Source organism: Luteimonas sp. MC1750, from assembly GCF_016615955.1.
Taxonomy (GTDB): Bacteria; Pseudomonadota; Gammaproteobacteria; order Xanthomonadales; family Xanthomonadaceae; genus Luteimonas.
The window spans coordinates 2149930-2206779 of the sequence record NZ_CP067113.1 but is presented as its reverse complement, the minus strand read 5'-3'; the positions used below and the strand labels follow the sequence as shown (position 1 = coordinate 2206779).

Genomic DNA, 56850 nt, shown 5'->3' with positions numbered 1-56850 from the left:
GCGATCCCGCTGGAATTCCGCAACCGCGTGGTGCTGCTGGTGGACGATTCGATCGTCCGCGGCACGACCTCGAAGCAGATCGTGCAGATGGCGCGCGACGCCGGTGCGCGCAAGGTCTACCTGGCCTCGGCCGCGCCGCCGGTGCGCCATCCCAACGTCTACGGCATCGACATGCCGTCGGTGGAGGAACTGGTGGCCAACGGCCGCAGCGAGAAGGAGATCGAAGCGCTGCTGGGCTGCGACTGGCTGGTCTACCAGGACCTGGCCGACCTCGAGGCCGCGGTGGCCGGGCACAAATTCCCGGGGCGGCGCTTCGACAGCTCCTGCTTCAGCGGCGAGTACGTCACCGGGATCGAGCCGGGCTATTTCGACAGCCTGCGCCAGCTGCGCTCGGACGAGGCGAAGACGTCGCGCCGCGCGGGCGCCTGAGCCGATGGCGGGTTCGCTGTTCGACGCCGCGCGCGCGTGCCTCGACGCGGCGTCGCCCGACGACAAGGTTGCGATGACGCACGCGATCGCGGCGGCGTTCCGCGGGGGCGCGCTGAGTGTCGACACCGGTCGCGCGGCCGGTGCCGACGGCCATGGCGGCGCCGGCGACGCGGCGGGGCCCGAGCCGATCCGCATGCCCGGCCGGCCGCCGCGCCCGCGCCTGGTGCATCCGCGCGAGCTGCCACGGCGCGGCTTCGGCACCGACGAAGGCCGCGCGGCGTTCATCCACGCCATCGCCCACATCGAGTTCAACGCCATCGACCTGGGCTGGGACGCGGTCTACCGCTTCCGCGACATGCCGGCGCGGTACTACGCCGACTGGGTGATGGTGGCCGACGACGAGGCGCGGCACTTCACGATGCTGCGCGCGCGACTGCAGGCGATGGACTTCGATTACGGCGCGTTCGACGCGCACAACGGGCTGTGGGAGATGGCCGAGAAGACCGCGCACGATGTGCTGGCGCGCATGGCGCTGGTGCCGCGGGTGCTGGAGGCGCGTGGCCTGGACGTGACGCCCGGGATGATCGTGAAGCTGCGTGCGCTGGGCGACCATGCCACCGCCGACATCCTCGAGGTGATCCTGCGCGAGGAAGTGGCGCACGTGGCCGCCGGCAGCCGGTGGTTCCGCTGGTGCTGCGAACGCGAAGGCATCGATCCGGAGCCGCGTTTCCGCGAATTGCTCATCGAGTACGCGCGCGCGGTGCTGCATGGGCCGTTCAACGTCGATGCGCGCAGTGCGGCGGGTTTCAGCGAGGACGAGTTGGCGGCGCTGCAGCAACTGGCCGGCTGACGCCCACAGCGCATCCGGGGACGATCGGAGCGCCTGTAGGAGCGGCTGTAGGAGCGGCTATAGCCGCGATCGGCGGCACGCAGGTATTGCGACACTCCGGATCGCGGCTTTAGCCGCTCCTACAGCCGCTTCGGTGCCCCAGCGCTACGGCGTCCCCAACGCCTGCAGCTCCAGCCTCCCGGCCTCCACCCGCAGCACCGAACCCTGCTCGTACCAGTCGCCCAGCACGACGCGCGTGCAGGCGCGGCCGTCGACCGCGAGCGCATGCACAGCAGGGCGGTGGGTGTGGCCATGGATCATCAGGTCCACGCCATGCGTGCGGAACGCGGCATCGACGGCTTCGGGTGCGACGTCGGTGATCGTTTCCATGGTGCCGGCGTCGCGCAGTTCGCCCTGGCGGGCCTGGCTGGCGGCGCGTGCCTGGTGGGCGAAGGCGAGCCTGGCGTCCAGCGGTTGCGCGAGGAACTGCGCCCGCCACGCGGGGTCGCGGGTCTGGGCGCGGAACTGCTGGTAGGCGAGATCGTCGGTGCACAAAGTGTCGCCGTGCATCAGCAGCGCGCGCCGTCCGTGCAGGTCGACGACCGCCGGATCCACCAGCAGGGTCATGCCCGCGCGCCGCGCGTAGTCCGCGCCCAGCAGGAAGTCCCGGTTGCCGTGCATGAAGAACACCGGCACGCCGGCGTCCGCGAGCGCGCGCAGCCTGTCCGCCACGAACGCACCCGTGTCCGAGGGATCGTCGTCGCCGACCCAGGCCTCGAACAGGTCGCCGAGGATATACAGGGCGTCCGCGCCACGCGCCTCGCCGTCGATGAACTCCCCGAACAGCCGGGTGATCCCCGGCCGTTCCGGATCCAGGTGCAGGTCCGAGATGAAAAGCGTCGTCATCGCCTGATTGTAGATCCACGGCGCTGCTCCCTTTCGGGTTCGGCCGCCCGGCGCGGACGCAGGAGCGGATGTCCAGCCGGAATTTGCGCTGTCCTGCTTCCAGTTCCGGCCGCCGGCCTTCCATGGCCGGCTCTGGGCATCCCCTCCTGCGCCCGCGCCGGGCACCACCTCTCTCGCGGTCTGGAAGGAGAACCAGCCACTCGCCGCTCGCCGCCGCTTCCCCTGTAGGAGCGGCTACAGCCGCGATCGCTTCGCTCATCATGTGGCGTCGGATGTGGTCGTTGACTGTTGCAATTGCGGTCGCGTTTCAAGCCGAAGCCGAGAAATGCCACAGCCCGTCCCGCGCACAGGGGGTGTGCGGACAGCCGGCCATGGATGGCCGGCGGCGGGCCTTGGGAGCAGGACGCGGACAGGACGGGGGAGCACACCCCCTGTGTGCGGGACGGGCAGCGAGGTGCATGACGGAGCCGCTTCCTCGCAGCGACGAACCTGGCGGCGTCACCGATCGCGGCTGTAGCCGCTCCCACAGGATGGCGGCTGTAGCCGCTCCGACAGGATCGCGGCCGTAGCCGCTCCCACAGGCGTGCCGCCGGCCGGCGCATCTCCCCGCGGTTGAGGGAAGCACCTAAAATGTCCGGTCATCCGAGCCAGTCCACGATGCCATGACCGTCCGCACCCGCTTCGCCCCCAGCCCCACCGGCTACCTGCACATCGGCGGCGCCCGCACCGCCCTGTACTGCTGGCTGGAGGCGCGCCGCCACGGTGGCAGCTTCATCCTGCGCATCGAGGACACCGACCGCGAGCGCAGCACCCAGGCCGCGATCGACGCGATCCTTGAAGCCATGGACTGGCTGGGCCTCGACTACGATGAGGGCCCGATCTACCAGACCTCGCGCGTGGAGCGCTATCGCGAAGTGGCCGAGCAGCTGGTGGCTGCCGGGCAGGCCTATTACGCCTACGAGTCGAAGAACGAGCTCGACGCCATGCGCGAGGCCGCCATGGCCAAGGGCGACAAGCCGCGCTACAACGGCGCCTACCGCGAGCAGGGCGCGCCGTACCGCGACGATCTTAACCGCGTGATCCGCCTGAAGAACCCGCTCGACGGCGTGGTCGCCTGGGAGGACAAGGTCAAGGGCCGCATCGAGATCAGCAACGCCGAACTCGACGACCTGGTGATCTTCCGTCCGGACGGCTACCCGACCTACAACTTCGCGGTCGTCGTCGACGACCTCGACATGGGCATCACCGACGTCGTCCGCGGCGACGACCACGTCAACAACACCCCGAGGCAGATCAACATCTACCGCGCGCTGGGCGCCGAGGTGCCGGCGTTCTCGCACCTGCCGATGATCCTCGATGAGCAGGGCGCCAAGCTGTCGAAGCGCACCGGCGCCGCCGACGTCATGCAGTACCGCGACGCCGGCTACCTGCCTCACGCGCTGCTGAACTACCTCGTGCGGCTGGGCTGGTCGCACGGCGACCAGGAGATCTTCTCGATCGACGAGATGCAGCAATTGTTCGACCTCAAGAACGTCAATGCAAAGGCCGCGCGCCTGGACATGGCCAAGCTGGGCTGGCTGAACCAGCAGTACCTGAAGGACGACGCGCCTGAGGATGTCGCGAAGCACCTGGAGTGGCACCTGCGCGACGCCGGCTACGACCTCGCCGCCGGGCCTGCGCCGGCCGACGTCGTGCTCGCCCTACGCGATCGCGTGCAGACGCTGAAAGAGATGGCCGAACGCGCCGCCGTCTGGTACCAGCCGCTCACCGATTACGACGACAAGGCCGTGGCCAAGCACCTCAAGTCCGAGGCGCAGGCGCCGCTGGCCGAAGCCCGCCATCGCCTCGAGGCCCTGACGGGCTGGTCGGTCGAAGCCATCGCCGAAGCCCTGCAGGCCACGGCGGAAACCCTGGGCCTCGGCATGGGCAAAGTCGCGCAGCCGCTGCGGGTGGCGATCACCGGCACCCAGGTGAGCCCGGACATCGCGCACACGGTCTATCTGGCCGGCCGCGATGAAGCCCTGGCGCGCATCGACGCCGCGATCGCGCGCATCCCCGCCTGACCCCACCTGTAGGAGCGGCCATGGCCGCGATCGGCCGCGCACTCCCGATGCAGGAGCGGCCATGGCCGCGACTGGCGCGGGTGTCCGACCTGTTCCGTCGCGCGGCGATCGCCGCTATAGCGGCTCCCACAGCTGGTGATCACAGCCGGTGAGGCCCGCGGGAGACGGACGCTTGCGATGTCAGCCGGTGCGATGGCAATGGCCGTGCGGCTTGAGTCCCCACCTGTTCGGCACCATCATCGTTGGCATGCCCACGCATGCCTGCACCGATCCCAAGCACCATGTCCACGACGGCGCCGCCTTCGTGGACGCGGTCGAGCGCGCCTGCCGCGAGCGTGGCCTGCGCCTGACGCCGATCCGCGCGCATGTGCTGGGCCTGATCGCCGAGGCCGAGCAGCCGATCAAGGCCTATGACCTGCTGGACCGGGTACGCGAGGGTGGCGGTCCCGGCGCCGCGGGGCCTCCGACGGTCTACCGCGCGCTCGATTTCCTGCTGGCCAACGGGTTCATCCACAAGCTGCAGTCGGTCAACGCCTTCGTCGCCTGCCACCACCCGAGCACCGCCCAGCATTCCGTTCCGTTCCTGATCTGCGATACCTGCCATGCGGCGGTGGAGCTGGAGGACAGCAAGATCGTCGCGGCGCTGGATGAGCGCGCGCGCGCGCTGGGGTTCCAGCCGCGGGCGCAGACCCTGGAAGTGCACGGCACCTGCCGCGACTGTGCGGCCAACGAGGGGATCGCCCGCTAGCGTGCCACTGCGGCGGGGAACAGGTCCTCGCTGCCGGCGGGCAGCGAACCCTCCAGCCGCAGCAGGAAGGCCTTGGTCGGCAGTCCGCCGCCGAATCCGGTGAGCGCACCGTTGGCGCCGATCACGCGGTGGCAGGGCAGCACGATCGGCAGCGGATTGCGGCCGTTCGCGGCCCCGACGGCGCGCATGGCCGACGGTCGCCCGATGCGCTGGGCAAGGTCGCGATAGCTCCAGGTGGCGCCATAGGGGATCTGCGCCAGGGTGGACCACACCTCGCGCTGGAAGCCGGTGCCATGGGGCGACAGCGGCAGGTCGAAGGCCTGGCGCGTGCCTGCGAAGTACTCCTCGAGCTGGCGGACGGTCTGCACCAGCACGTCGTTGCTGCCTTCGGTCCAGTCCTGTCCGGGCGGTGGCGGACGCGGCGGGGGAAAGTCGATGCGGCGCAGGCCGGTGTCGTCCGCGACCAGGGTGAGCACGCCGATCGGCGTGTCCAGGTGCATGAAGGTGGTGCTGGGCATCAGGGGGTTCCTCGTATCGGGCGCCGGGGACGGGCGGGGCGCAGTGCCGGACGTGGCGCGGAAGCGTTCACGGCAGGTGTCGGCATGGCCTCTTTCCAGAGGTGGATCACCGCGTAGGCGCGCCACGGCCGCCAGCGCTCGGCGCGCGCCGCGGCGGCCTTTTCCGACAGTGCGCCGCCGTTGTCGGCGAGCGCCTTGCGCAGCACCAGGTCGCCTGCCGGGAATGCGTCCGGGTGGCCCAGCGCGCGCAGGGCGATGTACTGCGCCGTCCACGGTCCAATGCCGGGCAGGGCGACCCAGCGCGCGACGAAGGCGTCGAGCGGACGCTCCGGATTGAAGTCGACGCGACCGTCGAGCAGCGCCGCGGCCATTCCGCGGAGGGTGTCGGCGCGGGCGCGGGTGAGGCCGATCGAGCCGAGATCGGCGTCCACCAGGGCCTCCGGCGTCGGGAACACGCGTTCGAGTCCGTCACCGAATGGCGCGCCCAGGGCCTCGCCATAGCGCTGCGCGAGCCGGGTCGCCAAGGTCCGTGCCGCGGTCACGCTGACCTGCTGGCCGAGCACGGCGCGGACCGCGACCTCGAAGCCGTCCCAGCCACTGGGCAGGCGCAGCCCGGGTCGCGCCCGGAGCAGGGGCGCGAGGCGTGGATCCGACGACAGCGCGCTGGAGATCACCTCCGGGTCGGCATCAAGGTCGAACATGCGCCGCAGCCGCTGCACGATGTCGAGCAGGCGCGATGCCAGCGGCGCGTGCAGCTCCAGCTTCAGCGCATGCTCCGCCGGCCATTGGGAGACCCGCAGCCAGCCGTTCGCGCCTCCGGGGCCGCCGATGACGCGCGCGTAGCCGCCGGCATCCACGCGTTCGATTCCGGGCAGGGCGCGGCCGCGCAGGAAGTCGAGCATCGCCGCGAAGTCGTAGGGCGGGCGGTAGCCCAGGCGCAGCGCCAACGTGTCGCCACCCGCGCGCGCGGCGGCGCCGGGCTGCCGGCGGAGGTCGCGGGGCGCCATGCGGTAGGCGTCGCGGAAGGTGGTGTTGAAGCGGCGCAGGCTGCCGAAGCCTGCGGCCAGGGCGACCTCGGTGATCGGCAGCGCGGTTTCGGTGAGCAGCTGCTTGGCGAACAGCAGGCGGCGCGTGCCGTGCACGCCCACCGGCGGCGCGCCCAGGCGCTCCACGAACAGGCGGCGCAGCTGGCGCTCGCCCAGGCCCACGCGCCCCGCGAGCGCCGAGAGCGGCGCCCCGGCCAGCGCGCCCTGGTCGATCAGCGCGAGTGCGCGCGCGATCGCGGCATCGCCGCGGCGCCACGCGCCGTCGGACGGCGACAGCTCCGGGCGGCAACGCAGGCATGGGCGATAGCCGGCGGCCTCCGCGGCGGCGGCGTTGGCGAAGTAGCTCACCCGCTTCGCATACGGGGCCGGGCAGACCGGGCGGCAGTAGATGCGGGTGCTGTGGACGGCGGTGAAGAACAGCCCGTCGAAGCGCGGGTCGCGGCTGCGACGTGCCTGGTCACAGGTCTGCGGCGATGGCAGGGCGGGCTGGGGCATTGACCGAGGCTAGCACCGGCCGCCAGCCGGGACTCGCCGTTTTCGGACACGGGCACCGGCGGCATGGGCACGCCCCTCCCGGGCGGGCGGCGGCCTAGAACAGGATGCGGACGCCGGCGCTGACGCCGCGCCCGGCCTGCGGCGCGAGCTCCTTGAGGAACGAGGTGTGCACGCGCGCCTCGCGGTCGAGCAGGTTGCTGCCGTCGAGGAAGAGTTCCACCGCGTTGCCCGACGGCGTGTCCAGGTGCCAGGCGATGTTCGCGTGTACCAGGGTGTAGCCGTCGGTGGCAGTCTCGTGGGCCGCGACGTCGTCCTGGCGCGCGTAGCGCACCGCACCGACCGCCGCGCGCCAGTGGTTGCCGGCCCAGCGCAGGTCGGCACCCGTGCGCGCCGGCGCGATCCGCGGCAGGTTGCCCGAAAGCGCCAGGGTGGCGAGGTGCTCGTGGCTGTGGTGGCCGTGCGGAACGGACAGCGCGACCTCGCGCGTGCCCTGGCCGTCGAGCCTGCCGCGCACGACGTCGCCGAACGCGCGCAGCGTCCAGGCCCCGGCGTCGCTGTCGATGAAGGTCCATTCCGCCTCGAGTTCGCCGCCGCTGAAGCGCGCGTCCGCCTGCGTCCACGCACGCACCGGCAACCCGGCGTCGACAATGCCGGTGTCGGCGAGGTGGATGAAGTCGGCGTAGCGCACGTGGTACAGCGAGGCACCCACGCGCAGCGGGCCGCGGTGCCAGTGCAGGCCGAACTCGGCGCGGTTGGCGGTTTCCACGTCCAGGCCGGCGTCGCCGAGTTCGTGGCTCTGCGTCGCCACGTGCATGCCGCGGGAATACAGCTCTTCGGCCGTGGGCGAGCGCTGCGCGCGGTCCAGGCCGAACGACAGGTGCACGTCGGGCCCGAGGTCCCAGCGCGAGGCCAGCGACGCGCTCGTGGTCCCGAACGCGCGCGACCGGCCGTCGTCGGCGGCGACGTCGATGCGGTTGCGGTCATGGCGCAGGCCCAGCTCGAGGCGGGCCCGGCCGAAGTCGCGTTCGCCGATCCAGAACAGGCCGGCATCACGCGCGTCCGAATCCGGCACGAAGGCCTCGGCCCCGAGCGCGGCGAAGTCGCGCTGCAGCCACTGCAGGCCGAACGCGCCTTCCCAGCCGCCGACAGCGCGGTGCGCCAGTTCCAGACGGCCTTCGAGGGTGGTGTTGTCGAACACCGTGCCGACCGCGTCGCCTTCGTATTCGGTGTGGGTGTAGCGGGTGTGTGCGACGCGTGCGCGCAGGCTCTGGAACGGGCCGACGTCGTCGAGCCCGCCGCGCGCTTCGCTGCGGCGCTGGTCCATCACGATCCGCACGCCGTGCACGCCGCCCGCGTCGCCGTGAGCCTCCTGCCCGTCATGCCCGTGGCCGTCGTCGGGTCCGTGGGCACCGTCGTCGGCGTGGACATGGCCCGGCACCCCATAGCGCGTGTTGAACAGGCTCTGGCCGAAGCCGAGGAAACCGCGGTCGCCGACCCACGACAGTCCAAGGGCGCCGCTGTCGGTCCGCACGAAGCTGTTGGGCAGGGTGCCGTAGGCGTCCGCGTGGTCCTCCGCGCCGCCATGGTCGGCGTCCCCCTGGTCGCCGCGGTGGTCCTGGTCCGGGTGGCCGTGTCCGGCGCGCAGCGCGGCGCTTTCCGCATATCCGGGGATGTCGATGTCACCGGTCTCCCGGTGCAGGGCGTCGACGTGGAAGACCAGGCGCCCGGATGCGGAGGTGCCGTCGAGGCGGACCATGCCGGTGCGCGCGTCGTTGACGCTGCCGGCGCGCAGCTCGGCGCGGCCTTCCAGCGGGCGCGACGTCGCCGCCTCGGGAATGCGCCCGTCCACGACGTTCACCGCGCCGCCGATGGCGCCGTTGCCATAGAGCAGGCTGGCGGGGCCCTTCAGCACCTCGATCTGGCTGGCGAGGAACGGCTCGATGCTGACCGCGTGGTCGACGCTGACTGTGGACACATCGCCCGCGGCCAGGCCGTCGCTCAGCACCTGCACGCGCGCGCCCTCGAGGCCGCGGATGATCGGCCGGCCCACGCCGGCGCCGAAGAACGACGACTGCACGCCGGGCAGGCGCGAAACGGTCTCGCCGATCGAGCCGGCCTTCGCCTCGTCCAGGCGCTCGCCCGCGAGCACGGCGACCGGCCGCGCCAGGTCCTCGGCGGTGCGCGCGATCGGGTTGGCGCGCACGGTCAGCGCGTCGAGATCGGTGACGCCGTGGTCGTAGTCGTGGTCGTGGTCGTGGTCGTGGTCGTGGCCGCCGGCATCGGCGACAGGAACATCCTGCGCCGTCACGGGCAGGCTCCACAGGGCGAGCAGGATGGCAGCGGCCAGGGTTCGGGCGGGCAAGGCGCAGGGCGTCGCGCTGGACGGGGCGCAACGGGGGGCCGTGAGTGAAGCGTCGGGGCGGGCTGCGGGGTGGGCTGGCTGTGGCATCGGTCTGGCGTGCGTGGACATTGGTGGAATGTTATATTGTTTCATCTCCGACGCCACCCAACCAACGTCATGGCCTCAACGTGCAAGCTCAAGAGAGCCGACCGGATCGGCTTCGCCGCGTCCTTCCTGTGCGCGCTGCACTGCGCGCTGCTGCCGCTGGTGCTCGCGCTGATGCCGACGCTGGGGCTGTCGGCGGGTGGCTGGGTCGACATCGACCAGGCGGTGACGGTGTTCGCGACCCTGCTGGGCTGCACGACGCTGGCCATCGGCTGGCGGCGGCACCGCGCGTTCCGCGCCTGGATGCTGCTGGTCCCAGGCCTGGCCCTGGTCTGGGTGGGTGCCTTCAGCCCGCTGCATGACCATGGCCCGCTGCACGCCGGACTGATGACCGTCGGCGGCCTGATGATCGCCGGCGCGCACCTGCTCAACCTGCGCCTGACCCACGCCGCGGCGGCCCGCCAGCCGGCGTGAAACCCGCGCCCGTGCTAGGATGCGCGCCCTGTGGCGTGCAAGGGCGCGCCCACCGAACGATACGAATCCAGGAGCAACAGATGGGCAAGGGCGACCGCAAGACGGCCAAGGGCAAGCGCTACAACTCCAGCTACGGCAACGCGCGCAGCAAGGCCACCGAAAAGGCCGCGGGCACGTCCGCCGCGCCGGTCGCGAAGAAGGCCTCGGCCAAGACCGTGTCCAAGGCTCCGGCCAAGAAGGTCGTGGCGAAGAAGACCGCTGCCAAGGACTGACCCCCGTTAAGGGACCCCGCGGCGGCATGCCGCGGACGCAGTCGCAGCGAAGCCCCGCCAGTGCGGGGCTTCGTCGTTTCAGGGCGTACCGGCGCCGGCCTCGATCTCCGCCCAGACGCGCATCAGGTTGCCGCCGAGGATCTTGCGGATGTCCGCGTCGGAATGGCCGCGGGCCTGGAGCCCGGCGACCAGGTTGGGAAAGTCGGCGACGGTGCGCAACCCTTCGGGCAGCTCGCCGTCCACGCCGTCGAAATCCGACCCGATGCCGACGTGGTCCACTCCGATCAGCTTCACCGCATAGTCGATCTGGTCGAGCACGTCGCTCATCGGCGCCTCCACCTTCGGATGGTCGACCGCCCACTGCGCCTCGAAGGCCGTGCGGTCCAGCGCCGGCTCGCCGGCGGCGACACGCTCGGCGCTGCGACGGTCGAAGGCCAGCGACTCGCGGAACCAGTCGCGGGTGTTGGCCGCGGCCTTCGGGTTCACGAACGCGGTGCCGAACGGGATCTGCACCACGCCGCCCTTCGACGCGATCAGCTGCGCCAGCTCGTCGCTGAGGTTGCGCTCGAAGTCCGGCGTGAAGTGGCGCAGCGCCGAGTGGCTGGCGATCACCGGCACCCGGCTCAGCGCGACCGCTTGCCGGGTGGCCTCGTCGGAGATGTGCGAGACATCGACCATGATGCCGAGCCGGTTCATCTCCGCGATCACCTCGCGCCCGAACGGGCTCAGCCCGTTCCAGCGCTTCTCCACCGTGTAGGAGGAGTCGGCGATGCGGTTGTTGCCGCTGTGCGCGAGCGTGATGTAGCGCACGCCGCGCTGGTGGAAGAAGGCGAGCTGCGCGAGGTCGTCGCCGATGGGTCCCCCGTTTTCCAGGCCAAGCGGCAGCAGCACGCGACCGCCTTCGAGCAGGCGCCCGGCGTCGCCCGGCGACGTGAGGATGGCGAAGCGGTCGGGATGGCGTGCGGCCAGGGCCTCGACCGCATCGATCTGCGCGTTGGCCGCCTGCCAGGCACCGCCGGCTTCGTCTTGCCGCGCCGAGGTGTAGATCGACATGAAGGCCACGTCCAGACCGCCCTCGCGCGCGCGCGGCCAGTCGAACTCGCGGTCGGGCGCGGCTTCCCCGAGGTCGGCCCAGTTGGACACCAGGACACCCGGCGCGTCGATATGCGTGTCGACGATCAGGGCGTCCCGCGCCAGCGCGCGTGCGGCATCGGTGGCCTGCGCCAGGGCGGCTGCCGGGAGCGCCAGCGAGGCAAGGGCAAGTGCGAGGGCGTGGCGGTGGAGGCGTCGTGGCATCAGGCGGGTCCTCGGGATGGAAGCGGATTGGAGGTAGCGGCGCACACAGCCGCAGCCGGCGCGCAGGGATGGACGGCGAAGGTGGCGCAAGGCGCTGGCGTCGTGGTCATGCAGGCGGTGCACGGTGCACGATCACGCCAGCCGCCGCCCGGCGCAATGCACCGACTCCACCAGCGCGCCGCCCAACCAGTAGCAGAGCGCCGCGGGCTCGCGCACGCGCCAGCGCACGAAGTCCGCGCGCAGTCCCGCGCGCAACACGCCGCGGTCATCGAGCCCCAGTGCGCGCGCGCCGTGCAGGGTGGCGCCGCGGAGCGCTTCGGCCGGCGTCAGCCGGAAGTGCGTGCAGGCCAGCTGCATCGCCTGCCGCAGCGACATCAGCGGCGAGGTGCCGGGATTGCAGTCGGTGGCGATCGCCATGGCGACGCCGGCGGCACGGAAGGCGTCGATCGGCGGCGGCGTGGTTTCGCGCAGCACGTGGAAGGCGCCCGGCAGCAGCACCGCCACGGTGCCGGCGGCGGCCATCGCCGCGACGCCGCCCGCCGAGGTGTGCTCGACATGGTCGGCCGAGAGCCCGCCGAACTCCGCCACGAGCGCCGCGCCTTCGCCATCGCTCAGCTGGTCGGCATGCAGCTTGACCGGCAGGCCCAGCCCGCGCGCGGTGTCGAACACGCGGCGCGTCTGCGCGGCGCTGAAGCCGATGCGCTCGCAGAAGGCATCGACGGCGTCCACCAGGCCCTCCGCGTGCAGGCGGGGCAGCCAGGCGCAGACCGCATCGATATAGGCGTCGGCATCGCCCGTGTATTCCGGCGGCAGTGCATGCGCGCCCAGGAAGGTGGTGTGGACCGGGATGCCGAGGATTTCGCCCAGCCGCCGGGCCACGCGCAGCATCTTGCGCTCGTTGTCGAAATCCAGCCCGTAGCCCGACTTCAGCTCCAGCGTGGTCACGCCATCGGCGACGAGGGCGCGCGCGCGCGGCAGCGACTGCGCGAGCAGCGCGTCCTCGTCGGCCGCGCGCGTGGCATGCACCGTGGACACGATGCCGCCACCGGCGCGCGCGATCTCTTCGTAACCCGCGCCCGAAAGGCGCTGCTCGAACTCACCGGCGCGGTCGCCGGCAAACACGAGATGCGTGTGGCAATCGACCAGGCCGGGCGTGACCAGGTCGCCGCCGGCGTCGATCACCTCGCGCGCCAGTGCGGCAGGCGCCGCCGGAAGACCGGCCATCGCGCCTGCATACACGATGCGTCCGTCACGCCAGCCCAGTGCGCCGTCCTTGATGAGGCCGTAACCCTCGTCCGTGTCCAGGGTCGCCACTCGTGCGCCGGTCAGGAGGCCATCCCAGCGCTCAGCGACCATCGAGGACCCCGCTGGGAAGGGCCCGGGCAAACAGGGCGTCGGGCGGATGTGGCATGGCGCGGACCTCGTCTGGCGTCGACGCGGTAGCCTATCGCACCCTGCTGCCGGATCGCCCCGCCATGACCGCACGTCCCGCCCGCGATGACGCCGTCCTCGTCCAGCAGGTCGACGGTGGCTGGCGCCTGCCGGGGATCGCGAACCTGCACTCGCACGCCTTCCAGCGCGCCATGGCCGGCCTTGCCGAGCGCCAGACGCATCCCGAGGACTCGTTCTGGACCTGGCGCGAGACCATGTACCGCATGGCGGCGCGCTTCGATCCCGACACGCTGCATGCAGTCGCGAGCCAGCTCTACGTGGAAATGCTGGAAGCCGGCTACACCACCGTGTGCGAGTTCCACTACCTGCACCATGCGCCCGACGGGCGTGCCTACGACGATCCGGCGGCGATGTCGCGCGCGCTGGTCCAGGCCGCACGCGACACCGGCATCCGCCTGCTCCTGCTGCCGGTGCTGTACATGACCGGTGGCTTCGATGGCCGCCCGCTGGGTGAGCGCCAGAAACGGTTCGGCCATGGCGTGGACACGTACCTGCGGCTGCTTGATGCGCTGCGTGCGGAGGAGGAGGACGGGATGCTTCGCATCGGCTGCGCGCTGCACAGCCTGCGTGCGGTGCCGGCGGACGCCATGCGTGCGGTCCTCGCCGCGCTGCCGGCGGATGCACGCATCCATATCCATGTCGCCGAACAGGTTGGCGAAGTGCAGGACTGCCTCGCCATGCGCGACCTGCGGCCGGTGGAGTGGCTGCTGCAGAACGCGGCGGTCGACACGCGCTGGACCCTGGTGCACGCCACCCACCTCAACGACCGGGAGGTTGCGGGCATCGCGCGGAGCGGTGCCACGGTCGCCATCTGCCCGACCACCGAGGCCAACCTCGGCGACGGCCTGTTCCGGCTGCGCGACTTCCTCGATGCCGGCGGTGCATGGGGCATCGGCTCCGACTCGCACATCTCGGTGTCGCCGGTGGAGGAGTTGCGCTGGCTGGAATACGGCCAGCGCCTGCTGCGCCAGCGTCGCAACATCGCGGTGTCGGCCGCGACCCCAAGCGTGGGCGAAGCGCTGCTCCACGGCGCCCTGGCCAGCGCCAGCAACGCCACCGGTTTCGCGGTCGAGGACGACGCGATCGTGCTCAACGCGGGCTCCCCGCTGCTCGCCGGCGCGGGCGCGGCCGACGTGGCAGACCGCTGGATCTTCAGCGGCAACCGCCCGGCCGTGCGCGAGGTGCGCGTGGGCGGGCGACGCGTGGTGGCCGATGGCATGCACGTCGCGCGCGACCTGGTGCTGCCGCGGTACCGGGAGGCCGTCGGCAGGCTGCTGCAGGGAGCGTAGCCGCCACCGCCGCTGCAGGCCGCCCGCGTGGATCAGACGATCGGGGGCGCCACCGCACGCCAAGCATTGGCGATGATCGACGTCACCGTGGAATAGACTTCCTGCAGCACGCGTTCAACCGGATCGGTGAACTCCAGCCGGTAGGAGGCCTTGGCCTCGAGTTGCGCCTTCAACGGTGCGATGTTGTGCGCGTCGGGGATGTTCGACAGTCCCGCCGGGTTGTTGAACTGGATGTGCGTACCCAGCGTGTCGGGCAGCATGTCGAAGATCGGCATCTGCCGCTGCACGAAGCTCGCGAAGTCGCCGTCGATGCTGTAGTGGCGCATCTGCCCCTGGTCGGCGCGGTGGCGCGTCACCACCGGGTCGAGGCCATGCTGGCGCAGCACGTTGTCGTGGATGCCCTGCGCGCTGAAGGTCACCGCGGTGCTGCCGGTGGCCGCGGCCGCGAGCGAGGCCAGTCCGCCGCCCAGCGAGTGGCCGGTGTAGACCACGTTGTCCCCGCCAAAGGCGTTCTCCGCCTGGTGCGCCAGTGCAACGGCGTTGTCGTACTGCCTGGTCTGGAAGCCGGCCGACTGCGCGATCACCGTGCCCACGTCCTCCACGCCGCCGGTGTCGTTCCCGGCGTAGGCGACCACGAAGCGGCCATTGCCGTCCGTATAGACGCCCGCTTCCATGCCGTCGGCATAGAGCGGGCCCGGGTCGATGCCGGCAGCGGCCAGCTCGCCATCACCCATGCGTTGCCAGCCCGGCGCATCGCTGCGCGCATAGACCGCGCTGGCGATGTCGGCCATCGCGCCATCGAAGCCCCAGTGCGGCTGCGCGCCGCTGACCGACTGGTCGAAGCCGGCATCGCGCGGCGCGACATGACCACGCGACGGATCGAGTTCGGCCTGGATCTGGCGGAAGAACTGGTCGGCGGCGCGGAGGGCGTCCTGGATGATCGGCTGCAGCATGGGTGGGCACCTTCTCGTCCTTGGATCGAAGCGAGTCTCTGGACCCGGGCCCCCACGGACAAGCTGGGGGCGGGCCTAGGTGCGACAACGCTCGCGGATTGGCGCCGCATCGGGATTGCCCCATGTGGCGCCCTCCGTGCCGCTGTGGTCCCGTGGCCGCACCAGGGGGCCACGACGGACAGCAGGAAGGGAGATTCCATGAAGACACTGAAGTTGCCGGCAGCCGCGATGCTGCTGGCCGCCACGGCATTGGGCAGCGCGGGCGCCCATGCCGCCAGGGATGACAAGGCGCTGGCGGCCGGGGTCCGGGCGCTCGAACAGGAGCAGGGCGCCGCAATCGCCCTGCAGGCCAGGGAGCGCGCGGCCTATCCGGACTATTTCGAGCAGGCCTACGAGCGCTACCCGTCGCTGCCACGCGGTGTGCTGGAAGCCATCGCCTATGCGGAAACCAACTGGACCCATGTGCAGCCCGATCCGCACGAGGCATCCGGGCACCGCCACATGCCCGCATCGCACGGCGTGATGGGGCTCTATCGTGGCGAGGGCTTCGCCAACCAGGTTGCCGAAGGCGCGAAGCTGCTTGGCGTGAGCGAGCGGCTGGTGATGCTCGATCCGGAAACCAACATCCTGGCGGCCGCCGCGCTGCTGGCGCGCGCGGCGAAGGCCGACGGCCATTCCGGGCGCGTCGACGATGGCGTCGAAGCCATGGCGGGTGCGCTGGCGCGGTATGCCGGCTACGGCAGCGGCGATGGCAACATCCAGGGCTTCGCGCGCCAGAGCTTCGCCTATGAGGTCCTGCAGACCCTGGCGCGGGGCGTGGATGCCGACGGCGTCCGTATCCCGGCGATGCCGGTGGAGATGGCGCGCGCCTTCCCGCGCGAGCGCCTCGCGCTCCTGTCGGCCCCGGCACTGCGCATGGACTACGCGGCGGATGCGGTCACCGCGTTCGACGAACCGGCCGCCCTGGCCACGCCTGCGCGCGCCACTGCCAGGCCCGGCAACATCGGCCGGGCTGCGCTCGATTTCGGCGAGGCGATCTGGAACCCGGCGCACTCGACCAACTACAGCACCGCCGCCAACAGCCGCTCGGCGGTGATCATGCATACCATCGAGGGCAGCTACGCCGGCGGCATTTCCTGGTTCCAGAACCCGACGGCGAACGTCTCCGCGCATTACGTGATCCGGCGCTCGGATGGGCAGGTCACGCAGATGGTGCGCGAACACCACCAGGCCTGGCACGCCGCGTACCACAACAACTACACCATCGGCATCGAACATGACGGACGTGCAGCCGACGCCGGCAACTGGACGGCCGCGATGGTGAACGCGTCAGCGCGCCTCACCCGCAGCATCTGTGCACGCCAGCCGGTCAACTGCGCCTCGGCCTGGCAGGGGCCCGGCTACGACTACTGGCGCGTCGTGCCTGACAACGTGCGCATCAAGGGCCACGGCATGCTGACCAGCAACCAGAACCGGTACGACCCGGGACGGTATTTCCCGTGGGCGAACTTCTACACCCTGATCAACAACGGCGCCCCACCGCCGGCGGCCACGCCGACCTATACGGTCGACACCTGGGCCGCGGCCCCTGGCTTCCCCTCGCCGACCAGCACCGCACAGAGCGGCACCCTGAACCAGGGCACGCACTACGTGTACTGCAAGAGCCTGGGCCGCGAGATCCGCAGTGGTTCCAGCTTCAACCGCTGGTGGCTGAAGACCGACCTCGACGTGGGGCCGGCCAACCAGTTCGTCTCGGCCTACTACCTGTCGCGATGGGGCAACGACGAGGCACGCGACAACGCCGGCTACGACCTGCCGCGCTGCGAAGTGCTGCCGCACGGCGCGATCGCCACCAAGTACTACGCCATGGGTGGCGTGCGCAGCCGCCTGGGCGTGCCCGAGCTCGCCGAAGCCGCCGCGCAGCTGGGTGGCCGCTTCCAGCAGTTCAGGAACGGCATGATCCTGTGGCATTCGCGTACCGGCGCATTCGCGGTGAACGGCAGGATCCTCGACCGGTTCCGCGCCAGCGGCTCGGAAACGCGCTGGGGCTTCGCGCTCATCGACGAGCTCGATGCCGCGGTGTCGCCGGTGTCGGGCCAACGGGGCAAGTTCCAGTACTTCGAGAACGGCTTGTTCCTGTGGTCGCCTGCCACCGACGCGCATCCCGTGCACGGGGCGATCCTGGCGCACTTCGAGAACAACGGTCGCGAAACCGCCTTCGGCTATCCGCTGGCGGCAGAGGAAGCCCACGGCAGCAACGGCCGCAAGCAGCGTTTCGAGCGCCGCACGCTGTTCTGGACCGCCCAGCAGGGCGTCTGGAGCCAGTAACGCGTCACCCGCGGCGGCCGGTGCAATGCCGGCCGCCGCTCCTGCGGGAACCGTCCGCAGGCATGATGTCCGGCCACGCAGCGCGGCCGATGAAAATTTCCGCCGGTCACTGCGACCAATCCTTTCGAGACCCAGCAGAAAGGCATTCGCAACCGGATGGACAGGGAAACGGCGTTCACCGCCATGGTCGAGGACAACCGCGGCGCCCTCGTGCGCCTTGCGCGGCGCTATGCAGGCCCCGACGACTGGCAGGACCTGCTGCAGGAGATGCAGCTGCAGCTCTGGCGGAGCTTCGACAGTTTCGATGGCCGCGCGCAGCGCTCCACCTGGCTGTACCGCGTGGCGCTCAATACCGCACTCAGCCATGTGCGCAAGCCGCGTCGCGACTACCACGCGCTCGACGACGTCCCCGAGCCGGGTGATTGCGGCCATGCCGGAGATCCACTCGCGGTGCTCGACGCCTTCCTCGCCATGCTCGACCCGGTGCAGCGCAGCGTGCTGCTGCTCGATCTTGAAGGCCTGCCGCGCGAGCACGTGGCCGAAGTGCTGGGGCTGAGCGTCAATGCGGTGGCCGTGCGCATGACGCGCCTGCGGCAGCTGTTCGAACAACGTTTCCTGGAGGACTGACGTGGACTGGGACAAGATGCGCAACCAGTGGCGCGACGCCGCGCCCGCGGCTCCCCTGATGGCGGTGGACGAGCTGCGGGCGCTCGATGCCTCATTGTGGAAGAAGGTGCGCCGGCGCGACATGGTGGAAACGGTGGCTGCGGTCGTCGTGGTCATCTTCTTCGCACTGACAGCGGTCGGAACCATGGCCGAACGCGAGTGGGTGCAGGCCGGGTTCGCGCTGTTGATCGTCGCGTGGGCCGCGTGGCTGCCGTTCCAGTTGCGCCGCGCGCGCCTTGCAGCCGAGGTGGATGGCCGGGCCGTGTCGATACTGGATCACCTGCGCCGCCAGCGTGACGCGGCGCTGGAGCAGGCACGCATGCTGGAGCGAGTCTGGCTGTGGTACCTGACGCCGCCGGCGACCGGGCTTGTCGGCCTGACCCTTGCGCGCGATGGCGTGACAAAGGGGGCGTTGATCTACATCGCGTCCGCCCTGTTGCTGTATGCCGGCATCGCGTGGCTCAACCGGCGCACGGCGCGGACGCGGTTCCGCGCCCATGCCGACACGCTGCGACGGCAGATCCGCGAGCTCGAACAGGACGCTGGTTGAGCGCGTCACAGATCGCGCCCTGCATTCGTCACCCACACGCAAGCATCGACAGGAGGAAGGACCCATGGTCACCCGGCACATCGCGATCGCCCCCGTATCTGCCGCCATCACTATCGCGATCGCCATGGTCGCGACGTGCAACGCCCACGCGGCCGATGACGCATCGCTCGCCGCGGTTGTCGACCAGCGTCTGGCCGGCGACCGCACGGGCGCGTGCATGGCGGCGGCCGTGATCGACAAGGGAGCCGTGGCGCGTGCCTTCCGTTGTGCCGACCCCCCCGCGCAGCTGACGCGCATCGGGCCCGACAGCGCCTTCGAGATCGGATCGGTCGCCAAGACCATGACCGCGACCCTCCTGGCCGACCTCATCGTGCAGGGCAAGGGCTCGCTCGACGACCCGCTGGCGGCGTGGCTCCCGGCCGGTACCACGGTGCCGGAGTTTGAGGGGCAACCGATCCTGCTGCGCCACGTGGTCATGCATACCAGTGGACTGCCGGCGCTGCCGTCGCGCATGCAGGTCCCGAATCCGGCCGATCCCTATGCCGCCCTGACGCTCGAGGACCTGCTGGCGTCGCTTGGCGACGTGCACCTGGCGGAAGCGCCGGGTACGCGGTTCGCGTACTCCAACTTCGCCTCCATGCTGCTGTCGCATGCCGTGGCCCATCGCGCCGGGCTCGACTTCGAGACCCTGGTGCGCACCCGCCTGTTCGAGCCGCTGGGGATGGAGGGCGCCTACATCGCGCGGCGACCCGATGGCACGCGCGCGGCCGGCGGCCATACCCCCAATGGACTGCCCGCGCCCGCGTGGACCCTTCCGACGGAGCTTGCCGGTGCCGGCGGCGTGCGCGCCACGCTCGACGACATGGTCGCCTATGTGCACGCCAACCTGGACCCGTCGGAAACCCCGCTGCAGGCGGCGATCGAACTGGCGCAGCAGCCGCTCGGCGGGCAGCCGCCGATGGCGATGAACTGGATGCTGATGCCGGTGGCCGGCCGCAGCGTGCTGGTGCACGAGGGCGGCACGGGCGGGTTCTCCTCCTTCGTCTCGGTCGACCGCCAGGCCGGGCGCGGGGTGGTGGTGCTGTCCGACACCAGCTGGACCGCCATCGGCGGCCTGGGCAGCCTCGCGCTGCACCTGGTGGACGCGTCGCTGCCGCTTGGCAAGCCACGGACCGCAGCGGCTCCACCGCCGGCCCTGCTCGACGGCCTGGCCGGCGAGTACCAGCTGCAGGGAATGATGAAGATCAGCCTGCGCCAGCGCGGCGGCAAGCTGTTCGCGCAGGCGGAGGGGCAGCCGGAGTTCGAGCTGGCCTACGACAGCGCCGGAGACTTCCATCCGCTCGCGGTGGATGCGCTGCTGAAGCCGCAGCGGCGGCCCGACGGCAGCCATGCCTTCACCTGGATGCAGGGCGGTGGCGCGATGCCGGCCACGCGGCTGGATGCCGACGGGGTCGCGCCGCGGCGGCAGGCACTCCCGGCCGACGCGCTCGCGGCGTATGCCGGTGACTACACGCTCATGCCGGGCTTCGTGCTGAGCGTACGCGGCCGCGATGGCGGTCTGTTCGCCCAGGCGACCGGACAGGGCGAGTTCGCGCTCGAGGCCGCCGGCCCCGACCGCTTCGATGCACCGGCCTTCGGCATCGGCATCGTGTTCATCCGCGGCGTGGAGGGTGGCGTCGCATCGCTGGAGCTCCACCAGGGCGGGCAGATCCTGCGCGGGCCGCGCGACTGAGGGCGGCCACGGACACGGGCAGCTGGACATGAAGCCCTAGAATGGGGGCATGAACCAGACCAGCCTCGACACCATCGGTACCCCGGGCACGCCTTGGGGTGCCGCTGAAACAACCGCCTGGCGCGCGCGCCAGCGCATCCAGCGCAGCTACCGCGACGATGTGGTCACCGCGATCGACGGGCTGCGCGAGCGCTACGACGTCGTGCAGTACGGCGAACTGGACTACGGAGCGGACGGCCGCTACCCGCTGTTCGCCCTGCGCAGCCGCGATTGGGACGAAGCGCTTCCGGTGGCCCTGGTCACCGGTGGCGTGCACGGTTACGAGACCAGCGGCGTGCACGGTGCACTGCGGTTCGCTGGCGAGGATGCGGGTGCCTGGGCCGGGCGCGCCAACCTGCTTATCGTCCCCTGCGTCAGCCCATGGGGCTACGAGCGCTTCCAGCGCTGGAATGCCGAGGCCGTCGATCCCAACCGCGCATTCCGTCCGGACAGCCCCGCCCGCGAGTCGGCGGCACTGATGGACCTGGTCGCGCCGCTGCGCGGCCGCGTGCTGGTGCACGTCGACCTGCATGAAACCACCGGCAGCGACGAGAGCGAGTTCCGCCCGGCGCTCGCCGCGCGCGACGGCAAGGCCTTCGAGCCCGGCACGATTCCCGACGGCTTCTACCTGGTCGACGACAGCCGCAACCCGCGCCCGGCGTTCCAGAAGGCGGTGATCGACGCGGTGGCGCGGGTCACCCACATCGCACCGGCGGATCCGGACGGCACGCTGATCGGCTCGCCGGTGGTGGCGCCGGGGGTCATCGAGTACGACGTCGTCGCCCTGGGGCTGTGCGCCGGCGTTTCCGGCGCCCGTTACACCACGACCACCGAGGTCTATCCGGACAGCCCGCGCGCGACGCCCGAGCAGTGCAACCTTGCCCAGGCCGTGGCCGTGCGCGCCGCGCTCGACTTCGCGCTGGCGCAGCACGTCTCGCGCATCGACGCCGGCCCGCGCATGTCCGAGGCCTGCATCCATGCCGGGGTCGTCCACCTGGCCGGCCAGGTGCCGGAAACCGCGGGCGCGGACATCGAGGTCCAGACCCGCGAGGTGCTGGAGGCGATCGACGCGCTGCTGCAGCAGGCCGGGACCGACCGCACGCGGATCCTGCGCGCGCAGGTCTACCTGGCCGACATCGCCGATTTCGACGGGATGAACCGTGCGTGGGACGCGTGGGTGGTCCCGGGCCACGCACCGGCGCGGGCCACCGTCGAAGCCCGCCTGGCCGACCCGGGCTGGAAGGTCGAGATCGTGGTCACCGCCGCCGCCTGAGCGCGGCACCGGCGCCCGGGCCCGGCCCGGTGAAGCACGGGGCGCGCAGCCACCGAAGAGGCGCTGCCCGCGCCCGACCGTTCCGCTCAACGCAGCGCCGGCAGCAGGGCCTGGTCGTCGCCGTCGTTCTCGGCGGCGGGAATCCCGAGCAGGCGCACCATCAGCGGATAGACGTCGACGTTGTCGATCGGATCGATGACCGCGCCCTGGCGGAACGCCGGGCCGCTGGCGATGAACACCGCGCGCATCGACGGCAGCGCCGGGTCGTAGCCGTGCGAGCCGCGCGTGCCGCCTTCGGCGCGCGCCGCCATCACCTGCGGCGGCAGCGCGTCCCAGCCCTCGTCCATCTGGCAGACGATGGCGGGGATGCGCGGATGCGTGCCGTAGTGCCAGCGCGCGGGCAGGGCGTCGCGACGCCAGCACTCGTAGTGGTCGTGGCGTCCCAGCAGGCGCGCCTCCACCCGGGCCTCGAAACCCGGATTGGGCTGCACCTGGATCACCTGGCCGATGCTGGCCAGGCGGGCCTCCTCCATCGTCACCATGTCGCCGACGGAAACCTGCTGTCCCGGCGGCACCGGCGCCATGCCGTGGTCGGAGACCAGGATGATGTTGGTGTGCGCCAGCCGGCCGCCGCGCTGCAGCCGGTCGAGCAGCTCGCCGATGGCGGCGTCGATGTCCGCCAGCGCTTCGCGGGCCTCTTCGGAATCCGGCCCTTGCGTATGCGCCGCGGTGTCGACGGCGTGGAAGTAGAGCGTGGCCAGGCGCGGGCGCGTCGCCTCGCCTTCCAGCAGCCAGTCGGCCACCGTGGCCGCACGCTCGGCGGCCGGGACCGACTCCTCGTACACGTGCCAGCGCGTGGGCCGCACGCCGGCCACTTCGGCTTCCGAGCCGGGCCAGAACATCGTGGCCGTGGGCAGGCCGGCCTTCTCCGCGCCCACCCAGATCGGCTCGCCGCCCCACCAGTCGCTGGTGCCCACCGCGTCGCGGTCGGAGAGGCGGAAGGTGCCGAGCTCGGCGTCGTGCATCGAGTTGTGGACGATGCCATGGCGGTCCGGGCGCAGGCCGGTGGCGATGGTGTAGTGGTTGGGGAAGGTGAGGCTGGGGTAGGACGGTGTCATCCAGCGCGCCTGGACGCCGGAAGCGGCGAGGCGCGCGACGTGGGGCGCGTCCGCCATGTTGATCCGGTCGGGATGCAGGCCGTCGATCGAGATCAGGAGCAGCGCGGGCGTCCGCGCCACCACGTGTCCGGAGGCGTCCGCCAGGCGAGCGTCGGGCCCCGCGCTGCAGGCGGACAGGACGATGGCGAGGATGGCGGAAAAGGCGGCGCGCCCGGCCGCGCAAGGTGCGAATGGATGCATGCGCACATGATACGGCCCGCGAATGACGGCTTCGATGGCTCGCATGCATCTGAAAGCCTCGTCAGACTTCTCTGTTCTCTGGCCCAAGTCACACAAATGCAGCAAGACCCGTATTGAACCGCAACCGGCGCGGGCGTAGCGTTCGAAGCGTGGCGCGAGGGGAGCAACAGGTCGCGCAGCCGCGGTGAACGTGGCGGACGGGGCAGCACGGCCGAGGACAAGGATCGTTCCGGCCGCTTTGATTCAGGGGTTTAGGCCAGGGAGAGGTGGAATGGGCAGGAAGCCCGACAGATTGGCCTGGGTGGCCGTGGTCGCGACGGCGCTGGCGGGAACATCCGCCTGCGCCGGTCGCGAGGCGCGTGATTTCAGCGGGCGCTGGGCGCCCGTGAACGCTTACGCGGTCACGACGGAAGCCATCCCGCTGGCCGTCACGCCTGTCTACCAGGCGTCGCCCATGGACGGCACGCTGCATACCCTGCTCACGCGCTGGGCGCGTGACAGCGGCAGCGAACTGGACTACCGGCATCCATCGGACTTCAGCCTGCACCAGCCCGTGCGTGGCGTGCGTGCGCACGCGCTTGCCGATGCGCTCGCGCAGCTGGCCCAGGCATTCGATGCTCAAGGCGTCGTCATGCGGCTGGAGGGTGAGCGCCTGGTGGTCGTGGCACGGGGTGCGCCGGGGAGCTGACAGGCGCAGCACATGGACGCGGGACATTGCACGGATTGCAGAATGTTCAAGCAGAAGCAGCCAGGGCCGGCGATCGGGGATGCGGTCGCCCGCGCGGTCAACTATGAAACCAGCATTGCGGACCTCGCGGCTCGCAGCGAGCGGCGCGCCTGGTGGGTTGCGGCCACGGCCTCGACCCTCGCGCTGCTGCTGGGGGCCGGCTATTTCAAGGTGATGCCGCTGAAGGAGCGCGTGCCGTTCCTGGTGATGGCTGATGCCTCCAGCGGCAACGCCACCGTGGCGCGGCTGGACGAGAACTTCCGCCATCGCAGCCTCAGCGCGAGCGAGGCGATCGCCCGCGCGAACGTCGCCAGCTTCATCACGCTGCGCGAGTCCTACGACGTGGCGATGATGAACCTGCGTGACTGGCGCGCCGTGCACGCGATGTCGGCACCGGAGGTCGGCAAGGAATACGCCGCGCTCCATGCGGCCAACAACCCGTCAAGCCCGTTCAGTACCTATGGCCGGAGCCGCGCCATCCGCGTGCGGATCCTGAGCATCCAGCTCATCGATGGACCCGATGGCATCCCGAGCGGCGCGACCGTGCGTTTCCAGCGCAGCGTCTACGACAAGGCCAGCGGTGCCACCCGGCCGCTGGACAGCCGCATCGCGACGCTTGGCTTCGGCTACAACCTGGCGCTGCGCATGGACGAACCGGACAGGCTGGAGAACCCGCTGGGCTTCCAGGTCACCAGCTACCGCGTCGACGCCGATTTCGCGGCCGTGCCTCCTGCGGAGAGCGAGCCGGAAGTCTTCAGCAGCGCGCCTTCCGCGGAAGAGCCGGTAAACCCCCTGCCGGTCATGGGCGACGGGCCGGCGGTGTCGGCGCAAGCGGAGGGCGCACCATGAAATCGTTCCTCGCCGGGTTGGTGCTCTGCGCAGGCCTGCTCTCGCCTCCGGCAGCCACTGCGCAGCAGGGCGCTGCGCCTCCGCAGGTGGATACCTTCGACTACGTCCCCGGCGGCATTTACCCGGTGCGCACCGCGTTGGGCATCACCACCCAGATCGAACTCGATCCGGCGGAAGAGATCCTCGACTTCAGCACCGGATTCAGCAGCGGCTGGGACCTGACTCGGCGCGGGAATGTGTTCTACCTCCGCCCCCGGGATGGCGACGTCGACACCAACATGCTGGTGCGCACGCGCGCGCATGCCTACATCTTCGAACTGAAGGTGGTGGCCGCGGACTGGACCAGTCTCGACCAGGTCCGGCGCGCCGGGGTGCAGTACCGCGTCGGCTTCCGCTATCCGGCCGACGCGGCATTCGGACCCGCGGAGGAAGCGGCCGCGCCCGTCGAGCCTGGACAAAGCACGGCCCTGTCGCCGGACAGGCTCTACAACTTCGATTACGACGTGGCGGCCCGCCGGGCGCCGCCCTGGCTCGTGCCGATGCACGTCTACGACGATGGCCGCTTCACCTATCTGCGCATGAGCCGCCAGGTGGCGCTGCCGACGGGGACCTTTCCGGCCGTGTTCGGACGGAGCAGCCGGGACGGGGACGAGTTCGTGGTCAACACCACCGTCGAAGGCGATGTGCTCATCGTGCACGGCACCTGGCCGTTCCTCGTGGTGCGCCATGGCGATGACGTGGTTGGAATCAGGAGGACGGCGCGATGACGGCATCGAGCGAGCAGGGGGCTGCAGGACCTGGTCACTATGCGGCGCGTCAGGCCGCGCCCGACCTGGACGCATCGGCCCCCGTGCTGCGGCCGGAGGACGTGCAGCGGCTCAACCGCAAGGCGCTGGTGTTCCTCGCGGCGATCGTCCTCCTGCTGGTGCTCGCCATCGTCGGCATGCTCCGTGCGGTTGGCGGCGACGAGGCGGCCACGCAGGCGCCACGCGAGCAGGAGGTCGTGATTCCGGAGCTGCCGCGCATCGGCGTGACAGCCGAACCGTCGCTGCCGCCCGTGCCGATGCCGATGGAGCCCGTGCCCGTCGTGCCGCTGCCTTCCGGTGAACCGTCGACGCTGCGGCCGTCGCCCTGGAGCATGCCTTCACCGTCGCTTGTGCAGGCTCCGTCCGGACCGAGCCTCCGTGATCGCCGCAGCAGCACCACCGATACGAGCCAGGCATCCAACCCCTATATGCAGGCGATGCTGGCCGGCCTGCCCGGCGCCGAGACGCAGGATACGGAGGCGCCCGCAGCGGCTGCGACCACGGCGGCACGCCCCATCGCCCGGCCGGACGCGCTGCTGGTGCGCGGGACCTACATCCGCTGCGTGCTGGAAACACGCATCGTCACCGACGTGCCGGGTTTCACCTCGTGCGTGGTGACCGAACCCGTGTATTCGATCAACGGTCGCCGCCTCCTGCTGCCAAGCGGCTCCAAGGTGCTTGGTCGCTATGACTCGGAACCGCTGGGCCCCCGCGTGGCCGTGGTCTGGGACCGCATCACCACGCCCAACGGGATCGACATCAGCATGGCAAGTCCGGGAGTGGACGGCCTGGGCGGGGCCGGTCATCCCGGCCACTACAGCGCGCACTGGGGTTCGAGGATCGGCTCTGCGCTGCTGGTCAGCCTGGTCAGCGATGCCTTCAAATATGCGGCAGCCAAGGAGGGCCCAGCCAGCACGGTGATCGGAGAAGGTGGGGTTGTGCTGCAGTCTCCCTATGAAAGCAGCACCGCGCGCACGCTGGAGCGGCTCGCCAACCAGGCGCTGGACAACCGCCGGCCTCCGACCGTCACGATCCGACAGGGCACGCTGCTCAACGTCTACGTGGCCCGTGACGTGGACTTCTCCGCGGTCGTGGCGCGACTGTGATGGCCGTTCCTGCCCATGCGCTGCAGCCTTCCGGGGGCGCCGCCTTCCTCGACTACCAGTACCAGGCGCTGGGCATCGCGGCGTACATGGATGCAACGGATGTCACCGAGATCTGCATCAACCGCCCGGGTGAAGTCTGGCTGGAGCGGCGCGGCGGCTGGCAGCGCGTGGCGGTGCCCGGCCTGAGCCTGGAACGGGCGCGCCAGTTCTGTACGGCCGTCGTGAACGAAAGCGACACCGGCCAGCGCATCACCGACGCGGAGCCCGTGGTCTCGCTGACCTTTCCGACCGGTCAGCGTGCGCAGTTCGTGATTCCGCCCGCGTGCGAGGCTGGCGCGGTGTCCATCACCATCCGGCTTCCGTCACGCCAGGTCCGTCGGCTGGATGACTATGAGTCGGAAGGGTTCTTCGCGTCGATGCGCTCCGGACGCGGCACGTGCAAGGACGACGACGCGCTGCTTGAACTCCATTCCGCTGGCCGCCATGCGGAGTTCTTCCGGCGTGCGGTGCAGCTGCGACGGAACATCGTCGTCTCCGGCGCAACCGGAAGCGGCAAGACCACGCTCATGAAGGCGCTGGTGGAGCACATTCCGGCCAACGAGCGCCTGGTCACCATCGAGGACGCCCGTGAACTGTTCATCAGCCAACCCAACGCCGTGCACCTGCTGTATTCGAAGGGCGGGCAGGGGACTGCGAAGGTGACGGCCAAGTCCTGCATGGAGGCGTGCCTGCGCATGAAGCCCGACCGCATCATCCTGGCCGAGCTGCGCGGCGACGAGGCGTTCTACTTCATCCGCAACTGCGCGTCGGGGCATCCCGGCTCGATCACCAGCTGCCATGCCGGAAGTACATCGCAGACCTGGGACCAGCTGGCACTGATGGTGAAGGCCTCCGACGAAGGCGCGGGCCTTGAGTTCGACACCATCCGTCGCCTGCTCGCCATGACCATCGACATCGTCGTCCATGTCAGCGCCCACGGGGGGCATCGGCATATCACCGGGGTCGAGTTCGGAGCTTCGCTCGCGAAGGCGGCGGGCAAGGGAGGCGCTGCATGATCCCCGGCCTCGAAATGCTGGCCTGCCAGGAACTTGCGGTCCCCATGGACGTCATGGAGCACGTCGTCCGCGTGGAGTCGTCGTTCAATCCCTACGCCATCGGCGTCGTGGGTGCCCGGCTGGAGCGGCAGCCGCGCAGTCTCGAGGAAGCCGTGGCGACGGCGGCACGTCTGGAGCGCGAGGGCTACAACTTTTCGCTCGGCCTGGCGCAGGTGAACCGCCACAACCTGGCGCCCCAGGGACTCGACAGCTACGAGAGGGCGTTCTCCGCCTGCGAAAACCTGGCGGCCGGGTCACGGATACTTGCGGACTGCCACGTCCGTGCCGGGGGCCACTGGGGCAAGGCCTTCAGCTGCTACTACTCCGGCAACTTCGTCCGCGGCTTCCGCGACGGATACGTGCAGAAGATCCAGAGCTCGATCCAGGCTGCCGGGCGGGTGAACGGACTGGACGCCGCGGCCATCCCGGTCCTTGGAAATCGTGGAGCGACGGCTCCGGGCCCGGGGCTGGCGAGTCTTCGCGAGCGACGCGGCCGGGCCGACGGTCCGCCAACGGGGCCGGCCTTGGAGATGGACACGCCGCCGGTGCCCGCGAAGCACTCCCAGCCCGGGTCGGACGAACGTTCACCCGACGGCCCATTCGTGCCGCACGTCACCGGGGGACACCCGCCAGCGTCGCCGCCTGCCGCCGCTGTGCCGGCGCCAGCGGCCGGCGCCCAGCTTGCCGATTCCGCCTTTGTCTTCTGATTCAAGCCGCAGCAGGACGCTCGGTCCCAGTCACCACCAACGCAAGGACGCCTCATGAACACCTGGATCCAACGCACCGGCTTCGTCAGCAGCCTGCAGCGCAGCCGCCCCCACCCCCGACCGTCCGCAGGCATGCTGGCGGCCCTCGGCATGGCGCCGGGCTGGGCATTCGCGCAGGCCTTTGGAGGCGCCGACGCAAAGGTCTGCGGCTTCTTCGACAACGTCAACGGCCTGCTGAACATGGCATCGATCGCCGTGGTCACCATCGCGATCATCTTCGCCGGGTACCAGATCGCCTTTGCGCACAAGCGGATTTCAGACGTCGCACCCATCCTCGTGGGCGGGCTGCTGATCGGTGCCGCGGCCCAGATCGCCCGGATGCTGCTGGGACCCGAAGCGGGCGAGTGCACGGCGATGATCGATGCGGTGCTGCCGGTGTTCCATGCGTAGGGACGTGCTCTTCCGCGGCTGCACCCGGCCGGCGATGTTCCTGGGCGTGCCCTACGTCCCGTTCTTCGTCGGGGCAGGCGCGTGCCTGTTGCTGGCCGTCTACGTGAACCTGCTCCTGCTGGTGCTGATGCCGCTCGTGGTCCTGGGCATGCGCCAGATGGCCCGGCGCGACGAGATGATCTTCAGGCTGATCGGCCTGCGCTGGCAGCTCCTGGCCAAGGTGCGAAACCGCCATGTGCGCCGCGGTGACTGGTCGTTCGCGCCGCTCGCCGGACGCGGGGCCGGAGGCCGGCGGTGAACGCGCGCGCAGCCGACGCCGCGATTGGCGAGTTCGTCCCGCTGTCGAGCCACGTCGCCAGCGACGTGGTGAAGACCACGGGGGGTGACTACCTCGTCTGCTGGCGCCTGGAGGGGCTTCCGTTCGTCGGGCGGGAGGAATGGGATCTGGAGCATCGCCACGCCACGTTCAATCGCATGCTGCAGACGCTGCGCGCGCCCGACTTTGCCAACGTCGCCTTCTGGACCCACGACATCCGGCGGCGGCGGCGCATCGACGGGGGAGGACGTTTCAAGGGCGCCTTCAACCAGGCGCTCTCGGACGCCTACTTCCACAAGCTCGCTGCGCGGGAGGCGCTGCAGAACGACCTCTACCTGACCATGGTCTACCGGCCGGTCGTGGCCGGGCGGCGGCTGGTGGAACGGTCGTCCGACATCGGCCGGCTCGCCGCGGCCCAACGGCAGGCGACGGACCGCCTGCATGAGCTCGCGGGCAACGTGGAAGCCGTGCTCAAGGACTATGCGCCACGGCGGCTGGGCATGTACGAGCGCGAGAACGGCGTCGTCTTCTCCGAGGTGCTCGAGCTCTTCGGCTACATCATCAACCGCCTGGACGAGCCGGTGCCGGTCCTCGCGGCGCCGGTCGCCAACTACCTCGCCGTCAGCCGGCACACGTTCTCGGCCCGGACGGGGGACTTCGTCGTGGCCCTGCCGGAAGGGCAGTACGCGTACGGCGCCCTCCTCACCATCAAGGAATACAGCGAGGCGACCTGGCCCGGGATCCTGAACGGGCTGAAATACCTGGACTTCGAGTACGTGCTGACGCAGTCGTTCAGTCCCATGGGGCGCCAGGACGCGCTGCGCGTGCTCGACCGGACCAAGGGCATGATGGTCTCCTCGGGCGACCGCGCCGTCAGCCAGATCGTCGAACTTGACCAGGCGATGGACCAGCTTGCCTCCGGCAATTTCGTGCTGGGCGAGTACCACTTCAGCCTCGCGGTGCACGCACAGAACCAGGAGGACCTCTCGCGCAACATCGCCGAGGCCCGCGCCGAGCTGTCCAATGCCGGCTTCGTGTCGGCGAAGGAGGACCTGGCGGTGGCATCGGCGTTCTACGCGCAGTTGCCCGCGAACTGGCGCTACCGGACCCGGCTGGCCAACGTGAGTTCGCTCAACTTCCTCGGCCTGTCGCCGCTGCACAACTTCGCCAGCGGCAAGGCGTCGGGGAACCCCTGGGGCGAGTGCATCACCACCCTGCAGGCGAGCAACGGCCAGCCCTACCACTTCAACTTCCACGCCACGCACCCCGCCGAGGATTCGCTCGGCGAGAAGGCCCTCGGGAACACCCTCGTCATTGGCAAGTCCGGCACCGGAAAGACCGCCCTGGTCAACTTCCTGCTGGCACAGTCGCAGAAGCTCGACCCTGCGCCGACGGTGTTCTTCTTCGACAAGGACCGTGGCGCGGAGATCTTTGTCCGGGCCTGTGGCGGGAACTACCTCGCTCTCGAGAACGGTCAGCCCACCGGCTTCAATCCGCTGCAGTGCGAGCGGAGCGAGGCGAACGTGCAATTCCTTGCCGACCTGGTGAAGCTGCTCGCCGGCAAGCCGGCCTACACCGCACGCGAGGAGGAGGACATCTTCCGCGCCGTCGACGGCATGCTGGACACGCCTGCACACCTGCGCAGCATCGCGAACCTGCAGAAGAGCCTTCCCAACATGGGTGACGACGGCCTCTACGCGCGGCTGCGCCGATGGACCTCCGGACACAGCCTGGGATGGGTGTTCGACAACCCGCGGGATACGGTCGACCTGTCGGGTGCGAACATCATCGGCTTCGACTACACCGACATTCTCGACAACGCCGAGGTGAGGGTTCCGGTCGTGCGCTACCTGCTGCACAGGCTGGAGGGCATCATCGATGGCCGGCGCCTGATCTATGTGATGGACGAGTTCTGGAAGATCCTCGATGGTGGCGGCGCGCTCAAGGAGTTCGCGCGCAACAAGCAGAAGACCATCCGCAAGCAGAACGGGCTTGGCATCTTCGCGACGCAGAGCCCCGAGGACGCGCTGGCGAGCGACATCGCCGCCGCCATCGTCGAGCAGACGGCGACCCTGGTGCTGTTGCCCAATCCGAACGCCAGCCGCAAGGACTATGTCGAGGGGCTGAAGTTGACTGACGCGGAGTACCGCGTGGTCGTCGCCCTGGACGAGCGCTCACGGTGTTTCCTCGTCAAGCAGGGGCACGCCTCGGCCGTGTGTCGGCTCGACCTGGACGGGCTGGACGACGTCCTGGCCGTGGTCTCGGCCTCCACCGACAACATCGGCGTGATGCACGCGGTGATGGCGTCGCGCGCAGCGCAGCTCGGGGTCGCGCAGGACGCGCTGGGCCCCGAGGACTGGCTGGAGGCGTTCCAGTCGCAGAGGAAAGGGCGGCGGTCGCCCGTCCTGGCACCATGAGGTCGTTGAAAAAAACCCCGTTCAATTCAACCCAGGGAGTGGGACATGCGTGACAGGGACGTCGCAGGGGCACGGAAGCCCCGCAGGTGGATGGCTGGAGTGGTGCTGGCGGCACTGGGCTGTGTCGCGGCGGCGCCTGCGTCCGCGCAGTGGGCCGTCGTGGATCTTCCCCACACGGTCAAGACGGCGCTGGGATGGGTTGCGCAGTACCAGCAGATGATCGAGGACTACAAGCAGCAGGGCGAGCAGCTCCGGTCGCTGGACAAGCAGTTCGAGCAGTCGCTGGTGACCGGCCAGGGCTACGACGGAGAGAAGGGTCATCGCGAGAACTTCAGGGAGATGGCCGCGGACGAAGGCGTGGCCGAGCGCTGCGGGACCACGGCTCCGAAAGCTCCCAAGGGGGCGGAACTGCATGCGTACTGCGTGTCGATCGTGCGCACCGAGAACCGGCGCTTCAATGCCCTGGTCGCGATGCTGGACGACGTCAACGCACGCGACCAGGAGCTGAGGGCGGCCTACGAGGAGCGCAACGGCATCCGCGAGGAAGAGGAGGGCAAGCTGGCATCCAATACCAATCGCATCCTCTCGATCCAGGGCCAGCTGCAGAACGACGTCCAGAGCGGCGAGCGGCTGACCAGCGCCTACGATTCCGCGCTTCGAGGGCTGCGGGACAACCACGTCCGGCTTGCGAACGAGGCGCTCGGGAGCGGCTCCGCCACCGATCCGCTGGTGCAGGGCGCGCTGCTGAAGCTGGCCCTGCGCGGCGCGCGCGAGCGCGAACGGTAGGGCGCCGGTGTCCATCGACAGCCTGGTGGGGCTCGCCGCCACGGGCATGGACTGGGCCCAGGTCCAGGGCCTGCCCAATATGGTGTTTTTTCAGGAGATCAACGGCTTCCTCGACGACGAGATCGGCGAGTTCGCCGGCAACCTGCTTGGGCGGGTGGTGACCGTCGCCGGGTCCGCGGCGCTGACGCTGCTGACGCTGTGGATCCTGGTGCAGGGCTATCGCATCGCCACCGGTCTCTCGCGCGAGCCGATGATGGCGCTGGTGGGCGATGCGCTGAAGGCGGTGCTGGTGATCGGTATCGCCACCGGCGCGGCTGCCGGCGGGGGATCGACCTACCGCATCCTGACCGACGGGCTGGGCGATGTGGTGACGCAGGTGGTGACCGGCGACGAGGACGGTGGCGCATACGATGACATCGACCGGGCACTGGCGATCATGCAGGTGGCCCTGCAGGTGATCGATGCGATCGACCACGGCGGCGACCTCATCACCGAGCAGCGGAAGTCGCGCGCGATGTGGCTTGCCGGGGTCGGGCTGGGTGGCCCGGCGATCATCGCCGCGTCCATGCTGCTGCTGAACAAGGTCGCGATCGCACTCGTGGTCGGGCTGGGGCCGATCTTCATCCTGTGCCTGCTGTTCCGCGCCACCCGCCAGCTTTTCAGTAAGTGGCTGTACTACGGACTCGGAACCTTGTTCTCGCTGGCGCTCCTGACGGTCATGGTCACGCTGGCCATGGACATGCTGATCGCGGTGGGGGTCGCGTTCTGGGTCGCGGACTGGCTGACCGGTGCACCACAGGAGAGTCTGTCGTCGATGGCGCTGCAGCAGGGCGGGCTCGGTCTCATCCTCACGATGCTCATCGTCAGTGCCCCGCCGATGGCGGCGATGTTCTTCAACGGGGTGCTGGGCCAGTTCTCGCCCTACAACGCCGTGGGCGTGGCGACCGGAAGCCAGGCGCCGCCGCCGGGCTCGGGCCTGCCACCCGGGGTCGCAGGGCGCGCGGGCTGAAACCGGGCCGCCCGGCCCTGTCGGCCCGCCGGGTTTGGGCTAGAATCGGGCGGCATCCGGGAGAGAGGTGGCCCGCGCCAACGCGCCGGCCGAGCGTGCGACATGGACACTACCACCGCCCACTGCTGACCCCGCCCGCGGCCGATCCGGAAGGCGCCCGCGTGGCGCCTTTTCCATGCCCGCGATCCGCGCGACCTCCTCCCCGCGCGCGCCGCCCCGCACGAGTAGACCCACAGACCCCATGATCACCATCACGCTCCCCGACGGCAGCCGCCGCGAGTTCGAAGCCCCCGTCACCGTCCTGCAGGTCGCCGAGTCGATCGGCCCCGGCCTGGCCAAGGCCACCGTGGCCGGCAAGGTTGATGGCCGCCAGGTCGACGCCTCCGACCTCATCGACCGCGACGCCAGCCTGCAGATCCTGACCCCGAAGGACGCCGAGGGCGTGGAGATCATCCGCCACTCCTGCGCCCACCTGGTCGGGCATGCCGTCAAGCAGCTGTACCCGGACGCCAAGATGGTGATCGGCCCGGTGATCGAAGACGGCTTCTACTACGACATCTGGCGCGCGCAGCCGTTCACGCCCGAGGACATGGCGGCGATCGAGCAGCGCATGCGTGAGCTGATCGACACCGAGTACGACGTCATCAAGCGCATGACCCCGCGCGACGAGGTGGTCGCCACGTTCCAGGCCCGCGGCGAGGACTACAAGCTGCGCCTGATCGAGGACATGGGTCCCGAGGTCACGGCCATGGGCCTGTACCACCACCAGGAATACGTGGACATGTGCCGCGGCCCGCACGTGCCGAACACGCGCTTCCTCAAGGCCTTCAAGCTGCTGCGCACCTCCGGTGCCTACTGGCGCGGTGACGCGAAGAACGAGCAGCTGCAGCGCATCTACGGCACCGCCTGGGCCGACGCCAAGCAGCTCAAGGCCTACGTCCTGCGCATCGAGGAGGCCGAGAAGCGCGACCACCGCCGCATCGGCAAGGCCCAGGAGCTGTTCCACCTGCAGGAAGAGGCGCCGGGCCTGGTGTTCTGGCACCCCAAGGGCTGGGCGCTGTGGCAGGTGGTCGAGCAGTACATGCGCGGCGTCTACCGCGCGAGCGGCTACGGCGAGGTGCGCTGCCCGCAGATCCTCGACGTCAGCCTGTGGCAGAAGTCCGGCCACTGGGACAACTACAAGGAGAACATGTTCTTCACCGAGTCCGAGAAGCGGACCTACGCGGTGAAGCCCATGAACTGCCCGGGCCACGTGCAGGTGTTCAACCAGGGCCTGCACAGCTACCGCGACCTGCCCATCCGCTACGGCGAATTCGGCAGCTGCCACCGCAACGAGCCCTCGGGTGCGCTGCACGGCATCCTGCGCGTACGCGGCTTCACCCAGGACGACGGCCACGTGTTCTGCACCGAGGCGCAGATCGAGTCCGAGGTCACCGACTTCCACGCCCAGGCGATGAAGGTCTACCAGGATTTCGGCTTCACCGAGGTGCAGGTGAAGCTGGCCCTGCGCCCGGAATCGCGACTTGGCGACGACGCCACCTGGGACAAGGCCGAAGCGGCGCTGCGCAATGCGCTGTCCGCCGCCGGCGTCGAGTGGCAGGAGCTGCCCGGCGAGGGCGCCTTCTACGGCCCCAAGATCGAGTACCACCTGAAGGACGCCATCGGCCGCACCTGGCAGCTGGGCACGATGCAGGTCGATTTCATGATGCCCGGCCGCTTGGGCGCTGAATACGTCGACGAACAGAGCCAGAAGCGCACGCCGGTCATGCTGCATCGCGCCATCGTGGGCTCGATGGAGCGCTTCATCGGGATCTTGATCGAAAACCACGCCGGCGCCTTCCCGGCCTGGTTGGCCCCGGTCCAGGCGGTGGTGATGAACATCACCGACGCCCAAGCCGACTGGGCCGCCGAGGTGCGGAAAACCCTTGCGGATCAAGGGCTCCGGGTCGAATCGGATTTGCGGAACGAGAAGATCGGCTATAAGATCCGCGAGCACACGCTTGCGCGCGTGCCGTACCTGCTCGTGGTGGGGGACCGCGAGAAGGAACAGGGCGCGGTCGCCGTCCGCACGCGGGCAGGGGAGGACCTGGGTTCGATGCCGCTGGCCGATTTCACGGCCCGCCTGCACGCGGAGCGGGGTCCCTGAGTATCATGTAGCCCGGTGCCTGCCATGCGGCAGGCGCCTTGGGTCCCGGAAGCGGACCCAGCCAGAAGTGCCACCCACGGAGATTGCAATATCAGTACCCCGGACAAGCAGAACCGCAGGAACCTCGAAATCCGCGTACCCCGCGTACGCGTGATCGGCTCGGACGGCGAGATGATCGGCGTGCTCACGCGCGACGAAGCCGTCGCCATGGCCGAGGAAGAAGGACTGGACCTCGTCGAGATCCAGCCCAACGCCGATCCGCCGGTCTGCAAGATCATGGACTTCGGCAAGTTCCGGTTCGAGGCGCAGAAGCGCGCGAACGAAGCCAAGAAGAAGTCCAAGCAGGTCGAGATCAAGGAAGTGAAGTTCCGTCCGGTGACGGACGAGGGCGACTACCAGATCAAGCTGCGGAAGATGCGCGAGTTCCTCGAGGAAGGGGACAAGATCAAGGTCAACATCCGTTTCCGTGGCCGCGAGATGAGCCACCAGGAGCTGGGCCGCGGCATGGCCGCGCGCATCGAGGCCGACCTGGGCGAGGACATCGTGATCGAGTCGCGCCCGCGCCTGGAAGGCCGCCAGATGGTCATGATGATCGCGCCCAAGAAGAAGTGACCCTGCGCGCCGCCCGGTGCGCCAGGGCCGCAGCGGCAGGCAGGGCCTCCTGATTTGCAAACAGAAGCCGCGCGCATGCATAATGCGCGGCTCGGTCCGCACGCCTTGCGCGTGTGGGCCGGTTGGACCCGCCACGATTCCCATGGAACCGCGGCCATCAGACCGGCAAGGGCAGGACGGAAAGCGTGGCGCAGGCCACCGCCCGGGCCAGTAGAAGACGTACCGACAAGGACACAGCAATGCCCAAGATCAAGACGCATCGGGGCGCGGCCAAGCGCTTCCGGAAGACCGCTTCCGGCAAGTACAAGGCGGGCCATGCCAACCGCAGCCACATCCTGACCAAGAAGGCGACGAAGCGTAAGCGCAACCTCCGCCAGACGAACCACATCCCGGCGTGCGACTCCGGTCGTCTCGACCGCATGCTGCCGTATCTCTGAGGAGGACTGAACCATGGCACGAGTCAAGCGTGGCGTTCAGGCGCGCCGCCGTCACAAGAAGGTCCTCAAGCAGGCCAAGGGTTACTACAACGCGCGCCGCAAGGTGTTCCGCGTTGCCAAGCAGGCCGTCACCAAGGCCCTGCAGTACGCCTATATCGGTCGCAAGCAGAAGAAGCGGAATTTCCGCTCGCTGTGGATCACCCGCATCAACGCCGCGGCCCGCATCAACGGCCTGAGCTACAGCCGCTTCATGAACGGGCTGATGAAGGCCGGCATCACCCTCGACCGCAAGGTGCTGGCGGACATCGCCGTGCACGACGCGGCGGGTTTTGCCGCGCTGGCCGAGAAGGCGAAGGGCGCGCTCGCAGCCTGAGCCCGCCCGGCGTCGTCCCGCGCTCTGCAACCTGTAGGAGCGGCTATAGCCGCGACCAGGGCAGGCAGGACGACATCGCCGCTATAGCGGCTCCCACATGGGGAAGGGCGCAAGTCCTTCCCCATGTTTCGTTTCCGGCCCCCGAAAGGCCTTCGATGGTGCCCCGATGACCGATATCGAATCCATCCGCGAGCAGGCGCTCGCCGACATTGCCGCCGCCGCGACCTCCGACGCCGTCGAGGGCCTGCGCGTGGCGCTCCTGGGCAAGAGCGGCAGCGTCACCGCCCAGCTCAAGTCGCTCGGCGCGCTGCCCGCCGAGCAGCGCAAGGCCGCGGGTGAGTCGATCAACCGCGCGCGTGATGCCATCGGCAGCGCGCTGTTGGCGCGCAAGGCCGGCCTCGACGCCGCGGCGCTCGAGGCACGTCTCGCGTCCGAGACCATCGACATCACCCTGCCGGGCCGCAACGGCGACGCCGGCGGCGTGCATCCGGTCAGCCGCACCATGGAGCGGATCGCCGACATCTTCGGCCGCCTGGGCTATGAACTCGCCGACGGGCCGGAGATCGAGGACGACTGGCACAACTTCGAGGCCCTGAACTTCCCGCCGCACCATCCGGCGCGCGCCATGCACGACACGTTCTACGTCGACCCGCCGGGCGAGGGCGGCCAGCGCCGGCTGCTGCGTACCCACACCTCGGGCGTGCAGGTGCGCTACATGCAGGACCTGCTCGCCGCCGGTGGCCAGCCGCCGCTGCGCATGATCGCGCTGGGCAAGGTCTACCGCTCGGACTCCGACCAGACGCACACGCCGATGTTCCACCAGTGCGAGGGCCTGCTGATCGACGAGCACGCGAGCTTCGCCGACCTCAAGGGCACGCTGTCCGAATTCGTCCGTGCGTTCTTCGAGCGCGACTTCGAGATGCGCTTCCGCCCGAGCTATTTCCCCTTCACCGAACCCTCCGCCGAAGTCGACATCGCCTGGGCCCAGCCCGATGGCAGCAGCCGCTGGCTGGAGGTGCTCGGCTGCGGCATGGTGCATCCGAACGTGCTGCGCGCGGTGGGCATCGATCCCGAGCGCTACACCGGCTTCGCCTTCGGCCTGGGCGTGGAGCGCTTCGCGATGCTGCGCTACGGCGTCGACGACCTGCGCAGCTTCTTCGACAACGACCTGCGCTTCCTGCGCCAGTTCGCCTGACGCGCCCGCGTCAGTCCTTCGACCCTGACAACCGGGTGTTGCGATGAAATTCTCCGAGAACTGGCTGCGCCAGCACGTCCCCACCGACGCCACGCGCGATGCGCTGGCGGCCACGCTGACCGCCATCGGCCTCGAGGTCGAGGAGGTGACGCGGCTGGGCGAAGGCCTGGACGGCGTGCTGGTGGCGCGCATCGTGTCGGCGGAGAAGCACCCCGAGGCCGACCGGCTGCAGGTCTGCCAGGTCGACGCGGGGCCGGCGGGCATGCTGCAGATCGTGTGCGGCGCGCCGAACGCACGTCCTGGCCTCGTCGCGCCGCTGGCCACCATCGGCACGACGGTCGGCGAGCTGACCATCAAGGCCGCGAAGCTGCGCGGCGTCGAATCGAACGGCATGCTGTGTTCGGCGAAGGAGCTCGGCATCGACGCCGATGCGTCGGGCCTCCTCGAGCTCCCGGACGATGCGCCGGTCGGTGCGCCGCTGGCCGGCTATCTCGGCCTGCCCGATGCGACCTTCGAGCTCAAGCTCACCCCGAACCGGGCCGACTGCTTCGGCATCCGCGGCATCGCCTATGACGTGGCGGCGGCCTGCGGTGGCGCGGTGGCCGATCCGGGCGTGGCACCGGTGCCTGCCGCGGGCACGGCGACGGTCGACGTGCGCCTGGAGGCCGGCGCGGACGCGCCGCGCTACCTGGGGCGCGTGATCGAGGGCGTCGACGCCGCGCGCGCCACGCCGGTCTGGATGGCCGAGCGGCTGCGCCGCAGCGGCGTGCGGCCGGTCTCGCTGCTGGTGGACGTGACCCAGTACGTGATGCTCGAACTCGGCCAGCCGATGCATGCCTACGACCGCGACCTGCTCAAGGGTCCGGTGGGCGTGCGGCGCGCACGCGCCGGCGAGTCGCTGGTGCTGCTCGACGGTCGCGACGCCGCGCTCGACGACGGCTTCCTGGTAGTCACCGATGCCGACCGTCCGGTCGGCCTGGCCGGCCTGATGGGCGGCTTCGATACGCGCGTCACCGGTGCCACGCGGACCGTCTTCCTCGAAGCCGCGCACTTCGCGCCGTCCGCGATCATCGGCCGCGGCCGTCGCCTGGGCCTGCACACCGACGCCGGGCACCGCTTCGAGCGCGGCGTCGATCCGGAGCTGCCGCGCACCGCGATCGAGTACGCGACCAGGCTGGTCCTGGACATCGCCGGCGGCGCTCCCGGCCCGGTCACCGAAGCCGTCCTGCCCGAGGCGCTGCCGCGCCCGGTGACGATCGTGCTGCGCCGCGCGCGACTGGCCCGCGTGCTGGGCGTGGACATCGCCGACGCCGAGGTCGAGCGCATCCTGCGCGCGCTGGGTCTCGGCGTCGAAGCGGGCGCCGACGGCTGGACGGTCACCGCGCCGACGCGCCGCTTCGACCTCGCCATCGAGGAGGACCTGATCGAGGAAGTCGCGCGCATCCATGGCTACGACGCCGTGCCGACCACGTTGCCGGGCGGCGGCACGCGCCTGGTGTCCCCGAGCGAGCGCCGCGTGCCCGAGCGCGACCTGCGCCGCGCGCTGGCCGGGCGTGGCTACCTCGAGGCGATCAACTACGCCTTCGTCGATGCCGCGCTGCTGGCGCGCTGGCAGGCCGACGAGGCGCTGGTGCCGCTGGCCAATCCGCTCAGCGCCGAGCTGGGCGTGATGCGCCCGCGGCTGCTGCCGGGCCTGGTCGACGCGCTGGCGCGCAACGCTGCGCGCCAGCAGGGCCGGGTGCGCCTGTTCGAAATCGGCAAGGTGTTCCGGGCCGCCGGCGCGGGCGCGGCACCGCTGGAAACCCCGCGCATCGCCGCGGTCGCGAGCGGTGACGCGGGTCTCGAGCAGTGGGGCATGCACGCGCGCCGCGTCGACTTCCATGACCTCAAGGGCGACCTCGAGGCGCTCGCGGCGCTGTCGGGCGCGCGCTTGGAATTCCGCGCCGCCGCGCCGGCCTGGGCGCATCCCGGCCGCGCCGCCGAGGTGCTGCGCGACGGCGAGGTGGTCGGCGCGATCGCCGAGCTGCACCCGCGCCTGCAGCAGGCGCTGGAGCTGGACCATCCCGCGGTGGCCTTCGAGCTCGATCTCGCGGCGCTGACCGCCCGCTGGCTGCCCAGGGCGCAGGCGCTGTCGCGGTTCCCCTCGGTGCGCCGCGACCTCGCATTCATCGTTGCCGACAGCGTTTCCTGGGGCGAGCTCGAAGCCACCGCTTCGGCCGCCGCCGGACCGTCGCTGCGGCAGCTGCGACTGTTCGATGTCTATGTCGGATCAGGCGTGGAAACAGGATTCAAGAGTGTGGCCATGGGCTTGATTCTGCAGGATGGTTCGCGCACGCTGATCGACCGCGATGTCGATGCGGTGGTGGCCTCGGTCACCGATGCGGTCGCGGCCGCGCATGGAGCGCGGATCAGGGGATGAGGAGGCTGGCGGCATGGCGTTGACCAAGGCGGAAATGGCGGAGCGGCTCTACGTGGAGGTCGGGCTGAACAAGCGCGAGGCGAAGGAATTCGTCGACGCGTTCTTCGACGCCCTGCGCGAAGCGCTGCAGGCCGGCCGCCAGGTCAAGCTTTCGGGCTTCGGCAACTTCGACCTGCGCCGCAAGAACCAGCGTCCCGGCCGCAACCCCAAGACCGGCGAGGAGATCCCGATCTCGGCACGCACCGTGGTCACCTTCCGCCCGGGCCAGAAGCTCAAGGAGCGCGTGGAAGCGTACGCGGGAGGCACCCATGCTTGACCCCGGCAGCAACCGCGAGCTTCCGCCGATCCCGGCCAAGCGCTACTTCACCATCGGCGAGGTCAGCGAGCTGTGCGACGTGAAGCCGCATGTGCTGCGCTACTGGGAGACCGAGTTTCCCAGCCTCAGCCCGGTCAAGCGCCGCGGCAACCGCCGCTACTACCAGCGCCACGACGTGCTGATGGTCCGCCAGATCCGCGGCCTGCTGTACGAGCAGGGCTACACCATCGGCGGCGCGCGCCTGCGCCTCGAGGGCGAGGATGCACGCCAGGAGTCCGCGCTCAGCACCCAGATCGTCCGCCAGGTGCGGATGGAGCTGGAGGACGTGCTGCAGCTGCTGCGGCGCTGAGCACAGGCGAAGTTTCAGTGCCCTGCGGCTCCCATCGTGGCGCCGCGGCGGCTATAATTCTCCGACCGGGGTATAGCGCAGCCTGGTAGCGCACTTGTCTGGGGGACAAGTGGTCGTCGGTTCGAATCCGGCTACCCCGACCAGTTCAACCACGAAGCCCGCCACGCGCGGGCTTCGTGCCGTCCGGAGGCGGGAACCTTCCGTGCCTGCCACGCTCCAACAGCCTTCATCGCCAACAGGACGTGCGGCATGCAAGCGAAGCGGATGGAAACTGCTGTTCTCGTGCTGTTCCTTGCGGCGATCGCCGCGCTCCCGGTGCCGGCCCGTGCCGAAGACCGGGGCAGGGTCGCCGCCCCCGCGGACGCCCCTGGAGTACCGCCCGCCGACGCCGCCGCGACCGCGGACGCGGCGGCGTTGCCGCCCGCCGACGGCATCGTCGACCTTGAGGCCATGGTGGTGTCGGGCGCGCAGCCGGGGCCGGGTATGTGGAAGGTGCGCCACGGCGAGCACGTGCTGCACATCCTGGGCACCGTCTCGCCGCTTCCGCGGCGCATGGAGTGGAGCTCGACCGACGTCGAAGCGGTCATCGCCGGTTCGCAGGTGGTGATCGGCGTGCCGTCGATCGCGGTGGACGCCGACGTCGGCTTTTTCGGCGGGGTGGCGCTGGTGCCGGCGATGCTGCGCGCGCGCAACAACCCGGGCAAGCGTCCGCTCAGCGAAGTGGTGTCGCCACAGCTCTACGCCCGCTGGCTGGTGTTGAAGGCGCGCTACATGGGCCGCGACCGTGGCGTCGAGAAGCGCCGACCGCTGCTGGCGGCGCAGGCGCTGTACGAAGCGGCGCTCGACAAGTCCGGGCTGCGCACCGACGGCGTGGTGGCGCCGGTGCTGCGCAGGGCGCGCAAGGACGGCGGCGTGCCGCTGGTCGAAACCACCGTGCGGCTGACGGTCGACGATCCGAAGACCGTGCTCAGGGAGTTGGCCGAGAGCGACCTGGCCGACCGCGAATGCTTCGCCGGCACGATGAGCCGGATCGAGACCGACCTGGACAACATGCGTGCCCGGGCCAACGCCTGGGCGGTGGGCGACATCGACGTGCTGCGCGCGCTGCCCTACGAGAACCACTACGCGAGCTGCGAGGAGGCCCTGACCGGCAGTGCGCTCGCGCAGCGGCTCGGGATCGCCGACATGCGGCAGCGCGCCGCGACCGCCTGGCTGGAGAACGTGGACCAGGCCCTGGCCGAGCATCCCTCGAGCTTCGCGTCGCTGCCGATGCACCACCTGCTGGGTGCGGACGGCATGCTGGAGAAGCTGGCCGCGCGCGGTTACACGATCGAGGCGCCCTAGGCGCACGGATCCGGGCGCCCCAGGCGCGCGGGGCGTTCAGCCGCCGGCGTCCTGCGCCTCGCCGGGTGCCAGCACCAGGCGGTTGCGGCCGCCGCGCTTGGCCTCGTACAGGGCGGCGTCGGCGGCGCTGATCCAGTGTTCGATGCGTGCGTGGTTGGCGCGCGCCTGGGCGATCCCGATGCTCACCGAGTACGCCTGTCCGGGTGCCTCCGGCAGGGCGATCCGCTCGACCGCGGCCCGGTAGGCCTCGGCCAGCCGGGCGGCGGCCTCGAGGTCGGTGGACGGGCAGACCACCGCGAACTCGTCGCCACCGTAGCGGCCGGCGATGTCGCCCGGCCGCAGCAGCGTGCGCAGCGACGCGCCGGCTGCGCGCAGCAGCGCGTCGCCCGCGACGTGGCCGCTCTCGTCGTTGACGCGCTTGAAGCCGTCGACGTCGATCAGCAGCAGCGCGGCCGGCCGGTCGTGGGCGTGGACGTCGTGCAGGGCCGTCGCGGCATCGCGCTCCCAGTGGCCGCGCAGCGCCAGCCCGGTGACCCGGTCGACACGGCCCAGCAGGTCCAGTTCGCGGTTTTTCTGCAGCACCTTGCGCACCAGTTGCTGCCGCCCGAGGCTGACCATGCCGGTGTGGATCAGCAGCATCGGCAGGCTCGCCAGGATCACCGCGGTACTCGACGTGGGCGCGAAGGCGAAGCCGGTCGCCAGGCCCCCGGCCAGCACCGCGGCCAGCGACACCGGAAGCGAGCGCCGCACCAGGCCGGGGATGTCGGAATTGATCTTGTCCGCCGTCGACAGCGCCAGCAGCAGCACGCTGGGCAACAGGTTGAAATGCATCAGCGGCACCCAGAGCGCGGCGATCGCCGAATCGACCAGCAGGTTGCGCTGCTCGGCCGCGTAGGGATCGGCGCTGCGCCTGGCCAGCTGGTAGGCGAGGTGCGGCCAGGCCAGCCCGGTCAGCGCGCACAGGATCCAGCGCACCGGTCCGGCACGCAGCTCCAGCAGCACCGTGGCCATGGCGAGTGCGCCCAGCCCCATGCCGAGCATGCGATAGCGGTACACGCGCCGCGGCAGCGCCGCGCGCGCGCGCGGCGAGCTGAACGCCGTCGCGCCCGCCTGTCCGCTCCCTGGTGCTGTCTCCACTGGCCCTCCCCCCGGTCGGCCGCCGGCGCCAACGCGCCGGATGTCCCGAGTATAGGCCCCGCGCCGCCCTCAGCCGGCCGCGCTGCGCGGACCGGGCGTCTCGGCCGCAGCCTGCTCCACGTCGGGCCAGCGCGCCAGCACCGAGGCGCGGATGCCGGTCGCGTCGATGCCGGCTTCGGCCAGCAGGTCCTCGCGGCTGGCGTGGTGCTGGAAGGCATCGGGCAGGCCGAGGTGCAGCACCGGCAGCACGACGCCTTCGGCCGCCAGGAGCTCCGAGACACCCGAGCCGGCGCCGCCCATGACGACGTTGTCCTCGACCGTGACCAGGCCCTGGTGCGTGCGCGCGAGTTCCAGCAGCAGGTCGCGGTCGAGCGGCTTCACGAAGCGCATGTTGACCACCGTCAGTCCCAGGTCCGCGCCGACCGCTTCGGCCGCCGGCACCGTGGCGCCGAAGGCGAGCAGGGCGATGCCCGCGCCCTGGCGGCGCAGCTGCGCCTTGCCGATCGGCAGGCTGTCCAGGCCGGCGTCGACCGCGGTCCCGGGACCGCTGCCGCGCGGATAGCGCACCGCGGCCGGGCCGGCGTGGCGGAAACCGGTGGTCAGCATCTGCCGGCACTCGTTCTCGTCCGCAGGGGCCATCACCACCATGTTCGGCACGCAGCGCAGGAAGCTGAGGTCGAGGTTGCCGGCGTGGGTCGCGCCGTCGGGGCCAACCACGCCGCCGCGGTCGATCGCGAACAGCACGTCGAGTTCCTGCAGGGCGACGTCGTGCACCAGCTGGTCGTAGCCGCGCTGGAGGAAGGTCGAGTAGATCGCGACCACCGGCTTGGCGCCCTCGCAGGCCATGCCCGCGGCCAGCGTGACCGCGTGCTGCTCGGCGATGGCCACGTCGAAGTAGCGCGCGGGGTGCTCCTGCGAGAAGCGCACCAGCCCGGAGCCTTCGCGCATCGCCGGGGTGATGCCCATCAGCGACGGGTCCGCGGTGGCCATGTCGCACAGCCAGGCGCCGAACACCTCGGTATAGGTCGGCTTCTTCACCGCGCCGGGCCGGGACACCACGCCCAGGTCGGGATCGAAGGGCGAGACCGCGTGGTAGCCGATCTGGTCGCCCTCGGCGCGTTCGTAGCCCTTGCCCTTGGTGGTGATGACATGGAGCAGCTGCGGCCCCTTCATGCCGCGGACCACCTTCAGCGCGGAGACCAGCGCCTTCATGTCGTTGCCGTCGATCGGGCCGGTGTAGTGGAAGCCCATTTCCTCGAACAGCGTGGACGGCAGCAGCATGCCCTTCCAGTGCTCCTCCCAGCGGCGCACGAAGCGCGCGGTCGGGTTGTTGCGGTCGCCCAGCAGCTTCTTGCCGCCCTCGCGCAGCGCGTTGAGCGTCTGGCTGCCGGTGGCGCGGCCGAGCATCTTGGTCAGCCCGCCGACGTTCTCGCTGATCGACATCCGGTTGTCGTTGAGGATCACCAGGATGTCCGGCTCGGGCTCCATGCCGCCGGCGTGGTTGAGCGCCTCGTAGGCCATGCCCGCGGTCATCGCGCCGTCGCCGATCACGGCGACCACGCGGCGGTCCTCGCCCGCGCGCGCCGAGGCGATCGCCATGCCCAGCGCCGCCGAGATGCTCGTCGAGGAGTGGCCGACGCCGAAGGTGTCGTACTCGCTTTCCTCGCGCTTGGGGAAGGGCGAGACGCCGTCCTTCTGCTTGACCGTGTGGATGCTGTCGCGGCGGCCGGTCAGGATCTTGTGCGGATAGGCCTGGTGGCCGACGTCCCAGACGATGCGGTCGCGCGGCGTGTCATAGAGGTAGTGCAGGGCGGTGGTCAGCTCGACCACGCCCAGGCCGGCGCCGAAATGGCCACCGCTCCTGCCGACGGATTCGATGAGGTAGGCGCGCAGTTCGTCGGCGATCGCGGGCAGTTCCGCCTCGTCGAATTCGCGGAGGCGGGCCGGGCTGTCGATGCGCGCGAGGCGCGGATGGCGCGTGGAGTCGATCATCCACGCATTGTAAGACGGTGCGACGTACTGCGGCGCATGCAGGCGCCGCCCCGGGCCAGGGGCCCGTTCAGCGGCTTCGCAGTCGCCCCAGCAGCCCGCCGCGGGCCTTGACCGGTTCCTCGACCACGGGCGGCGCCTCGACCACGGGTTCGGCGAAGCCGGTCGCGAGGTTGGCATTGATGAAGTCGGCCACGTCCGGTCCGGGCACGCCGCTGGCCTCGGCGATCTCCGCCAGCGTCGCCGGTCCCTTCATCATCTGGGTCGCGATGCGGAAGTGGCGCGGGTACTCGCGCTCGGTCTGCGACCATTTGTTGAGCTGGAAGCGGTCCGAGGCGTCGTAGCCCGGCAGGAGTTCGCCCTTGCCCGCGAGGAGGCCGCCCAGCCAGCGCAGGCGCGGAAGCGGCTGCGGCGCGCCCGCCGACGCGGTCTCGCGCAGCCAGGTGGCGTCGTCCAGCGCCTCGAAGTCGTCCGCGGTAACCGGATGTTCGAAGCAGGCGGCGATCGACTTCAGCGCAGTCGGGCCGTGCCAGGCATCGGCCGCAGGATCGATGAACAGCGTGGTGCCGCCGGCGTGGCGGAAGCGGACGCGGCGGCTGAGCGCGCCCTGTCCGAGCCAGCTGGCCAGTCCGGGAATGCGCGCGATGTCGGCTGCAGCGGCCGCCGGCGGGGAGTTGTCAGCGGATTCATCCGCGGGTCGTGCGGATGCCGTCGTGTCCGGCCCCTCCAGCTCGACCGCTGTCCCACGCGTTTCGACCTGCGCGGAGACGACAGCCGCCTGTACCGGGGCCGCCTCCTCGACCGGCGCGCTCGCAGCCGGCGCTTCATCCGTCCGTGTTGCGGCAGCAGGCTCGCTGGCCGAGGCTGGCGAGCCTGCCGCCGCGTCCGCAGCCTGCAGCTCGACGCCGGCGCCACGCGCCACATCAACCAGCAGTCCGGCGAGCTGCTCGACGTCGAACGGTCGTCCCAGCCGGTAGTCGGTCTGCGTGCGCGGTGCCGACGTCAGTCCGATGACCTGGCGCCCGGCGGCGTGCAGCCGCAGCCAGCTCATCGGTCCGTACATGCTGTCCATGTCGACCACGACATGGCTTGCCTCGGCGTCGGGCACCAGCGCCCAGCGCTGGCCGAGGCGCGCATTGGCCTCGAGGAAGGCGGCCTTGAGGGCGGCTTCGGTGGCTGGATCCATCCCGGTCAGGCCGAGGGTCAAGGACATCGCGCGGCATTCCCGACGGTGGTGAGTCAGGAAGTGTTGCGGAGCCCGCAAGCCGCGTCAACGCGCGCGGGACGGCAGTTACGGCTGCTGCGCGTCACCTGCGGCGGTGATTGGTGACCGCGGTCGCGCGCGCTTTGCGAACTGCAACGCGGCGGGCGTCAGTGCCGGCGCCGCTTCGGCAGCTGGCTCGACAGGAAGGCCATCTGGTCGGCGAGGATGTTGCGGTTGGACAGGATCAGGTGCTCGATCCAGCTCGGGCGGTAGGGCACCGCCAGCAGCGGCATGGAGGCCTGCGCGGGCGTGCGTCCGCCCTTGCGCGAGTTGCAGGCGAAGCAGGCGGTGACCACGTTTTCCCAGATGTCGGCACCACCGCGCGAGACCGGGTGCACATGGTCGCGTGTGAGCTGCTGGCGGGCATGGCCGTGGCCGCAGTACATGCACAGGTGCTGGTCGCGCGCGAACAGCGCGCTGTTGGTGAGGGCCGGCGTGGGGTCGATGGCCCGGGCGTGGGCATGGCCGCGTGCGGCCACGATCGGATGCAGTTCGACCAGGCTGCGCTGGCCGGTGGCGCGGCTGGTGCCGCCGCGCACGGCCAGGCAGGGTTGGCCCAGGGTCCAGGCCACCGCGCCGCGGACATAGAGGCAGGTCGCTTCCTGCCAGCTCATCCAGTCCAGTGCGCGGCCGTGGGCATCGAGGGCCAGCAGGCGCACGCGTCCCAGCGCCGGGACCCCCGTGCCGGCCACCTGGGCGGTCGCCGGGGATTCCATGCCGCTGACGAGGCCCAGTCGAGCTCTGTCGGGTTCCATGGGAACAACAGCTTATACGCCCCCGGTGACGCCTTGTGTAGCGCCCGCGGTCAGCTGCCGAAGCTGTCCGCGTCGAGGTCCATCAGCGGGCCTGCGCCGGCGCGCATGGCCTCGGCGTGCGCCAGGGTGCGCGGCAGGATGCGGGCGAAGTAGAAGCGCGCGGTTTCCCGCTTGGCATCCTTGAACGCCGCCGGAAGCGACGCGTCGCGGGCGGCTACGCTGGCGCGCAGCCACCAGTACGCCAGCACGACGTAGCCGGAATAGAACAGGTAGTCCCAGGACGCGGCACCGATCTCGTCGGGATTGGCCGCGGCCGCCTGCAGCATGCCGGTGGTCAGCGTGGTCCACTCGGCGCACCGGGCGCGCAGGGTGGCGATGTCGGCCGCGACATCGGCGTCGCCGGCGTGCGCCGTGCAGAAGGCTTCGACGTCGGCCAGGAACAGCTTCAGGCCGGCGCCGCGCGAGGAGGCCGTCTTGCGCCCGGCCAGGTCCAGGGCCTGGATGCCGGTCGTGCCCTCGTACAACGTGGTGATGCGAGCGTCGCGTGCCAGCTGCTCCATGCCGTGCTCGGCGATATAGCCATGGCCGCCGAAGCACTGCAGCGCGTTGTAGGTGTTCTCGATTCCCCACTCGGTCTGGCAGGCCTTGGAAATCGGCGTCAGGAAGCTCACCAGGATTTCGGCGCGCTCGCGCTCGCCCGCGTCTTCGGCATGCGTGGCGACGTCGAGCAGGCTGCCGGCATGCATCGCCAGCATGCGGCTGCCCTCGGTCAGCGCCTTCACCGAAAGCAGCATGCGGCGCACGTCGGGGTGGACGATGATCGGATCGGCCGGCTTGTCGGGTGCCTTGGGGCCGGTCAGCGAACGCGACTGCAGGCGTTCGCGCGAATAACGCAGCGCGTTCTGCCAGGCGCGCTCGGACAGGCCGATGCCCTGCAGGCCGACGCCCAGGCGCGCGGAGTTCATCATGGTGAACATGGCCTTGAGGCCGCCATGCGCCTCGCCCACCAGCCAGCCCTCGGCGCCGTCGAAATTCATCACGCAGGTGGCCGAGCCCTTGATGCCCATCTTGTGCTCGATCGAGCCGCAGCGCACGGCGTTGCGCGCGCCGACGCTGCCGTCGCGCGCGACCTTGAACTTCGGCACCACGAACAGCGAGATGCCCTTCGCACCCGCGGGCGCGTCGGGGAGCTTCGCCAGCACCAGGTGGATGATGTTGTCGGTGAAGTCGTGCTCGCCGGCGGTGATGAAGATCTTGGTGCCGGTGATGGCATAGCCGTCGCCGGACGGCTGCGCGCGCGTGCGCAGCAGGCCGAGGTCGGTGCCGCAGTGCGGTTCGGTCAGGCACATGGTGCCGGTCCAGCGGCCCTCGATCAGCGGCTTGAGGAAGACCTCGCGCTGCCAGTCCTCGCCGTGCTGGCGCAGGGCCTCGACCGCGCCGTGCGACAGCAGCGGAAAGTTGCCCCAGGCGAGGTTGGCGCCGTTGATCATCTCGCTGACGACGGTGCCGACCAGGTGCGGCAGGCCCTGGCCGCCGTGCTCCGGCGCGGCGGTGAGCCCCGGCCAGCCGCCGTCGACGTACTGCGCGTAGGCGGCCTTGAAGCCGTCGGGCGTGGTGACATCGCCGGTCGCGGGATCGTGGTGGCAGCCCTGCTGGTCGCCGACCGCGTTGAGTGGCGCCAGCACGCTGCCGCTGAAGCGCGCGGCCTCTTCCAGCACGGCGTCGATCACGTCGGGGGTGGCGTCGGCGTGGCCGAGGCGCGCGAACTGTGCCTGGGCATCCAGCACGTGGTCGAGGACGAAGCGGATGTCGGCGAGCGGGGCGGTGTACTGGCTCATGTGCGGCAGGGATCCTGTCTGTCTGCGATGGGAGGGGCGGTCAGCGCAGCACGCCGGGGAGGCCCGGGGTGGGGCTGAGCGCGCTCGTGCGCTTCACGGCATAGCTGCGGGCGCCGCCGCGGTCGGCGGGCGCGGCGCTGATCGTGCCGTCGAGCGCGTAGTCGACGCCGCGGCCGGCCGCCAGGGCATCGGCGAGCAGCATGCGTGCCGCCGACGCCGGCTGCATGCGCACGGCGACGACGTCGGCCGATTCGGGCCCGATCTCGAGCGCCGGGGCGTCGGTCAGGGATCCGGCGGCCTGGCCGCCGACGCTGACCGCGAGGTCGACCGCGTCGAAGCGCATCGGCACGCTGCTGTAGTTCTGCAGGCGCAGGCTGACCGACCAGCTGCCGTCGGCCTGCACGGCGAGCTGCTGGATGCTGGCGGCGGGTTCGGAGACCCGGCGGGCGGGACCGCTGGAGCAGGCCGCCAGCGCGGCGACGGCCAGCCCGAGTGCGAAAAGCGTGATTCGACGTGCCATTGCCGCCTCCGGAGTGCGCTCGCCGGAGCATAGCACCGCTCGATACGGTGGCGGATGGTGGACTCGGCGCGTCAGGTGATCCGCACCGTCAGCGCCAGCGCCGCGGTTTCGGCGGGCTCGCCGGCGAGGTCGGCCTGCAGCAGCGGGCGTTCGTCGAGGTAGCGGGCCGGCAGGCGCAGCTCCAGCACGTCGCCGCGCGCCACGGCGTCGAGGCCGGGAATGTCCGGGCGCTCGTGGCCGCGATGCAGCAGCACCGCCAGGCGCAGCAGCACCGACAGCTGGCGGGCGGCCGGCAGCAGGCGGTCGGGCAGGGCCTCGAACACGCTCTTGGGCACCTTGCGGCGATGCGCGCGCACCAGCGCGGCCAGGAACTCCTGCTCCTGGCGCGAGAAGCCCGCGATGTCCGAGTGGGCCAGGATGTAGGCGCCGTGCACCTGGTACTGGCTGTGCGCGATCGTCAGGCCAAGCTCGTGCAGGCGCGCAGCCCAGGACAGCATCAGGCGGTCGTCGGGGGTAAGCTGCCAGGCGGCGGCCACCTGGTCGAACAGCTTGAGCACGCTGGATTCGACGCGCAGCGCCTGGGCCACGTCGATGCCGTAGCGCAGCACCAGCGCGTCCACCGAAGCCTCGCGCGGGTCCTTGTCGCCGGCACGGCCGACCATGTCGTACAGCACGCCCTCGCGCAGCGCGGCCTTGCTGACCATCATCCGCTGCAGCCCGAGGCTGGTGAAGGCCGCTTCGAGCACCAGCAGTCCGCCGGCGATGATCGGGCGTCGCTCGTCGGACAGCCCGGGCAGGCTGATGTCGTCGATGTGCCCGGCACGCAGCAGCGCATCGCGCACCACCGGCAGGGCGTCGGCCGTGATCGCTCCCTTGGTGAGCTTCATCGCCGCGCAGATCTCGCCGATCGCCTTGTTGGTGCCCGAGGCGCCGATCGCTTCCTGCCAGCCGAGGCTGCGATAGGTCGCGGCGAACTGCTGGAACTCCACCGAGGCTTCGATCACCGCGTCGCGCCACTTGCGCCTGGACAGGCGGCCGTTGCCGAAATAGCGCAGCGTGCCGGCGACCGCACCCAGCTGCACGCTCTCGCGTTCGAGGGTCTCGAAGCCGCGGCCGATGATGCATTCGGTGGAACCGCCGCCGATGTCGAGCACCAGCCGCCGGTGTCCCGCCTTGGGCGGCTGCGCATGCGCGACGCCGAGATAGACCAGGCGGGCCTCCTCGCGGCCCGCGACGATCTCGATCGCGTGGCCGAGCGCGGTTTCCGCCGGCATCAGAAAGGCCTGCGGCGCGGCCAGCCGGCGCACGGTATTGGTCGCCACCGCGCGCACGCGGTGCGGGGGGATGTCGCGGATGCGCTGGCCGAAGCGCGCCAGGCACTGCAGCGCGCGCTGGCGGACGCCGGCATCGAGGCCGCCGCGGGCGTCCAGGCCCTCGGCCATGCGCACCGTTTCGCGCAGGCGGTCAACGATCCGCAGCTGGCCCAGGGTGTAGCGCGCCACGACCATGTGGTAGCTGTTGGAGCCGAGGTCTATCGCGGCGAGCATGTCGCCGTCGACCAGCGGCAGGCTCTGCGAGGCGGCGGCGGACGCCGGGCTCACCCGCAGATCTCCGCCAGCAGCGCCGACTGCGCCGAGTGCGGCGCCGCTCCCTCCGCGGGCGACAGCTGCACGTAGCGGCCATCGGCCTGCAGTTCCCAGGCGTTGGTGTTGTCGGCCAGGTAGGTCTCGAGCGCCTCGCTGCGCACGCGCGCGGCGATCGCGGGATCGAGGATCGGGAAGCAGGTCTCGACCCGGCGCAGCAGGTTGCGCTCGAGCCAGTCGGCGCTGGCGCACCAGGTCTCCGGGGTGCCGTCGTTGCCGAACCAGTAGATGCGCGTGTGCTCGAGGAAGCGGCCGACGATCGAACGCACGCGGATGTTGTCCGAGACGCCGGGCACCCCGGGGCGCAGGGTGCAGGCTCCGCGCACGACCAGGTCGATCTGCACGCCGGCCTGCGACGCGGCGTACAGCGCGCGCACCACCTGCGGCTCGTTCAGGGCGTTCATCTTGGCGATGATCCGCGCCGGGCGCCCCGCGGCGGCGAGCTGGGCTTCGCGCTCGATGCGCTCGAGCACGCCGGCGTGCAGGGTGAAGGGCGACTGCAGCAGGCGCTTGAGGCGGATCGCCGGGGCGAGGCCGGAGATCTGCTGGAAGATCTGGTGCACGTCGCCGCCGATATCCGGATCGGCGGTCATCAGACTGAGGTCGGTGTACGCGCGCGCCGTGCCGCTATGGTAGTTGCCGGTGCCCATGTGCACGTAGCGCCGCAGGCGGCGGCCTTCGCGGCGCACCACCAGCAGCATCTTGGCGTGGGTCTTGTAGCCGACCACGCCGTAGACCACCTGCACGCCGGCGTCCTGCAGGCGATCGGCGAGGCCGAGGTTGGCCTCCTCGTCGAAGCGCGCGCGCAACTCGACCACGACCGTCACGTCCTTGCCGTTGCGCGCAGCCTGGACCAGGTGTTCGACGATCGGCGAATCGCGGCCGGTGCGGTAGAGCGTCTGCTTGATCGCGAGCACGCCGGGATCGGCCGCGGCCTGCTTGAGCAGCTCGAGCACCGGGGTGAACGCGTCGAACGGGTGGTGCAGCAGCACGTCGCGGGCGGCGATGCGTTCGAACAGGGCGTCGCTGCCGGCAAGCGGGCGCGGCTGGAAGGGCGGGAACTTGAGCTCCGGACGGTCGGCCTCGTTGTAGACCTGGATCACGCGGTTGAGGTTGACCGGCCCGTTGATGCGATAGACCGCGTTGTCGGGCAGGTCGAAGTTGCGCAGCAGGTCGCGCACGATCGGCTCGGGGCAGTCCGCGGCGATCTCCAGGCGCATCGCGCGCAGGTAGCCGCGGCCGACCAGCTCGTCGCGCAGCGCCAGCGCGAGGTTCTCGACCTCGTCCTCGTCGACGATCAGCTCGGAGTTGCGCGTGACGCGGAACTGGTAGGCGCCGCGCACCGCCATGCCGGGGAACAGGTCCTCGACGAACTCCGAGAGCATCGCCGAGAGGAAGACGAAGTCATGCTCGCCGCCCGAGACGCGTTCGGGCAGGCGGATGATCCGCGGCAGCGAGCGCGGCGCGCGGACGATGGCCAGGTGGCCGCTGCGGCCGAACGCGTCCCTGCCCTTGAGCACGACCACGAGGTTGAGCGACTTGTTGAGGATCTTCGGGAACGGATGCGCCGGGTCCAGGCCCAGCGGCGACAGCACCGGCAGGATCTCCTCGCGGAAGTAGGCGCGCAGCCAGCGGCGCTGGCGCGTGTTCCAGGTCTCGCGCGCCAGCACCCGGATGCCGGCGTCGGCCAGCGCCGGGCGCAGGATCTCGTTCCAGCAGGCGTACTGCGCCGCCACCAGCTCGGCGGTGCGCTCGTGGATGCGGCGCAGTACGGTCGCCGGCGACAGGCCGTCCGGCGCCAGCGGCACCTCGAAGTCCTGCGCATGGCGCACGGTCGCGGCGCGGATCTCGAAGAACTCGTCGAGGTTGGTGCAGGAGATGCACAGGAAGCGCAGGCGCTCGAGCAGCGGGATCGTCGCGTCCTCGGCCTGGGCGAGCACGCGGAAGTTGAAGTCGAGCTGGGACAGCTCCCGGTTGAGGTACAGCGCGGGATCGCGCAGCGGATCGTCCGCGGGCGGCGGGATGGCCGCCGGCGGGGCCGCGGCGGCGGCCCTGGCGCGGGGCGCGCGTCGCTCAGGCGTGCTGGCGGGAGGCGTGCGGGTCTTGCGGGTGCTCATGGGAATCCTTGCTGCGCGGAATGACGCGGCCCGCGCCGAAGCGACAGGTGAAGGTGCTGCCGCGGCCGACCTCGCTGGTGATGTCCAGCCGGGCCTGGTGCAACTGCAGGACGTGCTTGACGATGGCCAGGCCCAGGCCGGTGCCGCCGGTCTCGCGGGTGCGGCTGCTGGAGACGCGATAGAAGCGTTCGGTCAGCCGCGGGAGGTGTGATTCGGGGATGCCGTAGCCGCTGTCCTCGACCGTCAGCGCGACGCCTCCGGCCTCGGCGGGCGCGAAGCGGATCGCGATGCGCCCGCCACTGGGGGTGTAGCGCACCGCGTTGGCGACGAGGTTGGAGAACGCGCTGTGCAGCTCGCGGCCCGAGCCGAGCAGGTCGACGCCGGCCAGGTCTTCGACCACGATCGCATGCCGACCCTGGCTCAGCGCCTCGGCTTCCCGGCGCAGGGTGGACAGCATCGGCCCGACCGCGACGTCCTCGTCGACGAGCGCGTCCTGCGCCTCCAGCCGGGACAGCGCGAGCAGGTCCTCGACCAGCTGGGTCATGCGCTGCGACTGCCGGCGCATCTCGCCGATGATCGGCTCCCACTCCCCGCTGTCGGCGGGATCGAGCATGTCGAGATAGCCATGCACCACGGTCAGCGGCGTGCGCAGTTCATGCGAGACGTTGGCGACGAAGTCGCGGCGCATCTGCTCCAGCCGCATCAGCTTGCCGACGTCGCGCGCGACCAGCAGCCACAGTGCATCGGAGTAGGGAATCAGGCGCAGGCTGATGCGGATCGCGGGATCCGCGGGCGAAGCCGCGTCGACGATCGGCTCCGCATGCCGGCCGGCGCTCAGCCAGTGCGACAGCGGCAGCGGCTGCAGCCGCTCGACCAGGCTCGCGCCCTTGTCGCGGGGATAGCGCAGGCCGAGCAGGGTGCCGGCCGCAGCGTTGCACCAGATCAGGCGCTGGGTGTTGCGGTCCACGACCACGAGCGCGTCTGGCAGCGCGGCGGCGACCGCGCGATAGGCGCGCATCATCTCCACCAGTCGGCGTTCGCGGCCGCGCACCTCGCCACGCGCGCGGTGCAGCAGGCGCTCGACCTGGGTCCAGGCGCCGCCGCCGGGTCGTGGAGGCGGCAGCCGCACGCGCGCGTCGAGGAGGTGGGTGATCCGCTGCAGGCGCAGCAGGTGGCCGGCCAGCAGCGCCAGCGATCCGAGCGCCAGCGCCGGCCAGGGATGGCCCACGGCCAGCCCGACGAGCAGGGAGGCGACAAGGACCAGGGCCAGCGTGGCCAGGGTCCGCTGCCAGGGCGGCTGGAGGGTCGGCGGCATGCCGCCAGTCTAGACCGAGGCGGAGAATCGGTAACCCGCGCCGCGCACCGTCTGCACCATGCCGTCGAGTTCGAACGGCTCGAGCGTCTTGCGCAGGCGGCGGATATGCACGTCGACCGTGCGCTCCTCGACGTAGACGCTGCCGCCCCAGACGTGGTCGAGCAGCTGCGAGCGCATGTAGACGCGGTCCGGGTGGGTCATGAAGAAGTGCAGCAAACGGTATTCGGTGGGGCCGATCGACACCGGCTCGTCGCCGGCGAAGACGCGGTGCGCGGCGCCGTCGATGCGCAGGCCGCCGACCGAAACGCTGCCGTCCTCGTCGTCGTCGCGCGAGCGCCGCATCACCGCGCGGATCCTGGCCAGCAGTTCGCGCGCCGAGAAGGGCTTGACCACGTAGTCGTCGACCCCCGCCTCGAGTCCGCCGACGCGGTCGTTCTCCTCGCCGCGGGCGGTGAGCATGATGATCGGTACCTCGCGCGTCAGCGCTTCGCGGCGCCAGCGCCGGGCGAGCTCGATGCCGGTGGTGCCGGGCAGCATCCAGTCCAGCAGGATCAGGTCGGGAACCCGGTCGGCGATCGCCTCCTGCGCCTGCTGGGCATCCCCGGCATGCACCGGCTCGTAATCGCCCTTGCGCAGGGCGAAGGCGACCATGTCGCGGATGGCGGGTTCGTCGTCGACGATGAGGATGCGCTTCTGCACGCGGTCACCGCTCGCAGTGGGGTCAAGCGCCATTAGACGACGGTTTGGTGACAGTGCGGTGACACTGTCACGGGACTCCGCTGGCGGCTACTTGCGCAGGTCGGGATCGCGGATGCCCTGGCGGCGCAGTTCCAGCACGGTGGGCGTGATCGACGCGATGCGGGCGTCGATGCGCGCACGCGCGTAGTAGTCGAGGTCGTCGCGGCGACGCAGCGTGTTGAGCTGCACCAGGGCCTGCTCGGCGCGACCGTTCAGATAGGCGCTTTCGGCCCAGGCCTCGCCGGCGCGCACGGAGTCGCCGGCGATTTCGCTGGCGCGGGCGAAGGTGCGCTGGAACACCGGATCGTCGCCGGCGCTGGCACTCAGCGGGCGCAGGATGTCCTGCGCGCGGCGCCCGGCCTCGCGGTTGTTGCGCTCGGCCAGCACCTCGGCATAGGCGAGGACCACGGAGCGGTTGCGCGGCATGCTCCGCACCAGGCGTTCGAACCGGGCGTCGGCGGCGGCGTGGCGGCCTTGGCGCGCCTCGGCCTGGGCCAGGCCCAGCTGCAGCCAGGTATCGTCGGGATGCGAGGCCAGCAGCGTCTCGAAGCCACGCGCGGCCTCGGCGCCGTTGCCGGCCAGCAGCTGGGCCACGGCCAGGCCATAGCGCTGCGCGTCATCCAGGGCCACCGAACGTCCCAGCCGTCCGTACTCGCTGATCGCCTCGCTGGGCGTGTTGGCGCTCAGGACCCGCAGGCGCTCGCGCACCCAGCCGAACTGCGCGTTGCCAGTGGCGTCCTCCGCCGCCCCGGCGGGCGCGGCGACCGGACGCAGCCCGGGGGGTAGCAGCGGATTGTTGCCGGCCAGGCCGGACGTGGCGAAGGTGCCGCCCGCGCGGCCGTCGTACTGCTCCGCGAGCTGGCGGGTCTCGCTGATGCGGGTCGTGGTGACCGGGTGCGAGCGCATGTAGTCGG

General features: G+C 70.6%; 51 protein-coding genes, 1 tRNA gene and 1 pseudogene (2 of these 53 cut by a window edge). 34 read left to right on the top strand and 19 right to left on the bottom strand.

The genetic code is table 11. From position 1 onward, the window contains the following. Together purF and JGR68_RS10320 are read left to right on the top strand one after the other, a co-directional pair. Positions 1-429: the end of an amidophosphoribosyltransferase gene (purF, locus tag JGR68_RS10325; RefSeq protein ID WP_199359858.1), read on the top strand. It extends 1044 nt beyond the left edge of the window; the window shows 429 of its 1473 coding nt (coding positions 1045-1473); its start codon lies beyond the left edge, outside the window; its stop codon occupies positions 427-429. Between the two features lie 4 nt (positions 430-433). Then, complete coding sequence (locus JGR68_RS10320) at positions 434-1279, top strand: ferritin-like domain-containing protein (protein WP_199359859.1); 846 nt, start codon at positions 434-436, stop codon at positions 1277-1279. A gap of 144 nt (positions 1280-1423) precedes the next feature. On the opposite strand, the gene lpxH is transcribed toward JGR68_RS10320, so the two are convergent. Continuing rightward, the gene (lpxH, locus tag JGR68_RS10315; protein ID WP_199359860.1) at positions 1424-2164 is read right to left on the bottom strand and encodes a UDP-2,3-diacylglucosamine diphosphatase; all 741 of its coding nucleotides are present in this window, start codon (positions 2162-2164) and stop codon (positions 1424-1426) included. A gap of 662 nt (positions 2165-2826) precedes the next feature. Here lpxH and gltX point away from each other — a divergent pair. Beyond that, entirely contained in the window at positions 2827-4227 is a 1401-nt protein-coding gene (gltX, locus tag JGR68_RS10310) for a glutamate--tRNA ligase (RefSeq protein ID WP_199359861.1), read from the top strand. Positions 4228-4474: 247 nt separating this feature from the next. Further along, positions 4475-4975, top strand: a complete 501-nt coding sequence (locus tag JGR68_RS10305; RefSeq protein WP_199359862.1) for a transcriptional repressor — start codon at positions 4475-4477, stop codon at positions 4973-4975. On the opposite strand, the gene JGR68_RS10300 is transcribed toward JGR68_RS10305, so the two are convergent. The 3 genes from JGR68_RS10300 to JGR68_RS10290 form a co-directional block, all read right to left on the bottom strand. Next, entirely contained in the window at positions 4972-5493 is a 522-nt protein-coding gene (locus tag JGR68_RS10300) for a methylated-DNA--[protein]-cysteine S-methyltransferase (protein WP_199359863.1), read from the bottom strand. The two genes, JGR68_RS10305 and JGR68_RS10300, sit on opposite strands and share 4 nt — an antisense overlap. Next, complete coding sequence (locus JGR68_RS10295; RefSeq protein WP_199359864.1) at positions 5493-7034, bottom strand: DNA-3-methyladenine glycosylase 2; 1542 nt, start codon at positions 7032-7034, stop codon at positions 5493-5495. Before JGR68_RS10295 ends, JGR68_RS10300 begins: the two co-directional genes overlap by 1 nt. Positions 7035-7128: 94 nt before the next feature. Beyond that, positions 7129-9396 carry a TonB-dependent receptor gene (locus JGR68_RS10290; RefSeq protein WP_234446495.1) on the bottom strand — a complete coding sequence of 756 codons (2268 nt, stop codon included), beginning with the start codon at positions 9394-9396 and terminating at the stop codon, positions 7129-7131. Positions 9397-9552: 156 nt separating this feature from the next. Between JGR68_RS10290 and JGR68_RS10285 the strand changes: the two genes are divergently transcribed. Next, positions 9553-9954 (top strand): MerC domain-containing protein, encoded by a 402-nt coding sequence (locus JGR68_RS10285; protein WP_199359866.1) that lies wholly within the window; start codon positions 9553-9555, stop codon positions 9952-9954. Positions 9955-10034: 80 nt separating this feature from the next. Beyond that, a complete protein-coding gene (locus JGR68_RS10280; protein ID WP_199359867.1) occupies positions 10035-10226 on the top strand; it encodes a 30S ribosomal protein THX in 192 nt (63 codons plus the stop codon). 78 nt (positions 10227-10304) lie between these two features. Here JGR68_RS10280 and JGR68_RS10275 read toward each other — a convergent pair whose 3' ends face one another. Together JGR68_RS10275 and hutI are read right to left on the bottom strand one after the other, a co-directional pair. After that, complete coding sequence (locus JGR68_RS10275) at positions 10305-11522, bottom strand: dipeptidase (protein WP_199359868.1); 1218 nt, start codon at positions 11520-11522, stop codon at positions 10305-10307. A 132-nt stretch (positions 11523-11654) separates the two neighbouring features. Next, entirely contained in the window at positions 11655-12878 is a 1224-nt protein-coding gene (gene hutI / locus JGR68_RS10270) for an imidazolonepropionase (protein WP_199359869.1), read from the bottom strand. A 119-nt stretch (positions 12879-12997) separates the two neighbouring features. On the opposite strand from hutI, the gene JGR68_RS10265 reads away from it, so the two are divergent. Then, on the top strand, positions 12998-14263 hold the full coding sequence (locus JGR68_RS10265; RefSeq protein ID WP_234446494.1) for a formimidoylglutamate deiminase: 1266 nt from the start codon (positions 12998-13000) through the stop codon (positions 14261-14263). 32 nt (positions 14264-14295) lie between these two features. Here JGR68_RS10265 and JGR68_RS10260 read toward each other — a convergent pair whose 3' ends face one another. After that, positions 14296-15216 carry a hypothetical protein gene (locus JGR68_RS10260; protein ID WP_199359871.1) on the bottom strand — a complete coding sequence of 307 codons (921 nt, stop codon included), beginning with the start codon at positions 15214-15216 and terminating at the stop codon, positions 14296-14298. A gap of 198 nt (positions 15217-15414) precedes the next feature. On the opposite strand from JGR68_RS10260, the gene JGR68_RS10255 reads away from it, so the two are divergent. From JGR68_RS10255 to JGR68_RS10230, 6 genes and pseudogenes are all read left to right on the top strand, one after another. After that, positions 15415-17544 (top strand): N-acetylmuramoyl-L-alanine amidase, encoded by a 2130-nt coding sequence (locus JGR68_RS10255; RefSeq protein WP_199359872.1) that lies wholly within the window; start codon positions 15415-15417, stop codon positions 17542-17544. Positions 17545-17700: 156 nt separating this feature from the next. Beyond that, positions 17701-18171 (top strand): sigma-70 family RNA polymerase sigma factor, encoded by a 471-nt coding sequence (locus JGR68_RS10250; protein ID WP_199359873.1) that lies wholly within the window; start codon positions 17701-17703, stop codon positions 18169-18171. A 1-nt stretch (position 18172) separates the two neighbouring features. Further along, complete coding sequence (locus tag JGR68_RS10245; RefSeq protein ID WP_199359874.1) at positions 18173-18760, top strand: hypothetical protein; 588 nt, start codon at positions 18173-18175, stop codon at positions 18758-18760. Positions 18761-18824: 64 nt separating this feature from the next. Further along, positions 18825-20492: a serine hydrolase gene (locus tag JGR68_RS10240; protein ID WP_199359875.1), complete on the top strand. Its 1668-nt coding sequence runs from the start codon at positions 18825-18827 to the stop codon at positions 20490-20492. A 49-nt stretch (positions 20493-20541) separates the two neighbouring features. Next, positions 20542-21456 (top strand): annotated as a pseudogene (locus JGR68_RS10235) (M14 family metallocarboxypeptidase); the annotation flags it as partial. Beyond that, positions 21451-21804 carry a RidA family protein gene (locus JGR68_RS10230; protein ID WP_343225112.1) on the top strand — a complete coding sequence of 118 codons (354 nt, stop codon included), beginning with the start codon at positions 21451-21453 and terminating at the stop codon, positions 21802-21804. The pseudogene JGR68_RS10235 and the gene JGR68_RS10230, both read left to right, overlap by 6 nt. 86 nt (positions 21805-21890) lie before the next feature. On the opposite strand, the gene JGR68_RS10225 is transcribed toward JGR68_RS10230, so the two are convergent. Further along, positions 21891-23162, bottom strand: a complete 1272-nt coding sequence (locus JGR68_RS10225; protein WP_199359876.1) for an alkaline phosphatase family protein — start codon at positions 23160-23162, stop codon at positions 21891-21893. A gap of 271 nt (positions 23163-23433) precedes the next feature. Between JGR68_RS10225 and JGR68_RS10220 the strand changes: the two genes are divergently transcribed. From JGR68_RS10220 to JGR68_RS10120, 21 genes are all read left to right on the top strand, one after another. Beyond that, the gene (locus JGR68_RS10220) at positions 23434-23850 is read left to right on the top strand and encodes a hypothetical protein (RefSeq protein WP_199359877.1); all 417 of its coding nucleotides are present in this window, start codon (positions 23434-23436) and stop codon (positions 23848-23850) included. Positions 23851-23892: 42 nt separating this feature from the next. Beyond that, entirely contained in the window at positions 23893-24738 is an 846-nt protein-coding gene (locus JGR68_RS10215; RefSeq protein WP_199359878.1) for a type IV secretion system protein, read from the top strand. After that, positions 24735-25505, top strand: a complete 771-nt coding sequence (locus JGR68_RS10210; protein WP_199359879.1) for a TrbG/VirB9 family P-type conjugative transfer protein — start codon at positions 24735-24737, stop codon at positions 25503-25505. The genes JGR68_RS10215 and JGR68_RS10210 overlap by 4 nt, the downstream gene beginning before the upstream one ends. Then, the gene (locus JGR68_RS10205) at positions 25502-26650 is read left to right on the top strand and encodes a TrbI/VirB10 family protein (RefSeq protein WP_199359880.1); all 1149 of its coding nucleotides are present in this window, start codon (positions 25502-25504) and stop codon (positions 26648-26650) included. Before JGR68_RS10210 ends, JGR68_RS10205 begins: the two co-directional genes overlap by 4 nt. Further along, positions 26650-27705 (top strand): P-type DNA transfer ATPase VirB11, encoded by a 1056-nt coding sequence (virB11, locus tag JGR68_RS10200; RefSeq protein ID WP_199359881.1) that lies wholly within the window; start codon positions 26650-26652, stop codon positions 27703-27705. The genes JGR68_RS10205 and virB11 overlap by 1 nt, the downstream gene beginning before the upstream one ends. Next, on the top strand, positions 27702-28451 hold the full coding sequence (locus JGR68_RS10195; RefSeq protein WP_199359882.1) for a lytic transglycosylase domain-containing protein: 750 nt from the start codon (positions 27702-27704) through the stop codon (positions 28449-28451). Before virB11 ends, JGR68_RS10195 begins: the two co-directional genes overlap by 4 nt. Positions 28452-28505: 54 nt before the next feature. After that, positions 28506-28901, top strand: a complete 396-nt coding sequence (locus tag JGR68_RS10190; protein WP_199359883.1) for a TrbC/VirB2 family protein — start codon at positions 28506-28508, stop codon at positions 28899-28901. Next, entirely contained in the window at positions 28894-29199 is a 306-nt protein-coding gene (locus JGR68_RS10185) for a VirB3 family type IV secretion system protein (protein WP_199359884.1), read from the top strand. Before JGR68_RS10190 ends, JGR68_RS10185 begins: the two co-directional genes overlap by 8 nt. Then, complete coding sequence (locus tag JGR68_RS10180) at positions 29196-31634, top strand: VirB4 family type IV secretion/conjugal transfer ATPase (RefSeq protein WP_199359885.1); 2439 nt, start codon at positions 29196-29198, stop codon at positions 31632-31634. The genes JGR68_RS10185 and JGR68_RS10180 overlap by 4 nt, the downstream gene beginning before the upstream one ends. Positions 31635-31793: 159 nt before the next feature. After that, entirely contained in the window at positions 31794-32420 is a 627-nt protein-coding gene (locus JGR68_RS10175) for a hypothetical protein (protein WP_199359886.1), read from the top strand. Between the two features lie 7 nt (positions 32421-32427). After that, positions 32428-33429, top strand: a complete 1002-nt coding sequence (locus JGR68_RS10170; protein ID WP_199359887.1) for a type IV secretion system protein — start codon at positions 32428-32430, stop codon at positions 33427-33429. A 241-nt stretch (positions 33430-33670) separates the two neighbouring features. Beyond that, positions 33671-35575 carry a threonine--tRNA ligase gene (thrS, locus tag JGR68_RS10165; RefSeq protein ID WP_199359888.1) on the top strand — a complete coding sequence of 635 codons (1905 nt, stop codon included), beginning with the start codon at positions 33671-33673 and terminating at the stop codon, positions 35573-35575. A gap of 24 nt (positions 35576-35599) precedes the next feature. Then, a complete protein-coding gene (gene infC, locus JGR68_RS10160) occupies positions 35600-36187 on the top strand; it encodes a translation initiation factor IF-3 (protein ID WP_199359889.1) in 588 nt (195 codons plus the stop codon). Positions 36188-36426: 239 nt separating this feature from the next. Then, the gene (rpmI, locus tag JGR68_RS10155) at positions 36427-36624 is read left to right on the top strand and encodes a 50S ribosomal protein L35 (RefSeq protein WP_055249161.1); all 198 of its coding nucleotides are present in this window, start codon (positions 36427-36429) and stop codon (positions 36622-36624) included. A 13-nt stretch (positions 36625-36637) separates the two neighbouring features. Then, on the top strand, positions 36638-36997 hold the full coding sequence (gene rplT / locus JGR68_RS10150; protein WP_132985197.1) for a 50S ribosomal protein L20: 360 nt from the start codon (positions 36638-36640) through the stop codon (positions 36995-36997). Between the two features lie 166 nt (positions 36998-37163). Further along, positions 37164-38192, top strand: a complete 1029-nt coding sequence (gene pheS / locus JGR68_RS10145; protein WP_199359890.1) for a phenylalanine--tRNA ligase subunit alpha — start codon at positions 37164-37166, stop codon at positions 38190-38192. A gap of 43 nt (positions 38193-38235) precedes the next feature. Next, positions 38236-40611 (top strand): phenylalanine--tRNA ligase subunit beta, encoded by a 2376-nt coding sequence (gene pheT / locus JGR68_RS10140; RefSeq protein ID WP_199359891.1) that lies wholly within the window; start codon positions 38236-38238, stop codon positions 40609-40611. A 13-nt stretch (positions 40612-40624) separates the two neighbouring features. Then, complete coding sequence (locus tag JGR68_RS10135) at positions 40625-40927, top strand: integration host factor subunit alpha (protein WP_199359892.1); 303 nt, start codon at positions 40625-40627, stop codon at positions 40925-40927. Then, positions 40920-41276, top strand: coding sequence for a MerR family transcriptional regulator (locus tag JGR68_RS10130; RefSeq protein ID WP_189496771.1), 357 nt, complete (start codon positions 40920-40922; stop codon positions 41274-41276). The genes JGR68_RS10135 and JGR68_RS10130 overlap by 8 nt, the downstream gene beginning before the upstream one ends. Positions 41277-41342: 66 nt before the next feature. Continuing rightward, positions 41343-41419 (top strand) — tRNA-Pro (locus JGR68_RS10125). 121 nt (positions 41420-41540) lie between these two features. After that, positions 41541-42620, top strand: coding sequence for a TraB/GumN family protein (locus JGR68_RS10120; RefSeq protein ID WP_199392463.1), 1080 nt, complete (start codon positions 41541-41543; stop codon positions 42618-42620). Positions 42621-42656: 36 nt separating this feature from the next. Here JGR68_RS10120 and JGR68_RS10115 read toward each other — a convergent pair whose 3' ends face one another. The 11 genes from JGR68_RS10115 to JGR68_RS10065 form a co-directional block, all read right to left on the bottom strand. Continuing rightward, entirely contained in the window at positions 42657-43757 is a 1101-nt protein-coding gene (locus JGR68_RS10115; RefSeq protein ID WP_199359894.1) for a diguanylate cyclase, read from the bottom strand. Positions 43758-43826: 69 nt separating this feature from the next. Further along, positions 43827-45749: a 1-deoxy-D-xylulose-5-phosphate synthase gene (dxs, locus tag JGR68_RS10110; RefSeq protein WP_199359895.1), complete on the bottom strand. Its 1923-nt coding sequence runs from the start codon at positions 45747-45749 to the stop codon at positions 43827-43829. A 67-nt stretch (positions 45750-45816) separates the two neighbouring features. Further along, entirely contained in the window at positions 45817-46959 is a 1143-nt protein-coding gene (locus tag JGR68_RS10105) for a hypothetical protein (protein ID WP_199359896.1), read from the bottom strand. A gap of 158 nt (positions 46960-47117) precedes the next feature. After that, positions 47118-47726 (bottom strand): HNH endonuclease, encoded by a 609-nt coding sequence (locus JGR68_RS10100; RefSeq protein WP_234446640.1) that lies wholly within the window; start codon positions 47724-47726, stop codon positions 47118-47120. 89 nt (positions 47727-47815) lie between these two features. After that, positions 47816-49603 (bottom strand): acyl-CoA dehydrogenase C-terminal domain-containing protein, encoded by a 1788-nt coding sequence (locus JGR68_RS10095; RefSeq protein ID WP_199359898.1) that lies wholly within the window; start codon positions 49601-49603, stop codon positions 47816-47818. Positions 49604-49643: 40 nt separating this feature from the next. Continuing rightward, positions 49644-50123 (bottom strand): LEA type 2 family protein, encoded by a 480-nt coding sequence (locus JGR68_RS10090; protein ID WP_199359899.1) that lies wholly within the window; start codon positions 50121-50123, stop codon positions 49644-49646. 71 nt (positions 50124-50194) lie between these two features. After that, positions 50195-51670: a Ppx/GppA phosphatase family protein gene (locus JGR68_RS10085; RefSeq protein ID WP_199360798.1), complete on the bottom strand. Its 1476-nt coding sequence runs from the start codon at positions 51668-51670 to the stop codon at positions 50195-50197. Positions 51671-51720: 50 nt separating this feature from the next. Continuing rightward, positions 51721-53883 (bottom strand): polyphosphate kinase 1, encoded by a 2163-nt coding sequence (ppk1, locus tag JGR68_RS10080; protein WP_199359900.1) that lies wholly within the window; start codon positions 53881-53883, stop codon positions 51721-51723. Next, positions 53840-55198 (bottom strand): phosphate regulon sensor histidine kinase PhoR, encoded by a 1359-nt coding sequence (phoR, locus tag JGR68_RS10075; RefSeq protein ID WP_199359901.1) that lies wholly within the window; start codon positions 55196-55198, stop codon positions 53840-53842. The genes ppk1 and phoR overlap by 44 nt, the downstream gene beginning before the upstream one ends. A gap of 9 nt (positions 55199-55207) precedes the next feature. Further along, positions 55208-55897 carry a phosphate regulon transcriptional regulator PhoB gene (gene phoB / locus JGR68_RS10070; protein WP_199359902.1) on the bottom strand — a complete coding sequence of 230 codons (690 nt, stop codon included), beginning with the start codon at positions 55895-55897 and terminating at the stop codon, positions 55208-55210. A gap of 87 nt (positions 55898-55984) precedes the next feature. Further along, positions 55985-56850: the 3' portion of a M48 family metalloprotease gene (locus JGR68_RS10065; RefSeq protein ID WP_199360800.1), read on the bottom strand. It continues 724 nt past the right edge of the window; the window shows 866 of its 1590 coding nt (coding positions 725-1590); its start codon lies off the right edge, out of view — the gene reads right to left on this strand; it ends in the stop codon at positions 55985-55987.

What these genes read in the sequence shown, in the direction of transcription:
- JGR68_RS10320 (WP_199359859.1), top strand. Translation starts at nt 434, where the DNA reads ATGGCGGGTTCGCTGTTCGACGCCGCGCGCGCGTGCCTCGACGCGGCG.
- lpxH (WP_199359860.1), bottom strand. Translation starts at nt 2,164, where the DNA reads ATGACGACGCTTTTCATCTCGGACCTGCACCTGGATCCGGAACGGCCG.
- gltX (WP_199359861.1), top strand. Translation starts at nt 2,827, where the DNA reads ATGACCGTCCGCACCCGCTTCGCCCCCAGCCCCACCGGCTACCTGCAC.
- JGR68_RS10305 (WP_199359862.1), top strand. Translation starts at nt 4,475, where the DNA reads ATGCCCACGCATGCCTGCACCGATCCCAAGCACCATGTCCACGACGGC.
- JGR68_RS10300 (WP_199359863.1), bottom strand. Translation starts at nt 5,493, where the DNA reads ATGCCCAGCACCACCTTCATGCACCTGGACACGCCGATCGGCGTGCTC.
- JGR68_RS10295 (WP_199359864.1), bottom strand. Translation starts at nt 7,034, where the DNA reads ATGCCCCAGCCCGCCCTGCCATCGCCGCAGACCTGTGACCAGGCACGT.
- JGR68_RS10285 (WP_199359866.1), top strand. Translation starts at nt 9,553, where the DNA reads ATGGCCTCAACGTGCAAGCTCAAGAGAGCCGACCGGATCGGCTTCGCC.
- JGR68_RS10280 (WP_199359867.1), top strand. Translation starts at nt 10,035, where the DNA reads ATGGGCAAGGGCGACCGCAAGACGGCCAAGGGCAAGCGCTACAACTCC.
- JGR68_RS10275 (WP_199359868.1), bottom strand. Translation starts at nt 11,522, where the DNA reads ATGCCACGACGCCTCCACCGCCACGCCCTCGCACTTGCCCTTGCCTCG.
- hutI (WP_199359869.1), bottom strand. Translation starts at nt 12,878, where the DNA reads ATGGTCGCTGAGCGCTGGGATGGCCTCCTGACCGGCGCACGAGTGGCG.
- JGR68_RS10265 (WP_234446494.1), top strand. Translation starts at nt 12,998, where the DNA reads ATGACCGCACGTCCCGCCCGCGATGACGCCGTCCTCGTCCAGCAGGTC.
- JGR68_RS10260 (WP_199359871.1), bottom strand. Translation starts at nt 15,216, where the DNA reads ATGCTGCAGCCGATCATCCAGGACGCCCTCCGCGCCGCCGACCAGTTC.
- JGR68_RS10255 (WP_199359872.1), top strand. Translation starts at nt 15,415, where the DNA reads ATGAAGACACTGAAGTTGCCGGCAGCCGCGATGCTGCTGGCCGCCACG.
- JGR68_RS10250 (WP_199359873.1), top strand. Translation starts at nt 17,701, where the DNA reads ATGGACAGGGAAACGGCGTTCACCGCCATGGTCGAGGACAACCGCGGC.
- JGR68_RS10240 (WP_199359875.1), top strand. Translation starts at nt 18,825, where the DNA reads ATGGTCACCCGGCACATCGCGATCGCCCCCGTATCTGCCGCCATCACT.
- JGR68_RS10225 (WP_199359876.1), bottom strand. Translation starts at nt 23,162, where the DNA reads ATGCATCCATTCGCACCTTGCGCGGCCGGGCGCGCCGCCTTTTCCGCC.
- JGR68_RS10220 (WP_199359877.1), top strand. Translation starts at nt 23,434, where the DNA reads ATGGGCAGGAAGCCCGACAGATTGGCCTGGGTGGCCGTGGTCGCGACG.
- JGR68_RS10215 (WP_199359878.1), top strand. Translation starts at nt 23,893, where the DNA reads ATGTTCAAGCAGAAGCAGCCAGGGCCGGCGATCGGGGATGCGGTCGCC.
- JGR68_RS10210 (WP_199359879.1), top strand. Translation starts at nt 24,735, where the DNA reads ATGAAATCGTTCCTCGCCGGGTTGGTGCTCTGCGCAGGCCTGCTCTCG.
- JGR68_RS10205 (WP_199359880.1), top strand. Translation starts at nt 25,502, where the DNA reads ATGACGGCATCGAGCGAGCAGGGGGCTGCAGGACCTGGTCACTATGCG.
- virB11 (WP_199359881.1), top strand. Translation starts at nt 26,650, where the DNA reads ATGGCCGTTCCTGCCCATGCGCTGCAGCCTTCCGGGGGCGCCGCCTTC.
- JGR68_RS10195 (WP_199359882.1), top strand. Translation starts at nt 27,702, where the DNA reads ATGATCCCCGGCCTCGAAATGCTGGCCTGCCAGGAACTTGCGGTCCCC.
- JGR68_RS10190 (WP_199359883.1), top strand. Translation starts at nt 28,506, where the DNA reads ATGAACACCTGGATCCAACGCACCGGCTTCGTCAGCAGCCTGCAGCGC.
- JGR68_RS10185 (WP_199359884.1), top strand. Translation starts at nt 28,894, where the DNA reads ATGCGTAGGGACGTGCTCTTCCGCGGCTGCACCCGGCCGGCGATGTTC.
- thrS (WP_199359888.1), top strand. Translation starts at nt 33,671, where the DNA reads ATGATCACCATCACGCTCCCCGACGGCAGCCGCCGCGAGTTCGAAGCC.
- infC (WP_199359889.1), top strand. Translation starts at nt 35,600, where the DNA reads ATGCGGCAGGCGCCTTGGGTCCCGGAAGCGGACCCAGCCAGAAGTGCC.
- rpmI (WP_055249161.1), top strand. Translation starts at nt 36,427, where the DNA reads ATGCCCAAGATCAAGACGCATCGGGGCGCGGCCAAGCGCTTCCGGAAG.
- rplT (WP_132985197.1), top strand. Translation starts at nt 36,638, where the DNA reads ATGGCACGAGTCAAGCGTGGCGTTCAGGCGCGCCGCCGTCACAAGAAG.
- pheS (WP_199359890.1), top strand. Translation starts at nt 37,164, where the DNA reads ATGACCGATATCGAATCCATCCGCGAGCAGGCGCTCGCCGACATTGCC.
- pheT (WP_199359891.1), top strand. Translation starts at nt 38,236, where the DNA reads ATGAAATTCTCCGAGAACTGGCTGCGCCAGCACGTCCCCACCGACGCC.
- JGR68_RS10135 (WP_199359892.1), top strand. Translation starts at nt 40,625, where the DNA reads ATGGCGTTGACCAAGGCGGAAATGGCGGAGCGGCTCTACGTGGAGGTC.
- JGR68_RS10130 (WP_189496771.1), top strand. Translation starts at nt 40,920, where the DNA reads ATGCTTGACCCCGGCAGCAACCGCGAGCTTCCGCCGATCCCGGCCAAG.
- JGR68_RS10120 (WP_199392463.1), top strand. Translation starts at nt 41,541, where the DNA reads ATGGAAACTGCTGTTCTCGTGCTGTTCCTTGCGGCGATCGCCGCGCTC.
- dxs (WP_199359895.1), bottom strand. Translation starts at nt 45,749, where the DNA reads ATGATCGACTCCACGCGCCATCCGCGCCTCGCGCGCATCGACAGCCCG.
- JGR68_RS10105 (WP_199359896.1), bottom strand. Translation starts at nt 46,959, where the DNA reads ATGTCCTTGACCCTCGGCCTGACCGGGATGGATCCAGCCACCGAAGCC.
- JGR68_RS10100 (WP_234446640.1), bottom strand. Translation starts at nt 47,726, where the DNA reads ATGGAATCCCCGGCGACCGCCCAGGTGGCCGGCACGGGGGTCCCGGCG.
- JGR68_RS10095 (WP_199359898.1), bottom strand. Translation starts at nt 49,603, where the DNA reads ATGAGCCAGTACACCGCCCCGCTCGCCGACATCCGCTTCGTCCTCGAC.
- JGR68_RS10090 (WP_199359899.1), bottom strand. Translation starts at nt 50,123, where the DNA reads ATGGCACGTCGAATCACGCTTTTCGCACTCGGGCTGGCCGTCGCCGCG.
- JGR68_RS10085 (WP_199360798.1), bottom strand. Translation starts at nt 51,670, where the DNA reads ATGCTCGCCGCGATAGACCTCGGCTCCAACAGCTACCACATGGTCGTG.
- ppk1 (WP_199359900.1), bottom strand. Translation starts at nt 53,883, where the DNA reads ATGAGCACCCGCAAGACCCGCACGCCTCCCGCCAGCACGCCTGAGCGA.
- phoR (WP_199359901.1), bottom strand. Translation starts at nt 55,198, where the DNA reads ATGCCGCCGACCCTCCAGCCGCCCTGGCAGCGGACCCTGGCCACGCTG.